This window comes from Janthinobacterium sp. BJB304 (genome assembly GCF_002735765.1).
Taxonomy (GTDB): domain Bacteria; phylum Pseudomonadota; class Gammaproteobacteria; order Burkholderiales; family Burkholderiaceae_D; genus Janthinobacterium.
Map to the genome: position 1 here is coordinate 224,880 of NZ_PDZN01000004.1, position 57,186 is coordinate 282,065.

Annotated in this window: 48 protein-coding genes (1 of these 48 cut by a window edge); 16 read left to right on the top strand and 32 right to left on the bottom strand. The window is 64.1% G+C overall.

What is annotated here, in order from left to right; genetic code table 11:
- Positions 1-1,443 carry the 5' portion of a glucose-6-phosphate dehydrogenase gene (gene zwf / locus CSQ95_RS06735; RefSeq protein WP_034750861.1) on the bottom strand. The gene continues 30 nt to the left of window position 1, outside the view, so 1,443 of the gene's 1,473 nt are visible here — the first part of the coding sequence; it begins with the start codon at positions 1,441-1,443; its stop codon lies beyond the left edge, outside the window.
- Positions 1,444-2,005: 562 nt separating this feature from the next.
- Between zwf and CSQ95_RS06740 the strand changes: the two genes are divergently transcribed.
- Complete coding sequence (locus CSQ95_RS06740) at positions 2,006-2,959, top strand: chemotaxis protein (RefSeq protein WP_099408931.1); 954 nt, start codon at positions 2,006-2,008, stop codon at positions 2,957-2,959.
- A 172-nt stretch (positions 2,960-3,131) separates the two neighbouring features.
- Here the strand turns inward: CSQ95_RS06740 and CSQ95_RS06745 are convergent, their stop codons facing one another.
- Both CSQ95_RS06745 and pgi read right to left on the bottom strand, forming a co-directional pair.
- A complete protein-coding gene (locus CSQ95_RS06745) occupies positions 3,132-4,028 on the bottom strand; it encodes an SMP-30/gluconolactonase/LRE family protein (protein ID WP_099408932.1) in 897 nt (298 codons plus the stop codon).
- Positions 4,029-4,042: 14 nt separating this feature from the next.
- Positions 4,043-5,707, bottom strand: coding sequence for a glucose-6-phosphate isomerase (pgi, locus tag CSQ95_RS06750; protein WP_099408994.1), 1,665 nt, complete (start codon positions 5,705-5,707; stop codon positions 4,043-4,045).
- 337 nt (positions 5,708-6,044) lie between these two features.
- On the opposite strand from pgi, the gene edd reads away from it, so the two are divergent.
- The 3 genes from edd to CSQ95_RS06765 all read left to right on the top strand — a co-directional run bounded on the left by edd (position 6,045) and on the right by CSQ95_RS06765 (position 9,294).
- Entirely contained in the window at positions 6,045-7,958 is a 1,914-nt protein-coding gene (gene edd, locus CSQ95_RS06755) for a phosphogluconate dehydratase (RefSeq protein WP_099408933.1), read from the top strand.
- A 3-nt stretch (positions 7,959-7,961) separates the two neighbouring features.
- Complete coding sequence (eda, locus tag CSQ95_RS06760; protein WP_010400696.1) at positions 7,962-8,591, top strand: bifunctional 4-hydroxy-2-oxoglutarate aldolase/2-dehydro-3-deoxy-phosphogluconate aldolase; 630 nt, start codon at positions 7,962-7,964, stop codon at positions 8,589-8,591.
- A 181-nt stretch (positions 8,592-8,772) separates the two neighbouring features.
- Complete coding sequence (locus tag CSQ95_RS06765) at positions 8,773-9,294, top strand: hypothetical protein (protein WP_070260455.1); 522 nt, start codon at positions 8,773-8,775, stop codon at positions 9,292-9,294.
- 8 nt (positions 9,295-9,302) lie between these two features.
- Here CSQ95_RS06765 and CSQ95_RS06770 read toward each other — a convergent pair whose 3' ends face one another.
- From CSQ95_RS06770 to CSQ95_RS06875, 23 genes are all read right to left on the bottom strand, one after another.
- The gene (locus CSQ95_RS06770; RefSeq protein ID WP_099408934.1) at positions 9,303-10,337 is read right to left on the bottom strand and encodes a LytR C-terminal domain-containing protein; all 1,035 of its coding nucleotides are present in this window, start codon (positions 10,335-10,337) and stop codon (positions 9,303-9,305) included.
- Between the two features lie 13 nt (positions 10,338-10,350).
- The gene (locus CSQ95_RS06775; RefSeq protein WP_099408935.1) at positions 10,351-11,298 is read right to left on the bottom strand and encodes a type II secretion system F family protein; all 948 of its coding nucleotides are present in this window, start codon (positions 11,296-11,298) and stop codon (positions 10,351-10,353) included.
- A 19-nt stretch (positions 11,299-11,317) separates the two neighbouring features.
- Positions 11,318-12,292 (bottom strand): type II secretion system F family protein, encoded by a 975-nt coding sequence (locus CSQ95_RS06780; protein ID WP_099408936.1) that lies wholly within the window; start codon positions 12,290-12,292, stop codon positions 11,318-11,320.
- 10 nt (positions 12,293-12,302) lie between these two features.
- On the bottom strand, positions 12,303-13,670 hold the full coding sequence (locus tag CSQ95_RS06785; RefSeq protein WP_070222417.1) for a CpaF family protein: 1,368 nt from the start codon (positions 13,668-13,670) through the stop codon (positions 12,303-12,305).
- 53 nt (positions 13,671-13,723) lie between these two features.
- Positions 13,724-14,875, bottom strand: a complete 1,152-nt coding sequence (locus CSQ95_RS06790) for an AAA family ATPase (protein ID WP_099408937.1) — start codon at positions 14,873-14,875, stop codon at positions 13,724-13,726.
- A gap of 36 nt (positions 14,876-14,911) precedes the next feature.
- On the bottom strand, positions 14,912-15,430 hold the full coding sequence (locus CSQ95_RS06795; RefSeq protein WP_099408938.1) for a TadE/TadG family type IV pilus assembly protein: 519 nt from the start codon (positions 15,428-15,430) through the stop codon (positions 14,912-14,914).
- Between the two features lie 10 nt (positions 15,431-15,440).
- Positions 15,441-15,908: a TadE/TadG family type IV pilus assembly protein gene (locus tag CSQ95_RS06800; RefSeq protein WP_099408939.1), complete on the bottom strand. Its 468-nt coding sequence runs from the start codon at positions 15,906-15,908 to the stop codon at positions 15,441-15,443.
- 7 nt (positions 15,909-15,915) lie between these two features.
- A complete protein-coding gene (locus CSQ95_RS30280) occupies positions 15,916-17,466 on the bottom strand; it encodes a TadE/TadG family type IV pilus assembly protein (RefSeq protein WP_099408940.1) in 1,551 nt (516 codons plus the stop codon).
- A 46-nt stretch (positions 17,467-17,512) separates the two neighbouring features.
- A complete protein-coding gene (locus CSQ95_RS06810; protein WP_070222427.1) occupies positions 17,513-17,797 on the bottom strand; it encodes a hypothetical protein in 285 nt (94 codons plus the stop codon).
- 9 nt (positions 17,798-17,806) lie between these two features.
- On the bottom strand, positions 17,807-19,396 hold the full coding sequence (locus CSQ95_RS06815) for a type II and III secretion system protein family protein (protein WP_099408941.1): 1,590 nt from the start codon (positions 19,394-19,396) through the stop codon (positions 17,807-17,809).
- 22 nt (positions 19,397-19,418) lie between these two features.
- On the bottom strand, positions 19,419-20,267 hold the full coding sequence (gene cpaB / locus CSQ95_RS06820; protein WP_070313226.1) for a Flp pilus assembly protein CpaB: 849 nt from the start codon (positions 20,265-20,267) through the stop codon (positions 19,419-19,421).
- Positions 20,264-21,610 carry an ATP-binding protein gene (locus tag CSQ95_RS06825; protein WP_218963584.1) on the bottom strand — a complete coding sequence of 449 codons (1,347 nt, stop codon included), beginning with the start codon at positions 21,608-21,610 and terminating at the stop codon, positions 20,264-20,266. The genes cpaB and CSQ95_RS06825 overlap by 4 nt, the downstream gene beginning before the upstream one ends.
- 33 nt (positions 21,611-21,643) lie before the next feature.
- Positions 21,644-22,264, bottom strand: coding sequence for an isoprenylcysteine carboxylmethyltransferase family protein (locus CSQ95_RS06830; protein WP_070222435.1), 621 nt, complete (start codon positions 22,262-22,264; stop codon positions 21,644-21,646).
- A gap of 40 nt (positions 22,265-22,304) precedes the next feature.
- A complete protein-coding gene (locus tag CSQ95_RS06835; protein ID WP_218963585.1) occupies positions 22,305-22,892 on the bottom strand; it encodes a prepilin peptidase in 588 nt (195 codons plus the stop codon).
- A complete protein-coding gene (locus CSQ95_RS06840) occupies positions 22,889-23,959 on the bottom strand; it encodes a phosphatase PAP2 family protein (RefSeq protein WP_099408942.1) in 1,071 nt (356 codons plus the stop codon). Before CSQ95_RS06840 ends, CSQ95_RS06835 begins: the two co-directional genes overlap by 4 nt.
- Positions 23,956-24,129, bottom strand: a complete 174-nt coding sequence (locus CSQ95_RS06845) for a Flp family type IVb pilin (RefSeq protein ID WP_099408943.1) — start codon at positions 24,127-24,129, stop codon at positions 23,956-23,958. The genes CSQ95_RS06840 and CSQ95_RS06845 overlap by 4 nt, the downstream gene beginning before the upstream one ends.
- Before the next feature lie 94 nt (positions 24,130-24,223).
- Positions 24,224-24,397: a Flp family type IVb pilin gene (locus CSQ95_RS06850; RefSeq protein ID WP_070222439.1), complete on the bottom strand. Its 174-nt coding sequence runs from the start codon at positions 24,395-24,397 to the stop codon at positions 24,224-24,226.
- A 75-nt stretch (positions 24,398-24,472) separates the two neighbouring features.
- A complete protein-coding gene (locus CSQ95_RS29620; protein ID WP_157814672.1) occupies positions 24,473-24,619 on the bottom strand; it encodes a hypothetical protein in 147 nt (48 codons plus the stop codon).
- Positions 24,620-24,871: 252 nt separating this feature from the next.
- Positions 24,872-25,573, bottom strand: coding sequence for a response regulator transcription factor (locus CSQ95_RS06855; protein WP_257217970.1), 702 nt, complete (start codon positions 25,571-25,573; stop codon positions 24,872-24,874).
- On the bottom strand, positions 25,570-27,237 hold the full coding sequence (locus CSQ95_RS06860) for a sensor histidine kinase (RefSeq protein WP_139142972.1): 1,668 nt from the start codon (positions 27,235-27,237) through the stop codon (positions 25,570-25,572). The genes CSQ95_RS06855 and CSQ95_RS06860 overlap by 4 nt, the downstream gene beginning before the upstream one ends.
- A gap of 149 nt (positions 27,238-27,386) precedes the next feature.
- Positions 27,387-28,346, bottom strand: a complete 960-nt coding sequence (locus CSQ95_RS06865) for a GGDEF domain-containing protein (RefSeq protein ID WP_099408997.1) — start codon at positions 28,344-28,346, stop codon at positions 27,387-27,389.
- Between the two features lie 5 nt (positions 28,347-28,351).
- The gene (locus CSQ95_RS06870; protein ID WP_070222465.1) at positions 28,352-28,978 is read right to left on the bottom strand and encodes a chemotaxis protein CheC; all 627 of its coding nucleotides are present in this window, start codon (positions 28,976-28,978) and stop codon (positions 28,352-28,354) included.
- 2 nt (positions 28,979-28,980) lie between these two features.
- The gene (locus CSQ95_RS06875; protein WP_070222443.1) at positions 28,981-29,349 is read right to left on the bottom strand and encodes a response regulator; all 369 of its coding nucleotides are present in this window, start codon (positions 29,347-29,349) and stop codon (positions 28,981-28,983) included.
- 208 nt (positions 29,350-29,557) lie between these two features.
- On the opposite strand from CSQ95_RS06875, the gene rpiA reads away from it, so the two are divergent.
- Positions 29,558-30,235: a ribose-5-phosphate isomerase RpiA gene (rpiA, locus tag CSQ95_RS06880; RefSeq protein WP_070289159.1), complete on the top strand. Its 678-nt coding sequence runs from the start codon at positions 29,558-29,560 to the stop codon at positions 30,233-30,235.
- 36 nt (positions 30,236-30,271) lie between these two features.
- Here the strand turns inward: rpiA and CSQ95_RS06885 are convergent, their stop codons facing one another.
- Both CSQ95_RS06885 and CSQ95_RS06890 read right to left on the bottom strand, forming a co-directional pair.
- Positions 30,272-30,796, bottom strand: a complete 525-nt coding sequence (locus tag CSQ95_RS06885; RefSeq protein WP_099408944.1) for a DUF6622 family protein — start codon at positions 30,794-30,796, stop codon at positions 30,272-30,274.
- A gap of 180 nt (positions 30,797-30,976) precedes the next feature.
- Positions 30,977-31,249, bottom strand: a complete 273-nt coding sequence (locus tag CSQ95_RS06890) for an oxidative damage protection protein (RefSeq protein WP_034750797.1) — start codon at positions 31,247-31,249, stop codon at positions 30,977-30,979.
- Positions 31,250-31,468: 219 nt separating this feature from the next.
- Between CSQ95_RS06890 and kdsA the strand changes: the two genes are divergently transcribed.
- From kdsA to CSQ95_RS06905, 3 genes are all read left to right on the top strand, one after another.
- Positions 31,469-32,314, top strand: coding sequence for a 3-deoxy-8-phosphooctulonate synthase (gene kdsA, locus CSQ95_RS06895; protein WP_099408945.1), 846 nt, complete (start codon positions 31,469-31,471; stop codon positions 32,312-32,314).
- A 239-nt stretch (positions 32,315-32,553) separates the two neighbouring features.
- Positions 32,554-37,038 carry a YDG domain-containing protein gene (locus CSQ95_RS06900; protein ID WP_099408998.1) on the top strand — a complete coding sequence of 1,495 codons (4,485 nt, stop codon included), beginning with the start codon at positions 32,554-32,556 and terminating at the stop codon, positions 37,036-37,038.
- On the top strand, positions 37,039-38,784 hold the full coding sequence (locus CSQ95_RS06905) for a ShlB/FhaC/HecB family hemolysin secretion/activation protein (RefSeq protein WP_071654393.1): 1,746 nt from the start codon (positions 37,039-37,041) through the stop codon (positions 38,782-38,784).
- A gap of 73 nt (positions 38,785-38,857) precedes the next feature.
- Here the strand turns inward: CSQ95_RS06905 and argA are convergent, their stop codons facing one another.
- Positions 38,858-40,168, bottom strand: coding sequence for an amino-acid N-acetyltransferase (gene argA, locus CSQ95_RS06910; protein WP_046685875.1), 1,311 nt, complete (start codon positions 40,166-40,168; stop codon positions 38,858-38,860).
- 56 nt (positions 40,169-40,224) lie between these two features.
- Between argA and hrpA the strand changes: the two genes are divergently transcribed.
- Positions 40,225-44,454, top strand: a complete 4,230-nt coding sequence (gene hrpA / locus CSQ95_RS06915) for an ATP-dependent RNA helicase HrpA (protein ID WP_373631529.1) — start codon at positions 40,225-40,227, stop codon at positions 44,452-44,454.
- Positions 44,455-44,923: 469 nt separating this feature from the next.
- On the opposite strand, the gene CSQ95_RS06920 is transcribed toward hrpA, so the two are convergent.
- A complete protein-coding gene (locus tag CSQ95_RS06920; RefSeq protein WP_070221465.1) occupies positions 44,924-45,508 on the bottom strand; it encodes a PRC-barrel domain-containing protein in 585 nt (194 codons plus the stop codon).
- 398 nt (positions 45,509-45,906) lie between these two features.
- Between CSQ95_RS06920 and CSQ95_RS06925 the strand changes: the two genes are divergently transcribed.
- The 3 genes from CSQ95_RS06925 to CSQ95_RS06935 all read left to right on the top strand — a co-directional run bounded on the left by CSQ95_RS06925 (position 45,907) and on the right by CSQ95_RS06935 (position 50,709).
- Positions 45,907-47,094 carry a PHB depolymerase family esterase gene (locus CSQ95_RS06925; protein WP_099408947.1) on the top strand — a complete coding sequence of 396 codons (1,188 nt, stop codon included), beginning with the start codon at positions 45,907-45,909 and terminating at the stop codon, positions 47,092-47,094.
- 288 nt (positions 47,095-47,382) lie between these two features.
- On the top strand, positions 47,383-48,597 hold the full coding sequence (locus CSQ95_RS06930; RefSeq protein WP_070310948.1) for an MFS transporter: 1,215 nt from the start codon (positions 47,383-47,385) through the stop codon (positions 48,595-48,597).
- Between the two features lie 78 nt (positions 48,598-48,675).
- Positions 48,676-50,709 (top strand): GNAT family N-acetyltransferase, encoded by a 2,034-nt coding sequence (locus tag CSQ95_RS06935; RefSeq protein WP_099408948.1) that lies wholly within the window; start codon positions 48,676-48,678, stop codon positions 50,707-50,709.
- A 51-nt stretch (positions 50,710-50,760) separates the two neighbouring features.
- On the opposite strand, the gene CSQ95_RS06940 is transcribed toward CSQ95_RS06935, so the two are convergent.
- Entirely contained in the window at positions 50,761-52,026 is a 1,266-nt protein-coding gene (locus CSQ95_RS06940) for a putative Na+/H+ antiporter (protein ID WP_070310952.1), read from the bottom strand.
- Between the two features lie 206 nt (positions 52,027-52,232).
- Between CSQ95_RS06940 and imuA the strand changes: the two genes are divergently transcribed.
- From imuA to CSQ95_RS06960, 4 genes are all read left to right on the top strand, one after another.
- Positions 52,233-52,943, top strand: coding sequence for a translesion DNA synthesis-associated protein ImuA (gene imuA / locus CSQ95_RS06945; protein ID WP_099408949.1), 711 nt, complete (start codon positions 52,233-52,235; stop codon positions 52,941-52,943).
- Entirely contained in the window at positions 52,873-54,360 is a 1,488-nt protein-coding gene (locus CSQ95_RS06950) for a DNA polymerase Y family protein (RefSeq protein ID WP_099408950.1), read from the top strand. Before imuA ends, CSQ95_RS06950 begins: the two co-directional genes overlap by 71 nt.
- Positions 54,361-54,441: 81 nt before the next feature.
- Positions 54,442-55,146, top strand: coding sequence for a glutathione S-transferase N-terminal domain-containing protein (locus tag CSQ95_RS06955; RefSeq protein WP_099408951.1), 705 nt, complete (start codon positions 54,442-54,444; stop codon positions 55,144-55,146).
- A gap of 70 nt (positions 55,147-55,216) precedes the next feature.
- Positions 55,217-55,975, top strand: a complete 759-nt coding sequence (locus CSQ95_RS06960) for a S9 family peptidase (protein ID WP_099408952.1) — start codon at positions 55,217-55,219, stop codon at positions 55,973-55,975.
- Positions 55,976-56,060: 85 nt separating this feature from the next.
- Here CSQ95_RS06960 and CSQ95_RS06965 read toward each other — a convergent pair whose 3' ends face one another.
- Positions 56,061-57,107: a BRCT domain-containing protein gene (locus tag CSQ95_RS06965; RefSeq protein ID WP_099408953.1), complete on the bottom strand. Its 1,047-nt coding sequence runs from the start codon at positions 57,105-57,107 to the stop codon at positions 56,061-56,063.
- Between the last annotated feature and the right edge of the window lie 79 nt (positions 57,108-57,186).

Below are 57,186 nucleotides of genomic sequence, written 5' to 3' on the forward strand. Positions count from 1 at the left end.
CTGCAAGCCGTCGCGGCCGATCAGGGCGCTGGCGGCGGCCGGGCCCCAGGTGCCGGCCGTGTACGGAATCGGCGCGCTGTCGTTCTGTTCCCAGTTGTCGAGAATCGGCTCGACCCATTCCCAGGCCGCTTCCAGTTCGTCGCCGCGCATGAACAGGGTCAGCTGGCCGCGCAGGACGTCGAGCAGCAAACGCTCGTAGGCGTCCATGCGCGGGGTCTTGAACGATTCGCGGAAATCGAGTTCCAGTTCCGCCGGTTTCAAGCGCATGCCGTCGCCCGGGGTTTTCGCCATCAGGTTCATGCGCAAGCCTTCGTCCGGCTGCAAACGGATCACCAGGCAGTTCGGCTGGAAGCTCGACGTCGGCTGGTTGAAGATCGAATGCGGAATTTGCTTGAAGCGCACGACGATCTCGGCCAGGCTGTCGGCCATGCGCTTGCCCGTGCGCAGGTAGAACGGCACGCCGGCCCAGCGCCAGGTGTCGATTTCCGCCTTCAGCGCGACGAAGGTTTCGGTGCGCGAATGTTCCGGCGCATCGGGTTCGTCGCGGTAGCTCGGCACGGTGGCGCCGTCGACGTGGCCGGCGCGGTACTGGCCGCGCACGATGTTTTGCGCCAGGGTGGTCGGTGTGAATTTTTTCAGCGAGCGCAGCACTTGCAGCTTTTCATCGCGTACGGCGTCCGGCGCGATCGAGGTCGGCGGTTCCATGGCGACGATGCACAGCAGTTGCAGCAAGTGGTTTTGCAGCATGTCGCGCAGCGCGCCCGAGGTGTCGTAGTAACCCATGCGGTTGCCCACGCCCAGCTTTTCGGCGATGGTGATCTGCACGTCGGAAATCCATTCGCGGCGCCACAGCGGCTCGAACAGGATGTTGCCGAAGCGCAGGGCCAGCAAGTTCTGTACGGTTTCCTTGCCCAGGTAATGGTCGATACGGTAGATCTGCGATTCCTGGAAGACCTTGCCCACTTCGGCATTGATCTGCTTGGCGCTGGCCAGGTCGCGGCCCAGCGGCTTTTCCAGCACCACGCGCGAATTCGGCGTGACCAGGCCGTTGTCTTCCAGGTTGTCGCAGATCAAGGCAAACAGATGCGGCGGCGTCGCCAGGTAGTACACGCGCGTCAGGTCGGCGTCGCCGCGCAGCGCTTCGACCAGCGGCGCGTACGTGGCCGCATCGCTGGCGTTGAGCGACACATACACGATGCGCGCGCAAAACTTGCTCCAGGTGGCGGCGTTCAGGGTGCTGGCCTTGATGTGGGGACGCGAATTGGTCTCCACCATTTTCAGGAAGGCATCCTGGCCGCTGTCCTGGCGCCCCACACAGATGATGCGCGCCGTCGGCGGCAAATCGTTCGCGACGTCGCGCGCATACATTGCAGGCAACAACTTGCGCATTGCTAAATCGCCGCTGCCGCCAAACAGGACCAGGTCAAAATCGGTAAGTGCCATAAGTGAGTGTCGTCGCAAAAGTAAAAGGGCCGGAGCGGGGAGAAAGCCGACCGGAAGTGCCAGTCTGTCGCTACTATAATCGATGGTGTAAATTTACTACGTAGAACAGGCAATTGCAAGAAATTTTACTACATTCCATCCGCTGCCGTCGCCATTTTTCCCGGTATGCCTGCCTGCGATGCCGGCATGGCCATTATATGCCGTTCACCGGCGCCGGCGCAGCGTCATGCTTGTTATCGGCTTTGCAAAGCAACCATGGTTGCCAGGGAAATTTTCGATTCTCTCCGTCATCATTTGCGCTGTAGCAACAAGGAAATCAAGAAATGCTGTCAGGATCGCCGTTGGCAGCGTAAAGTAGCTTTGAAGAAAGTAAAAAACCGTATAATTCAAGCTCGAATCGATAGCAACTATTGGTTGTATGAAGTTGTACGATATACACTGCACCGTTAGCGCCGGCCATGCCCCAAACCCGCCGTCCGGCGTCCATGCGACGTGCAGTCCGCACTGTCCGCAGCATCAGGGGCGGGCGACTTAACTTTACAAGACGGCTCAAGGGGACACAATGAATTCAATGCAGCAAGATGTCGATGAACGCACCAGCCTGACAGGCAATAACAAATTCGAACTGTTCCTGTTCAAGCTGGGGACCAGTGATCACTCGGCCAGCCGCGAACTGTTCGGCATCAATGTGTTCAAAGTCCGTGAAATCATGGAAATGCCGGCCATCACGGCGGTGGCTGGCTCGCACCCGCACATGCTGGGCGTAGTCAATATCCGTGGTCAGATCGTTCCCGTGATCGACTTGCCGATGGCGGTCGGTTGCAAGAGCAGCGGCTTGAAGATCCTGATGGTGACGGAATTTGCCCGCTCGACACAGGCGTTTGCCGTGGAAGAGGTCGATGAAATCGTGCGCCTCGAATGGAATCAGGTCTTGTCGGCCGAATCGAGCGTCGGCGGCGGCCTCGTCACCAGCATCGCCCGCCTCGATGGCGACACGGACAAGACCCGCCTGGCGCAAGTGCTGGACGTGGAGCAAATCCTGCGCAACGTGCTGCCGTCGGGCGACCCGGACGTGGACGAAAACAGCATCGGCCCGCAAGTGCGCTTGCCGGCCGGCGCCGTGATTCTCGCGGCCGACGATTCCTCGCTGGCCCGCTCGTTGATCGAAAAGGGCCTCGAAGCGATGGGCGTGCCTTTCATCATGACCAAGACGGGCAAGGAAGCGTGGGAGCGCCTGCAAGCGATCTCGGTGCAGGCGGCCACGGAAGGCAAGACGGCGAAAGACAAGGTCGCGCTGGTGCTGACCGACCTGGAAATGCCGGAAATGGACGGCTTTACCCTGACGCGCAACATCAAGAACGATGGCCGCTTCTCCAACATTCCCGTGGTGATCCACTCGTCGCTGACGGGCTCGACCAACGAAGACCACGTCAAGGGCGTGGGCGCCGACGGTTATGTGGCCAAGTTCGTCGCGGCTGAATTGGCGGAAACCATCCGCAAGGTGCTGTCGCGGTAAGCTGAAGCAACTGTAGGTCGGATTAGCGGCGTACGCCGCGTCATCCGACGTCACCATGGCCAATACTGTTGTCGGATTGCGCGGGGCCTTGCCCCGCTATTCCGACCTACGTGAGCGTAAAAAAAGCGCCGGTACCCGCGAGGGTCCGGCGCTTTTTCATGCTGGTAAACGACTATGCCTGATACAGGTGTTCCGGCTGGCCTGCCACGTCCACGCGCACGGACAGCACGTGACCCGTCAACGGGTAGTCGGCGATTTCTGCTGCCGAGCGGTTGTGGCTGGCGCTGGTGATGTACAGGGTGCGCAGGTCGGGGCCGCCGAACGTCACCATGGTGGGGCAGCGCACGGGCACGGTAATTTCGCCCAGCAAATGGCCATCGGGGGCGAAGCGCAAGATCTTGCCGCCTTCAAACATGGCCGACCAGTAATTGCCTTCGCTGTCGACGGCCGCGCCATCGGGGCGCCCGCCGTAATCAAACGCCTTCTTGTCCATGGAAAAGCGCTGGAACGGTTGCGGCGCGGAAATGGCTCCCGTGGCTGCGTCGAAGTCGAAACGGTCGATGCGGTGCGTGGTGGTATCCGAGTGATACATGGTGCGCCCGTCGGGACTGAAGCCCAGGCCGTTCGACACGGTCATGCCGCCCGACCAGACCTTGCGCACTTGTCCCTTTTCCAGCACGAACATTTCCGCTGCGTCAGTGTTGCGCGGCTCGAAAATCGTGCCGACCCAGAAGCGGCCGGCCGGGTCAACCTTGCCGTCGTTGAAGCGCGTGGTGGCCATGTCGAACGGCGCCGGCGCGATGTGCGCCAGGCTGCCCGTCTTCGTGTCGAGGTGGGCAAAGCCGCTGCGCAGGGCGACGATCAGGCCGCCGCCGGCGTTGATGGCCAGCGCCGACGGTTCCGTCGGCATGGTCCACTGCGCATGCTTGCCGCTGGCCGGGTGCAAGCGGTGCACGGCGCGGCCATCGATGTCGACCCAGTACAGGGCCGCTTCCTTGCCATGCCATAGCGGGCATTCGCCCACTTGCATGGCCTTGTCGCTGACTACTTTGATTTCGTAAATATTCATAAACCTCAATTAAGTTAATACGCCGCCTTGGCGGCTTTCGCCAAGGCAATCAAGCCATTGGTCGAGCTGTCGTGGTGGTCGGGACGGGCTTCGCCCATCAGTTCGGCCTGGATTTTCTTGGCCAGCACCTTGCCCAGTTCCACGCCCCACTGGTCGAAACTGTTGACGTTCCACAAGACGCCCTGCACGAAGGTCTTGTGTTCGTACAGCGCGATCAGGGCGCCCAGGGTGGTCGGGGTCAGCTGGTCCATCAAAATGGTGTTGCTGGGGCGGTTGCCGGGGAAAGTCTTGTGCGGCACCAGCGCTTCGATTTCGCTTTCCGGCAAGCCCTGCGCCTGCAGGTCAAGGCGCACTTCCTCGGCCGTCTTGCCCGTCATGAAGGCTTCCGACTGGGCGAAGCAGTTCGCCAGCAGGGCATCGTGGTGGCCCGGCAAATCGTGCGTGGCGCGCAGGGCGGCGATGAAGTCGATGGGGGTGATGTCCGTGCCCTGGTGCAGCAGCTGGAAATACGCGTGCTGGGCATTCGTGCCGCAATCGCCCCAGATGACGGGGCCGGTCGGCACGTCGACGGGCACGCCATCCTTGGTGACGCGCTTGCCGTTGCTTTCCATGTCCAGCTGTTGCAGGTAGGCGGCGAAGCGGCTCAGGTCCTGGTGATACGGTGCGATGGAAACGGAGCCGCAATCGAGAAACTGGCGGTTCCAGAAGCCGACCATGGCCAGCACCACGGGCATGTTGTCTTCCAGGGGGGCCTGGCGGAAATGCTGGTCCATCGCATGCGCGCCGGCGAGGAAATCGCTGAAGTATTCAAAGCCGACGGACAAGGCCACGGCCAGGCCGATCGAGGACCAGACGGAATAACGGCCGCCGACCCAGTCCCAGAACGGGAACATATTGTCCGGAGAAATGCCGAAGTCGACGATGGCTTGCGTGTTGGTCGACACGGCCACAAAGTGTTGCGCCAGATCCTTTTCTTCGCCTTCGAGCAGGAACCAGGCGCGCGCCGTGTTGGCGTTGAGCATGGTTTCAGCGGTAACAAAGGTTTTCGAGGCAACAATGAACAGGGTGGTTTCCGGATCGACTTTCGACAGGGTCGCTTCCATGTCGTGACCGTCGACGTTGGAAACAAAGTGCATTTCCAGTCCCGGGTTGGCATACGAGCGCAGCGCCAGGCAGGCCATTTTCGGGCCCAGGTCCGAGCCGCCGATGCCGATATTAACGATGTCGCAAATCGGTTTGCCTGTGTAGCCGAGCCAGCTGCCATTGCGGACCTTGTCCGTAAATGCCTTGACGCGTTGCAGCACATCTTGCACGTCAGCATCGATATCCTGTCCATCGACCATCAGCCTGGTGCCGCGCGGCGCGCGCAAGGCGGTATGCAGAACGGCCCGATGTTCGGTAAGATTGATTTTCTCGCCGGTGAACATGGCTTCGCGCTGCGCTTCCACGCCGCGCTCGCGGGCCAGGTCCATCAGCAGCGCCATGGCGGTGGCGTCGACCCGGTTCTTCGAGTAATCGAGCAGCAGGCCGGCCGCATCGACCGTCATCGTCGAGAAACGTGCGGGGTCGGCGGCGAACAGCTGGCGCAGATGCACTTCGCGCAGGCTGGCGCTATGCGCTTGCAGGGACTGGAAACTGGCGGTGGCGGTGATGGCAGGAGTAGGTGCTGGCTGGCGCATGGCGGTCGGCTTGGGTGCTTGTCTCGGTTGAAAGGAGCGCGGCGCGTTCGTGGTGGCGAACAGCGGGTCCGGCATTGGTATGAGAATAATACATCAGAAAAACGTAATTTCACTACAGTTTGTGACGTGAAGCCGATTTTTGTTGTGCTTTTTTTAGCGATTGCGCCCGTGCCATATAAGAGCTATGTTGACAGCTGCCGATACGCGATATTTGCCGGGCTTGCCTTGATACGCCGCAATCCGTGGCTTATTTGTGCGGTCGGCCCATGCAAGAGTGCTTCTTCTTCACTGTTTTGTAGTAAAATTTCACGAAATACTCATTTTTAAGGAAATCCATATGGCGCTGCATCCAGTAGTCGAATCCGTAACAGCGCGCATCATCGCGCGCAGCCGGCCATCGCGCGGCGCCTATCTGGCGCATCTGGATGCGGCCCGCATCCAGGGCGTGCAGCGCGGCGCCCTGTCGTGCACCAACCTGGCGCACGGCTTTGCCGCCTTTCCCGCCAACGACAAGCTGTCGCTGAAGGAGTACAAGAAGCCGTCCGTGGCCATCGTGTCCTCGTACAACGACATGCTGTCGGCGCACCAGCCCTTCGAAGGCTTCCCGCAGATCATCAAGCAAGCCGTGCGCGAAGTGGGCGCCGTCGCCCAGTTCGCCGGCGGCGTGCCCGCCATGTGCGATGGCGTGACGCAAGGCCAGCCGGGCATGGAATTGTCGCTGTTCTCGCGCGACACCATCGCCATGTCGACGGCCGTGGCGCTGTCGCACAATATGTTCGACGCGGCCCTGTACCTGGGTGTATGCGACAAGATCGTGCCGGGCCTGTTGATCGGCGCGCTGCACTTCGGCCACTTGCCGGCCGTCTTCGTGCCGGCCGGTCCGATGACGTCGGGCCTGTCGAACCAGGAAAAAGCCAAGGTGCGCCAGCTGTATGCACAAGGCAAGGCCACGCGCGAAGACTTGCTCGAAGGCGAGTCGAAAGCCTACCATGGCGCCGGCACCTGTACCTTCTACGGCACGGCGAACAGCAACCAGATGCTGATGGAAGTGATGGGCCTGCATTTGCCGGGTGCCGCCTTCATCACGCCGAACACGCCGCTGCGCGATGCGCTGACCAAGGCCGCCGCCCAGCGCGCGGCCGTCATCACGGCGCAAAGCGCCAGCTACTTGCCAGTCGGCCATATCGTCGACGAGAAATGTATCGTCAACGCCGTCGTGGGCTTGCTGGCCACGGGCGGCTCGACCAACCATACCCTTCACCTGGTGGCGATCGCCAAGGCGGCCGGCATCGTCATCGACTGGAACGATTTCAATGAACTGTCGGCCATCGTGCCGATGCTCACGCGCATCTACCCGAACGGCGACGCCGACGTGAACCATTTCCACGCGGCCGGCGGCACCGGTTATCTGATCCGCGAACTGCTGGACGCGGGCCTGCTGCACGAGGACGTCAACACCATCCTGGGTCACGGCTTGCGCGCGCACTGCATGGAGCCGTTCCTCGGCGAAGACGGCAAGGTTTTCTGGAAAGATGCGCCGGCCGCCAGCGCCGACGAAAACGTGCTGCGCCCGGCCAGCAATCCATTCGCGCCGGACGGCGGCATGGTGCTGGTGGCGGGAAACCTGGGCCGCGCCGTGATGAAGGTGTCGGCCGTCAAGCCGCAGCACCGCACGGTCGAAGCGCCTGCCCTGGTGTTCAATTCGCAGGAAGACTTCATGGCCGCCTACAAGGCGGGATCGCTGGACCGCGACTTCGTCGCCGTGCTGCGCTTCCAGGGGCCGCGCGCCAACGGCATGCCGGAACTGCATGCGCTGACCCCGGCGCTGGCCAACCTGCAGGATGCTGGCCGCCACGTGGCGCTGGTCACCGATGGCCGCATGTCGGGCGCGTCGGGCAAGGTGCCTGCCGCCATCCACGTCTCGCCTGAAATCCTCGCCGGCGGCCCGCTGGGCCTCGTGCGCGACGGCGACATCATCCGCCTCGACGCCTTTACGGGCGTACTGGAGGCGCTGGTGCCGGCCGACGTCTGGCACGCGCGTGCGCTGGTCACGGCCGACCTGTCGCCGAACCACGTCGGCATGGGCCGCGAGCTGTTTTCCATGTTCCGTTCCACCGTCAGCGCGGCGGAAGAGGGTGCCACCACCTTCGGCCTGCCGTCGCCGATTCCCACCACCGTCGCCTTGCACGACGCCGACAATGTCGGCGATACCGTACCGGGTTCCGATGAAGACTTTTTGGCTAGGAAATAAGAGATGACCATGACACTACTGGAAATTATGCGCACCTCGAGCGTGATCCCCGTGATTGCGATCGACGATCCTGAACACGCCGTACCGCTGGCGCGCGCGCTGGTGGCGGGCGGCATCCGCGTGCTGGAAGTGACCCTGCGCACCAAGCACGGCCTCGAAGCGATCCGCGCCATGTCGGCCGTGCCGGGCGCCATCGTCGGCGTGGGCACCTTGACCCGTCCCGAGGAATTCGTGCAGGCACGCGATGCGGGCGCCGTCTTCGGCGTTTCGCCGGGCTTGACCTCGGCCCTGGTGGCGGCGGCGAAAAGCAGCGGCCTGCCCTTGCTGCCAGGCGTGATGACGCCAGGCGAAGTGATGGCGGCGCGTGAAAACGGCTTCCAGCAGCTGAAACTGTTCCCGGCCGTACCGGCGGGCGGCATCGGCATGCTCAACGCGATCTACGGCCCGCTGCCGGACATCACGTTCTGCCCGACGGGCGGCATCTCGCAAGAGACGGCATCGCAGTTCCTGGCGTGCAAGAACGTCGCCTGCGTGGGCGGCTCGTGGCTGACGCCGAAAGACGCGATCGCGGCCGGCAACTGGGACCGCATCACGGAAATCGCCAAGGCCGCCAGCGGCCTGCGCTCCGCTTAGCCGTACCTGACATAAGCTACTGCGCGTCGCGCTTTGCGGCCTGCGATGCTCACCGTACCAGAGTACGGTTGCGCTTCTCGGCCACAAATCATTGCCGCTCGCTACGCTTCTGTCAGGTACTTGCAGTTGCAGTATTCGGCAAGCTTGCGTGCTTGCCGCTTCTTTCTTCTGACGGAGTGCCATGCGCGTACTGCGCCGCCCCCTCACCATCGGCGAAACCGCCATGGCCCGCAGCGTCTTCCAGGGCGCCATCGACTACGCGCGCGTGCGCGTCGTGCGCGGCTCCTTTCTACCGTTCGGCCTGCAGGACCAGAACACGGCGATGACGCCGCGCGGCAGCCTGCACTTCATGCCGGCCCAGTACCGCGACGATTTTTCCCGCGAAGGCAACAGCGGCAAGCTGTTCTTCATCCACGAGATGGTGCACGTGTGGCAGTACCAGCTCGGCTACGGCGTGCTGCTGCATGGCGTGCTGCTGGCGCTGCGCGGCGGCTACATCGGGCAACGGGCCTACCGCTACGATGCGCAGGCTGGCGGCGTCCTGTCCGACTTCAACATGGAGCAGCAGGGCGACATCATCGCCCACTACTTCGGCGCGCGCCAGCTGGGCATTCCCGCCTACGTGGCGAAACTGCCGCAGCTGCAGGATATCCTGCAGGGCTTCCTGATCAACCCCGCCGACCGCCGCCTGCTGCCACGCTGACGCCACTGCTACGGTGCCGTGTTCGATGCCAGGCGCACGTCCGGTGCGCGCAGGCTGGCCGCCGCATCCTTGCCCAGCAATAAACGCAGGTCGGCGCCCGCGCCGATGCCGCTGTCGCCGGCCGCCTGCAGTTGCGGCATGCCGCCCAATGCCAGGGCCAGGGCGGCCGCTGCCTCGGCGTGCCCGGGACGGTAGACGATGCTGCTGGCCTGAATGCCGTAAGGCCGCTGGTTGCCCAGCCGCAGCACGCTGATGCCCATGCCGCCCAGCATGCCGCGCATGCGCGCCGCCATCCCTGTTTCTCCATTGCCGTTGATGACTTCCAGCCGTGGCAGCGGCGCCGCCTGCTTCGCCAGGGCGGGCACGGCTGCTGGCGCGGCGCGTGGCGCCACGGGCGTGTCGCGCCAGCTCAGCGTGAAGATATTTGGCTGCGACTGCGTCAGCTGCAGACGGCTGGCCGGTGCCGCCGGCATGGGCGCCGGCGCCAGATCGGGCGCGACGGCGTCCGCGGTGGCATCGGCCGCATCGACCGTCGCTATGCTGCGCGCCAGCGCCGCGATGGTGAGATCCAGATTGGCGCGCGCCGGCTGCTGGCCATTGTCGAGCTGCAGCGACTGGCGCAGCACGCTGGCCGCCTGGTCGTAATCGCCCTGCAGGTACAGTACGTAGCCGAGGTTGTTGTAGGTCCTGGCCGTCGGCGCCTCTTGCGCCAGCGCCTGCAGCATGGCGCGCGCCGTGTCCAGCTGGCCCAGCTGCGCGTGCAGTACGGCGGCGCCATTGCGTGCGTCGGGCGAGTCGGGCTCAAGCAGCATCGCTTCGCGGTAGGCGGCCATCGCCGCGCGCGGATCGCCCAGTTCCTGCATGCGCTTGCCCAGCTTGCAGAACGCGGCGCTGCGGGCGGCGGGGCTGTCAATGCTGCGCGCCTGGGGCGGGGCGGCGTGATTGGCCTGGCTGTGCTGGCTGGCGGGACCGGGCAGGTGGCCGCAGGCGGGCAGCAGGCCGGCGCAGGCGAGCATGAGCATCAGGGTGGTGTGCTGTGACATGGCGGTTCTCCGGTCAGCTGCCGCTGCCCATGCTGGGCAGGAGCACGCGGTAAATTTGCAGGAAGGCTGGCCCCATCAGGACGACCAGCAGCGAAGGGAAGATGAAAAAGATCAGCGGGAACAGCAGCTTGAGGGCGATCTTCGCCGCTTCTTCCTCGGCCATCTGGCGGCGCTTGGTGCGCAGCTGGTCCGACTGCACGCGCAGCGACGCGGCGATGCTCGTGCCGAAGCGCTCGGCCTGGATCAGCATGGCCACCAGCGCGTCGACATCCTCGACGCCCGTGCGCAGGGCCAGGTTGCGCAGCGCCCGCTCCTTGGTGTTGCCGGCGCGCAGTTCCAGCATCACCAGATGCAATTCCTCGGCCAGCACGGCGCTTTTCAGGGCGATCTCGGCCGCCACCCGGGCCAGCGCCGCATCCATGGCCAGGCCTGCTTCCACGCACACCGTCATCAGGTCCAGCGCATCGGGAAAGCTTTCGAAGATATCGCGCTGGCGCCGCTTGATCATTTGTGCCAGCACGATATTGGGCAGGTAGTAGCCGATGGCGGCCACGATCAGCAGCCAGAACAGCAACGCCTTGCCCGCCACCTGGCTGCCCGAGGCGCTCAGCCCCAGGAACAGCAGCAGGGGCAGGCCGATGGCCAGCATGGTCTTGGCGGAAAAGAACAGGATGGGCGCCGATGCCTGGCGCAGGCCGGCATTCATGAAGCGCCGGCGCATCACCGAGCCTTCCCAGCCTTGGTCGGGCAGCGACAGTTTGGCCAGGGGGCCGCTCAGGCGCACCATGCGCGCCAGCCAGGGGCTGGGCGCCGATGCGCCGGGTGCCGCCGCGCTCTTGCCGGTGGCGTTGTCCATGCGCTGGCGCAAGGGATCGGGCGCAAAGCTGCGCATGGCCACCAGCACGGTGCCAAAGACGGCAATGAAGAGCAGGGCGAGAAAGGCGATATGCACGGGATTCATGAGGGTTCTCCTTGCGGGCTCAGACGCGGATGCGGATGATATTGCGCATGACCAGGATGCCGCACACCATCATCACCAGGGCGCCGGCGAGCATCTTGCGTCCGCCCGGGTCGACGAACAGCATTTCCAGGAACTGCGGATTGGTCAGGTGGATCATGGCCGCCGCGCCGAAGGGCAGCAGCGACAGGATCCAGGCCGACAGCTTGCCTTCGGCCGACAGCACGCGCACCTGTCCCAGCAGCTTGATGCGCTCGCGGATGATGCGGCTGATGCTGTCGAGCAGTTCGGCCAGGTTGCCGCCCGTTTCGCGCTGGATCAGCACGGCGATGACGAAGTAGCGCAAGTCCGTGCTGGGCACGCGCGTGGCCAGGTTCATCAGGGCGTCCTGCATGGCGATGCCGAAATTGACTTCGTCGAAGGTGGCGCGAAATTCCACGGCCAGCGGCGCGTTCATTTCATCGCCGACCATTTTCAGGGCGGTGGGGAAGGCATGGCCGGCGCGCAGGGCGCGCGCCATCAGGTCCAGCGCGTCGGGCAGTTGCTGCTCGATGCGCTGCAGGCGCTTGGCCTTGGCGCGCAAGACCACCAGCAGCGGCAGCAGGGCCGCGCCCGCCACCAGCGGCAGGAGCAGCAGCCACGGCACGCTGAGGTAGCTGAGCAGAAAAAATGCGGCGCCGGCCGTGGCCAGCATCACGCCGGCGAAGCTGGCCACGCTCCAGCTCAGGCCCGACTGCTCCAGCAGGCGGTCGAGCGCATGCACGCGGGGCACGCTGAGCAGCACGCGCTGCAGGGCCGGGGTGTCGCTCAGCAGGCGCTTCTTGATCATCGAGCTGCCCGTGTCGCCATGCGCGCCGGCCGACATGATGCGCAGGCGGCGCGCGACCCTTTCCGCTTCCGGACCGCGCGAGGTGTTCCATGCCAGGTACACGCCCTCGATCAGCAGTACCACGGCGATGAAGGTGAGGATGGCGAATACGTAATAGAGATAGTCCATGATGCTCCCCTTAATGGTACTGGCGGGCGGGATCGAACAGGGTTTCCGGCAGGCTGATGCCGAAGGCGCGCAGGCGTTCCAGGAAACGCGGCCGCACGCCGCTGGCATGGAAATGCCCCTGCACCGTGCCGTCCTCGCCGATGCCCGTCTGGCGGAAGGTGAAGATTTCCTGCATGGTGATCATCTCGCCCTCCATGCCCGTGATTTCCTGGATCGACGTGACCTTGCGCTTGCCGTCCGTCAGGCGCGATACCTGCACCACCACGCTGATGGCTGAACTGATCTGCTGGCGCATGGCTTTCACGGGCAGGGCCGCGGAAGCCATGCTGATCATGTTTTCCAGCCGCGTCAGCGCGTCGCGCGGCGTGTTCGCGTGGATGGTGGCCATCGAGCCTTCGTGGCCCGTGTTCATCGCGCCCAGCATGTCGAGCGCCTCGGCGCCGCGCACCTCGCCCAGGATGATGCGGTCGGGGCGCATGCGCAGCGCGTTGCGCACCAGCGCCCGCTGCGTCACCTCGCCCTTGCCCTCGATGTTCGCGGGCCGCGTTTCCAGGCGTACCACGTGCGGCTGCTGCATCTGCAGTTCGGCCGCGTCCTCGATGGTGACGATGCGTTCGGCCGTGCTGATGAAGCCGGAAATCGCGTTGAGCATGGTGGTCTTGCCGCTGCCCGTGCCGCCCGAGATCAGGATGTTAACCTTGGCCTTGCCCAGCGCCTGCAGGGTGGTGCTCATTTCCTCCGTCAGGCTGTGCTTGAGCAGCAGGTCGGCCAGGCGCAGCGGCTGGGCCGAGAAGCGCCGGATCGACATCACGGGGCCGTCGATGGCCAGCGGCGGGATGATGGCGTTCACGCGCGAACCGTCGGGCAGGCGCGCATCGACCATGGGGCTCGATTCATCGATGCGCCGGCCCACGCGCGAGACGATCTTGTCGATGATCTTCATCAGGTGGGCGTCGTCGGTGAAGCAGACGTCGCTCAGCTCCAGCCGGCCATGGCGCTCGACATACACCTGGCGGTAGGTGTTGACGAGGATGTCGGACACGCCGGGATCGGCCAGCAGCGGTTCGAGCGGGCCGAAGCCGAGCACCTCGTCCTGGATGTCGCGGATCAGCGAGCGCCGTTCCAGCTCGTTGATCACCACGTTGTCTTCCGTGAGCACGTCGCTGACGAGGATTTTCAGCTCTTCGCGGATCTGCTCGCGCGACAGGCGCTGCATGCCCTCCAGGTCGACGCGGTCGAGCAGCGCCTGGTGGGTGCGGTGCTTGAGCTGCTGGTAGCTGTGGCTCGCTGCGCCCTGGTGCGCGGCATCGTCATTCAGGCTGGCGTCATCCTGGGCATAGCCCAGGCGGTCCCGCAGGGTGAGTTTTTCGGCAGTCATGGTCGGTCTCCGGTGAGTGGGGCGGTATCAGGCTTGAGGATCAGGCTGGAGCCTCAGGCGCGCGCGAGCAGCCGCGAAACCCAGCTTTGCGCGGCGGGCGGGGTTTCGCCTGCCAGGCTGGCGGCCAGTTCCTGCAAGGCGCGCGAGACGGCGTTGTGCGGCGTCAGCTTGAGGATGGGCACGCCCTGGCTGACGGAGGCCGCCACCGCTTCGTAGTGGTTGGGGATGGATTTGTAGACGTGCTTGCCATACGCCGCTTCCAGGTCGGCCACGCGGATGCTGTCGCTGCTGGCATAGCGGTTCAGGATCAGGCGGACCTTGTCTTCGCGGTAGCCGAGGCCGCGGAACACGTCGAGCAGGCGCTTGCCGTCGCGCACATACGGCAAGGTTGCCTGCAGCACGGGGAAGATCAGGTCGGCCCGGTCCAGCGCGCGCACGCTGACGGGGTCGAGTCCGCGTCCCACGTCGAGCAGGATGTAGTCGTACTGGCTGCGCGCCAGGGTCAGCAGCCGGTCGATATGGTCGGCCTCGACGTCGGCCGCATGGGCCGGGTCGTCGGCGGCGGCCAGCACGCTGTAGGCGGGTGTGATCTGGATCATGCTGGCGCTGAGCAGCGAGGCGTCGAGGCGCACGATCTGCTGCGACAGCTGCGACAGGGTGGTGGCCGGCTTGTGGTCCGAGACGAACAGGGCGGCGTCGCCGAACTGCAGGTTCAGGTCGAACAGCGCCACCTTGCGCTGTTCGCCGGCGGCCAGCGCGTAGCCGAGGTTGGCGGCGATGAAGGTGGCGCCGCTGCCGCCCTTGCACGAGACGAAGGCCAGCACCTGGCCCTTGCGCGTGACCTGTTTCTGCAGCTTGTCCTCGATGCGGCGCAAGGCGGCGCACAGGGCCGCGTCGTCGTCGGGATGCAGCACTTCGCGCACGCCGGCGCGCATCGAGCGCAGCAGGAATTGCGGACTTTGCTGCGGACATTGCACGATGATGGCCAGGTTCGGATGGCGTCCGCCCAGCAGTTCGAGCCGTTCCAGCTCCGCTTCGCCCGTCTGCTCCTGCTCCAGCAGCAGCAAGTCCGGCGTGACGCCGTTGTCGAACACATCCGGTATGCTCGCCAGCAGGGAGACGCGGTCGGCCGTGCTGCGTTCGCGCAGCAAACGGGTCAGCCGCTTGAGCTGGGCTTCATTCTTCGAGACGATGACGATATTCACTTGGTACTCCCCGGTAAAGACATTCGGTAAAGGCGTTCAGTTGATCTGGAAGCCCAGGCTTTCGGCGTGCATGATCACCACCGAGGCTGGCACGGCGATATTCAGAAAACCGAACAGGCTGACCATCGGCGTGTAGCTGACGTTGTCGATCGACACGCGCACGCTGTCGATGCAGCTGGCCGTGCGCGTGTTGTCGCCGCAGGCCGACAGGTTGTCGCCCGGGTCAGTCGGCGGCAAGGTCACTTCGGCGCCGCTCTTGTTCAGGTAGCGGATGGTGATGTTGGCGGCCGTCAGTTCGGGCGCGGCCGGCAGGGCCGTGCCGCCGAACAGGGCCAGGGTCTTGACGGCGTCCGTCTGGTCGATCCAGCGCACCACCGCTTCGCGCGCGGCGCGGCGGCTCACTTCCTGCACCGTGTTGTACAGGTACAGCATGCGGCCGAATTCCAGGATGCCGAACAGCAGGGTGAAAAACAGCAGCGACACCAGGGCGAATTCGACTGCGGCGGCGCCACGCTGGCGCCCGGCTGGAGGAGACGATGAAAGGCGGTGGCACATGGCGTTCTCCTTACAGCATGTAGCGCATGGTGGTGCGCGGTGCGAGCGGCGTGGCATAGGTGCTGGCCGCGCCGATCACGAAGGGCAGGTACTGGCCCACCGACAGCGTGTAGTTGACGACTTCGACGCGGATGCCGCCCGGCGCCGTGCCGTCGGTGCAGCTGCTGTCGTTGAATGCCGCGTCCAGGCAGGTGACCGTCACGTTGGCCGTGGTGAAGTCGCTGATGCCGGCGCTGACGGCCGCGTCGGCCACCGTCTGTTTGGCCGCCGGCACGCCCTGCGAGGCGATGCCAGCCTTGGCCTTGACGGACATGTTGCGCGCCGCGTCGCGCGTGGCCTTGTTCAGCGCGTCGTAGTACCAGAAAGCGCGGCCGAAGCCGAAGATGCCGGCCAGCAGGGTGATCAGCAGTGCCAGCACGATGCCGAATTCGACGGCGGCGCCGCCGCGCTGTTTGATAGGGGAAAGGTGGATGCGCATGGCCGCCTCACTTGTAGAGTTTGATTTCGGAATTCGGCACGGGCTCGATCAGGCCCGCGAACTCGACGTCGAGGCGCTTGGTGCCGCCGCTGAAATCGGCTTTCATCGTCATGAAGAATTTGCCGATGCCAACCGCGTTCATGGTGCCGCACGAAGCCGGCCCGACTGGCGCCGTGCGGCAGTCGACCAGCACCACGTTGAGGATGCGGCGGTTGCGCTGGCCCGGATGGGCCACCGATGGCGCCTGGAACGTGGGGCCGCTGGTCTGGTTGTACGGCGCAGGCGGCGTACTGGCAGGAAAGCCTGCGCCGGCGCTGACGGGGTAGCTGGCCGTGTCGAAGTAATTCGCCTTGGCCGTGCTGTACATGGGGTTGGCGTTGCCGTCCGCGACGCTGTAGGCCGTGCCGGCCTTGGCCGGGGTGGCGCCATTGCTTTGGTAGGCGGGGCCGTAGGACCACAGCACGCCGTAGCCGGCGAATTGGGCGAACGTGGCCGACGGTGCCGGGACGGGACCGGCTGACGGCAGCTGGTAATTCGGTTTGTTGCCGGCCAGGCTGACCGGCTGCTGGCTGGGCAAGGTGCTGGCGCCCGGCTGCATCCAGCCGGTGGGCGGCGAGTTGGCGGCAGTGGCGGCGCAGGGCGAGGCGGCGCCCACGCACGGATATTCCTTGATATTGGTGTCGGGCGGTGCCGTCGCGGGGTCGCACACGGATGGCCCGCCGTAGTCGTCGAAACGCGAATTGAGCGAGGCGGCCAGCGAAGCCGTCAGCCCCGTGTTCGTGTAGACCTGGCCCGTGCCGCTGGTGATGACGGCGCTGCTGCCGGTGCACATGAATGGCGCGGTGGAGGCGGCGCTCGCGTGCGAGGCGCTGCAGCTGCCGGGCGGCGCGTCGACGGGGTTGATCAGGTAGGGATCGGACGGGCCGCCCAGCGGATTGAGACCGAACAGATTGTAGGTGACGCCGCGGCGAAAACCGAATTCCACCAGCTCCGTCAGGCCCGTGCCGGCCGGCGCGGCCGGATACGTGTATTGCGCCGACTTGTTGGCCGGATCGACGGCGCACACGCCGATCGGCGTGACGTCGTTGACGAAGCGGCCCGCCACGGCCACGCCCGAGGTGCTGGTGCTGGCGATGCCGGCGATGCCCATCAGGTAGGTGGCGAAGGTCTTGCTGCCCGTGTCGACCTGGATGAAGGTCATTCCTTGCGGACTGGTGCGGGCGCTGGCGCCGGACGACCAGGGACCGTCCGGGCTGGGGCCAAAGCTGATGTTGGCGGCCGTGATGGTCAGCGCGGTGGAAAAGTCATAGCGGTTCTTTTGCGCGATGGCGATGGCCTTCGTCTGCGCATTGTCGATGCCGGCGGCGCTCTGATTGAGTTCCACGGCGCCTGCCAGGGCGGCGCTGTCGGCGCCGTTCTGCAGTTCCGTCTTGGCGATGTACAGGTGGCCCAGGTCCAGCACCAGGCCGCCCATGGCGAACAGCACCACCAGGGTCAGCCCCAGCACGATGGCGATCGCGCCCTGCTGCTTGTCGTGCCTGCGAAATGCGGTCTTCATGGCTGTCTCCTGGTGGCCTGGGGGGAGTGCGTCGCGAAACTGGCGCCTACTGGCGTCCGCCCACGCCGATGGTGAAGACGTTCGGTTGCGGTTCCGGCGCGGCGAACGATTTCTGGTAGCGCTGGTAGGCGCTGGCGCCGGCCTTGCCGTCGATGCCGCTGACGGGGTCCATGTTGCGGTAGGCGTCCGGATACATGATCTGCTGCGCCTTGAGCAGGGCCACCGATTCGCCGAAGTGCGAATCGAGCACGGGCGTGGTGGTGGCGGCGCAGCCGGCTAACAGCAATAGCGACAGCAGGGTGGCGCAAGGCAGGCAATGTGCGGTTTTCATGGTGTTCTCCTATTTGAGGTCGAAGCCGGCGGCGGACTGGGGCGCGGCCGCTTGCGGCTGCATGGGCGCTGCTGGCGCTGCGGGGGCGGGCGCCGGTGCGCTGCCCTCCATTTTTCCCTGCATGAACATGTCGCCGCGCGTCGGCTGGATGTAGCCGTCGGTGGGCAGCTTGTAGTCGGCCGGCAGCGGCTTGACCAGGTGCGGCGTGATGATGAAGACCAGTTCCGAGCGGTCCGTCTGGAAGTCCGTGCTGCGGAACAGGGCGCCCAGCACGGGCACTTCGCCCAGGCCTGGCAGGGCCTTGATATTGCTGGTCACGTTGTTCTTGATCAGGCCGCCGATGGCGAAGCTCTGGCCGTCGAACAGCTGCACCGTGGTGGTGGCGCGCCGCGTCGTAAACGATGGCAGGATGGCCGTGGCCGAGATGCCGGTGGCGGTGATGCCGATGCCGTCCTTGTTCAGGTCCGACACTTCCGGCGCCACCTTCAGGTTGATGCGCCCCCCATCGAGCACGGTGGGCGTGAATTTCACGGCCACGCCGAACTCCTTCTCTTCCAGGGTGATGGTGGGCACGCCGTTATTGTTGCTCTGGCTGACGGGGATGAAGATTTTGCCGCCGGCCAGGAAGCTGGCCTCCTGGCCGCTGATGGCCATGATGTTCGGTTCGGCCAGCACCTTGATCAGACCATCGCGTTTTTGCGCGTCGAGGTTGAAGAAGTTGTTCTTGCTGGCGCCGCTCAAGCCGCTGGGATTGTTGCTGAGAAGGCTGGACAGCAGCGAATACGACCAGCTGCCGATGGTCTTGTTGATGCCCAGACTGGCGCCCAGCTGGTCGACCAGCACCTTCGACACTTCGGCCACCTTCACTTCCAGCATCACCTGCTGCGGCGCGGCGATCGACAGCAGGTTGATCACGCGCGGCATGCTGGCATCCGGCGTGGCAGCGGGGGCCGGCGCGGCGGCGCCCGCGGCTGGCGCGGCGCCGGAGCTGGCCGCGCCGCTGCGGGCGCTGCGCTGTACATAGGCGTTGGCCAGCGACAGGGCCTGGTCGGCCTTGACGACGTCGCTGACCATGCCCGACAGGATCAGGGTGTCGCCCGCCACCGTGACGTGGATTTTTTCGTTCGGCAGCAGTTCGGCCATGCGTGCCTGCAGGCTGCTGCTGTCGATGCCGACGGCCAGGTCGATGATGGTGGCGTCATTGCTCTTGTTCCACAGGATCAGGTTGGTGGTGCCGACGGAACGCCCCAGCAGGTACACCTCGTTGGGATTGAGCAGGATGACGTCGGCGATGCGCGGGTCGCCGACGGACATGCGGCTGGCGGCGAACGGCAGGCGCATCAGGGTCGACTTGCCTTCGGCCAGGCTCATTTGCGGCGCCATCTCGGTGCGGCCGGCGCGCGATTCGCTTTGCGGCGGCGTGGCCCTGGGCCGGGCGGCCGCCCGATTGCTCCTGGCGGCTCCCGTGTCGGTGCCGGCGGCGGTGGCGGCAGCGGCGACGGGTTCGCCGCGTGCCTGGGGCGCCAGGGCGCCGATCATGGCGAGGGCAAGCGCCAGGCTCAGTACCCGGCTTCCGCTTGCTGTGCAATATGTGCTCATGGCGTGACTCCTCTGGTGCAGGTTAGAATTGTTGGGAGCTGCGTTCCAGCCCCTTGATGACATCGACGCGTGGACCGGCCTGAGGCGCGGGTGCGGCGGCGGGACGGCGGCGTGGCAGCGGCTTGGCTTGCACCATGGCGGCGGGGGCGGCCATGGCGACCTTTTCATCGAGCAAGCTGGACTTGGTGGCGCCTTCCGTGTTGACGGGCTTGTCCTCGACCTGATTGCGCAGCACCAGCGACAGGGTGCCCACGCTGCGCGCCAGGTCGAGTTTTTCAGCCTGATCCGGCGTCAGCTCCAGGGTCACGGCGTTGACCACCTTGGGCTTGGTGTCGTCGCGGCTCGATTCCTGGGCGATGGCCAGCACGAGGATGCGTTCGAGCACGATCTTGGAAATGTTCGGATCGCGGTCCGGCGTCTTGCGGGCCCCTTCGCCCTGGGTGTTGACGAGGATGTCGACGAAGTTGCCGGGCAGGGCGAAGCCGGCCACGCCCACCACGTCGTTGACGCGCACGGTCATGGCGCGCTTGCCCTCGGCGACGACGGCCGACAGGCCGCCTTGCGTGCCGGGAGGCGCCAGCTTGCCTTCCATGATCGGTTCGCCGTGCTGGATGCTGGTGCGCGTGACGCGCGTTTCCAGCAGTTTCGGATCGTTGATGGCGCCTGGCGGCAGCGCGTTCGATGGCCAGTCGACCATGCGCACCATGTCGGGCGTGAGGCGTGCCCCCAGGCTGATGTCGACCTGGGCCACGGCCACCTTGTTGATGTTGCCCGAGGCTTGGGCATTGATCCAGCGCGCGGCCACGATGACCGCGGCGAACGCCAGGATGACCGCAATGGCCATCATCGTCAGAGCGCGTGCGTTTCTCATTTTGCTTCCCCTTTGTGCTGGACCGCTGCCGGTCCGGTGTGTGTGCTTGCGAGGTCGTTATCGCTGCCGAAATAGTTTTGCCATGCCCAGAACAGGACTTCCGGAGACAGTTGCGCCGGGTGGTCTTCATAACGCGCCTGGTCGCAGACCTGCGCGAGGATGTCGCGCGGATAGCAGGCGAGCAAGGGCCGCTTGTAGAGGCTATGCAGGTGCAGCAGGTAGGTGTAGGAGGCTTCGTCGAAATTGATGCCCAGCTGGGCGCAGGTGCTGCGGAACACGGCCAGGTAGTGGTAGGCGCTCAAGGGACCCACATGGATCTTGTAGCCGATGCGGCGCAGGAAGGAATCGTCGGCCAGCTGCTGCGGCGCCAGGTTCGACGAGAACACGACGATGACGTCGAAGGGCACGGGGAATTTGTAGCCCGTGTGCAGCGACAGGTAATCGATGTGGCGCGCCATCGGCACGATCCAGCGGTTCATCAGTTCCACGGGCGAGCAGCGCTGGCGGCCCAGGTCGTCGATGATGAAGATGCCGTTGTTGGCCTTCAGGTGCGGCGGCGCCTGGTACAGGCGGGTGCCCTGGTCGAATTGCAGGTCCAGCATGTCGAGCGTCAGCTCGCCGCCCGTCAGCACGGCGGGGCGTTCGGCGCGCACCCAGCGGGGGTCGGATGGCACGAGGCCTTTGCTTGACAGGGTGTGCAGCATGGGGTCGAGGAAGGGCAGCACTTCGCCGTCGACCATCACGGCATGGGGCAGGGCGATGGCGCCGCTGAGCAAGCCGTTCAGGCTCTCGGCCAGGTAGCTCTTGCCGCTGCCGGCGGGGCCGTGAAAGAACAGGGCGCGTCCGGAATTCATGGCTGCGCCCAGCTGGTCGAGCACGGCCGAACTGGCCACCACGTCGCGAAATTCGCGCTGCACGTCGTCGCGGGTGACATGCATGTCGGCCACGCTTTGCGCCAGCACCTGGTTGCTGTAATCGGACAAGGTGACGGGGGCGGGACCGCTGTAGGCGTTGCGGCGCATGTATTCGGCGGCGCGCAGGCGGCCCTGGTCGCCCAGCAGGTAATACAGGTCGGCGTCGGTGCCGCTGCCGCCATTGCGGCGCGCTTCGCACAGCTTTTCGGCGCGCATGAAGGTGAGCAGCGGTTCGAGCACGCCGGCGCCCAGTTTCACGTGCGTCGACAGGGCGGGCAGGCCGATCTGGCCGCGCAGGAAGAGTATCTTGACCAGCAGTTCGACCAGGAACAGGAAGGGCAATCCCGTTTCCTCGACCGTGCGTGGCGCGCGCTTGGCCGCCGGTTCGACGCCGCCGCCGTCGCTGCGTTCTGGATAGGTGTCAGGCATGATGGATACTCCTCTTGTTCGGATGGCTGGATATCAGAAAATGAAGGGCAGCAGGCGGTACTTCACCTGGCGCATGTAGACGCGGTAGCGCACGTCGGCGGACAGGAAACGCTCTTCGCGCAGCAGGCGCATCACCATCATGCCCATCGTCGCGACATAAATGACGGTGTTGGCGGGCGAAGTGTTGGCCAGCAGGTAGCCGCTCAGGGAAATCAGGTAGCTTGCATACAGCGGATGGCGTATCACGCGGTAGACGCCGCCCGTCTTGATCTCGCGCTGCGCCGCCACCAGGCCGAAGCTGCGGTTCAGCGACAGCAGGCCGGCGATCTGCAGCAGGCTGCCGACGGCCAGCAGATAGCGCGCGCCGGGCCAGATGGCCATGTCGGCGGGGGACAGAAGGAAGGGCGCGAAGGTGGCGCCGATGGCCAGCAGCCAGTCGCCCGCATCGGTGGAGACGCTGACGGGGGCCGAACGCACGATGAAGAACAGGGCGGCCAGGGTTTCGGCGGCGCAGAACAGCAGATAGCTCCAGTCGCCGCTGTGCAGGAATCCCACCACGTGGGCGCTGGCAAAGAACGTCCACAGGCAAGCCATGGCGATGCTGGTGAACAGGCTGGCGTGGCGCGAGTGGCAGAGGGTGGCGAGGGTGTCCATGGTCAGGTCCTATGGTGGCTGGTCGTCGGAGCGGCGCGTTTCAGCGCAGACTCCACAGGTGGGTGTAATGCAGGAAGACCTGCAAGCCGGTGCCGCTGGCGATGGCGAAGGCGTAGGCCAGCTTGCCGGTGGCCGGCGGCGGCTCGGCGATCGTGGCGGCGCCGCCGGCCAGGCTGTGCAGCAGCGCGCCCAGCATCATGTGATACGTGTTTTTCAGCACCTGGCGCAGGCGCTGGCCGGCCAGCGCGGCGGCCAGGGCCAGCACGCCGCCGCACAGGAAGGTCAGCAGGGCCGCTTCGAGCACGGCGTCGGGACCGAGGAAGGCGCCGCACATGGCCATCAGCTTGACGTCGCCGGCGCCCAGGGCGCGCAGCAGGTACATGGGCAGCAGCAGGGCCAGCCCGGCGGCGGCGCCGGCCAGGGCCTGCAGCAGTCCCAGGCCGCCGAAGGAGGCGTCGAACAGGCCGGCGCCCGATGGCACGAAGCTGTTGAGGATCAAGCCCGCCAGCGTGCCCCACAACACCAGCCGGTTCGGGATGCGGCGCGTGCGCAGGTCGTGCCACAGGGCGCTGGCGAGCAGGGTGGCCAGCACGGCCAGGCACAGCAGCATGGGCAGGTGGGCGTTCATGACGTCAGTCCTTCCTTGCTCATGCAGGGCGCCGTGGCCATGTGCATGGCCGGTGCCGCGGCCTGGCTGCCCAGCAGCCGTCCCACCAGGCGCCACACCAGCGCCGCGCCGGCCGCACCCACATAGCCGTCAAGCGCATAGTGCCAGCCCAGGTGGATGGAGCCGAGCAGGATCAGCATGGCGAAGGCGGACAGGGCGATCCCTGCGGCGCGGCTGACCTTCCAGCCCATGATGGCCATCAGCACGGCGGTGGCCACATGCATGCTGGGCATGGCGGAGATGCCCAGTTCACCGTTCGCGCCCTTGCTTTGATAGCCTTGCCACAGCATGTCCTGCACCTGCAGGGCCCAGACGGGAACGTGCTGGTTGGCGTCATGCAGGTAGGCCATCAGCGGCGCATATGGATCGCTGGCGTGCAGGTGGCCGTAGTAGCAGGGACCGACCGAGGCAAACAGCACGGCCAGGATGCTGCCCAGGGCGATCCAGGTCAGCGCAAAGCTGAGCAGGAACTGCATGCGCAGCAGCGGGCGGCGCGTGTCGAGGATGAGCCAGTACAGGATGGCGTAGAACAGGAAGAACCAGAAATGGTAGCTGAAGTTGAGCAAGCCCGTGACGAGCGGGTGGCCCAGCAGCGGCTGCAGCCTTTCCCATGGGGCCATGCCGCCATGCAGCGCGAGGTCCCAGGCGGACAGCGTGGCATCCCAGGTGTAGGGGTGCAGGCGCGGAATGGCGCCCTTGAAGACGGTGAAGCTGGAGGCGAAGACGGGAATCAGCAGCATGGCCGGCAGCGCGTGCAGCAGGCGCTCGTTGCTCAGGTAGCGGCGCAGATCGTGGTACAGATAGTGGCACAGGCGGTGCGGGCGTTTCATCACCATGACGTGGATGGTGTAGCCGCACAGGATGAAGACGGGACCCGTGAGGATGGCCACGAAGAAGCCGGCCAGCACGTTGAGGATATCCGATGCGCTGGGCAGGCTGCCGGCCAGCAAGGTCGCGGCGGCGGCGTACAGCAGCACGATCAGCAGCAGGGCGCGGTGGGTGCGCAGCGAGGCGCGCAGGGTGTTCATGACAGGGCCAGGACCACTTGGTCCTTGACGTAGACAAACAGCAGCTTGACCTGGTCGCCAAGCACGGTGATCGTGACCACCAGCACTGCCGCGATCAGGCCCGCCAGCAGCGCGTATTCGATCGCTGTAACGGCGGACTCGTCGGATAAACGGCTGAAGAGATATTTCACGATGGGCCTCGCTAGGCGGTATCAAGGTGGGCGTGCCGGGAATATGGGGAAGCGTAGTCCGGGCTGGCGCTGGGCCGGCCCGGACAGCAGCGCGTCAGGCATTGGCGGTGGTCAGCTTGGTGCCGATGGTGCTGAAGGTTTTTTTCAGCTGCGTGCCGACGATGGTGATGGCGGCGATGATCACCACGGCGATCAGGGCAGCGATCAGGCCGTACTCGATTGCGGTGACGCCATCTTCTTCGCGGATAAAGTTTTTGATGAGGTTCATGACAACTCCTGGTGGTGGTTAAGGTACGACGGTGGGTAAAACGGTTTTACAGCGTTGCTTCCTGGTGCTAGGCTCTCATGGGCTTTCGCCCAGTGCGAGCAGTCCGATGATGCACACCACCGCCATGAGGGCCGCCACTAGGGCATAGCGGTAGAACGCAGCCTTTTCCTTGCCCTGCAAATAGGTGATCAGGGCTGTCGGAAGAAACTTGTCAAGGCGCATGCTGTGCTCCGTGTCGTGGTGGGCCGCGCGGTGATTTGCACTCCGGTAAATCCACTATAGAAGTCAGCAGCTTGATCTACATCAGAAGAACATCCTTTTATTGCAAGGAGGAATTGCTTGTTTTTTTCGTGACAATTGTCATGGTCGAGTCTGGCGCGCGGGCGCACGGGCGCAGGCAGCGCCGGTGGCTGGCGAAGGGGGCGGTGGAGGGAGTGCGCGGCCGGGCAGTGGCCGTGCCGGGGGACAGCGGCGTCAGGCGCCGGGCGGCAATTGGCCCAGCTGGTGCTTGGTGGCGTAGGCGTACAGTTCCAGGCGGTTGTACACGCCCAGCTTGCGGTAGATCGACGTCAGGTGGTTGCGCAGGGTGTGTTCGGAGATGAACAGCTGGTCCGCCAGCAGCTTGGCCGGCGTGCCGCTGCCGTGCACCAGCGCGGCGATGATCTTTCTTTCCTTGAGGGTCAGGCTGGCGATGGAGATGGCTTGCGCCGAGCCGCCGCCGGGCTGGGTCAGCTGCGTCAGCATGCGTCCCAGCATCGCGTGTTCCAGCCACAGCTCGCCCTGGTACACCTTTTCGATGGCCTTCAGCACCATCTCCGCCGGCGCATCCTTGCTGACGATGCCGCGCGCGCCTTTCAGCACCGTCTGGTCCAGGACGGCCTGGTCGTGGCTGGCCGTCAGCACCAGCACGCGCGTGCTGCCGCACTGCGCCAGCGCGGGCAGGATGGCCAGCGAGCTGATGCCGCCCAGGTCCAGGTCCAGCACGATCACATCCGGTTGCAGCGCCTTCGCCTGCTCCAGCGCCTCGGCGCTGTCGGACGCCGTGGCGACCACGCGCATGCCCGAGTGCTCGCCGCCGATCAGCCGCTCCAGGCCCCACAGCATGGTCTTATGATCGTCCACCAGCATGACGCTGATGACATGGCTGGCCGGGGGCGTGTAGCGTAAGTCGTTCATATGGGGATCTCGATCTGCACGGAGGTGTTGCCCAGCATGCCATGCGTGACGCGGGCCGTGCCACCCAGGGCGGCTGCGCGTTCGGCCAGCGAGTCGGGCAGAAAATCGGGGACGTGCGCGGCGGCGCATTCGTTGTCGATGCTGATGTGCAGCGCGCCCTGCACGCAGGTCAGCTTGACGGCGCCGTGGCGCGCCGACGTATGCTTGCGGATATTGCTCATGCCTTCGTTGACGATCTGGAACACCTCGGCCGCCAGGCGGTCGTTGATGTGCAGGTCGCCTTCGATTTGCAGGGCGATATCGATGCCATAGAATTCGCGGATCTGCGTGGCCTGGCGGCGCAGCGCGACCAGCAGTTCCGGCTCGCTTTGCACCTGGCCGTTCTTGAACGTGCGCGCGTAGCTGCGCAGGTCGGCGATTACCTGGCCCGACATGATGATCAGTTTTTCCAGTTCGGGCAGCAGCGGGTTGCCGGGCGTGGCTTCGTTGCGCAGGGCCGCCAGGCCGTGGCGCAGGCCGATGTACGGCTGCACGGCCGTGTCATGCAGGTCGCGGGCGATCTTTTCGCGCTCGCGCGAGGCCGCCTGCGACGCCAGGCGGTCGAGCAGGTCGATGTTTTCAATGACGGGAAACGCCTGCGCGCCGATATGACTGAGAAACAGGGCATCCGTCTTGCTCATACTGGTGGCGGAGACGATAAAGATGCGGCCCTTGCCATTGCGCAGGGGGAGCGGTGCGCTGATGAAGGCGTGCGCTTCGAGCAGCTCGGCCAGGCGGTCGCCTGCCGCGTCGTCGTGCCGCAGCCAGCGTCCGCTGTCGGGATCGAGCATGCGCGCGCCGCCTGTCCACGGCAGCCAGCGGCCGGCGGGCTGGTTGTACAAGGCGATTTTATCGTGCGGGAAAGCGAGCAGGGGACTGGCCGCGTCATCGCTGAGGAGCGAGCTGGTGTGCACGACGCCCGTTGCCGTTTGCAGCACGCTGCGCAGCGACCAGACCCGCGTGCCCTTGTCCTGCATGATCAGCAGGCAGCTGCGGCCGTTGAAATAACTGCGGGTTTTTTCCAGTACGGAGGTAATGGTCTGGTCGACGCCGAAGCGCGGATTGGACAGCTGGCTGACATCGCGCAGCAGCGCCAGGTGGCTGCGCTGCGTGATGGCCGAGCCGCCCCAATAGGCGATCATGTAGCCGAGCGCCAGCAGGAAGGTGGTACGCAGCAGCAGGCGCGACAGCTCCGCATCCGATTCGCCGAACAGGGCCGTGGCGGCGAACAGGCCGGCCGAGGCCAGGGTCACGCGCGCGCCTTCCTCGAAGCCCCGCTGGAACGACGAGGTCAGGATGGCAAAGAAAAAAAACAGGAAGAATAAATTGTTGTGGCTGCTGGTGGAAAACACGATCAGCGCATACCAGGCCACGTCGAGCCAGTACAGCAAGATGTCCTGGGGCAGGCTGAAGCCCAGCACGGCCAGCACGTAGAGCAGCAGGCTGTGCATGGTGTAGGCGGAAAAGATCAGCCAGGTAATCTTGCTCAGCTTGCCGGCGCTTTCGGGGTCGATGAACAGGGTCAGCAAGGTGGCGCTCGACAGCAGCAGGCGCATGCCGTTGACCATGGTCGTATCCATGCCGGCACCCGGCAAGCCGGATCTGAGGGGAGGATCGAGATTCACAAGCGCTCCTGGCCATGTCCCGCATGGTGAGCCATGCGCAGGGATAGATACCACAGATAAATTCTTGTTATTGTTGCTGCAATCAATGACGAGTCTACGCACACGCCATAAAGATGTCTACTGGAATCCTTTGTCTTGCGTTGCTTTTTTTACAGCGGCTGCACCATCACGCGGTTGCGCCCGGCGCCCTTGGCCAGGTACAGGGCGCGGTCGGCGGCGCCGATCAGGGCGGAGATGGTCGGCTGCTGCTGCGGGTGCTGGGTGGCGATGCCGATGCTGACCGTGATGTACTCGACCTCATTGCCCGTCTTGGCATGCGGAATGCGCAGTCCGGCCGCGTGCTGGCGGATTACCTCGGCCATGCGCAGCGCCTGCGCCGCGTCCGTGTCGGGCAGGATGGCGGCAAATTCCTCGCCGCCATAGCGCGCCAGCAAGTCTGTGGGGCGCTGCAGGATGGCGGCCAGTTCGGCCGCGACGCGGATCAGGCAATCATCACCTTGCTGGTGGCCGTAATGGTCGTTGTAATCCTTGAAGTGATCGATATCGATCATCAGCAGCGACAGGGGGCTGCCCGTGCGCATGGCGCGCCGCATTTCCTTCTCGATCGCCACGTCGAAGTGGCGGCGGTTGGCGATGCCCGTCAAGCCGTCGGCAAAGGTTTGCGAACGCAAGACCATGGTCTGTTCGCGCAGCAGCTTTTCGCGGCCCACGGCGATGGTGACATCATTGATCTGGATCAGGCAGTGGCGCGGCGAATCGGGCAAATTGATTGGCGTGACGGCGATCGCCTGCTGCATGCGCTCCCGGCCTTCGGCCGCGCCATGCGTGTACAGGGGAAACGGCGCCTTGTGCAGGGTCTGCGACAGCAGCGACTGGAAATTGTCGCGCAGGGCCTGGGTGATGGCCGAATCGATGCGCTTGTGGCGCAGTTCCGGATAGACGGTGAAGAAATCCTGGCCCAGCACGGCGTCGGCCTGGCATGCCGAGTGGCGCGCCATCCAGTGGTTCCACAGCACGATGCGGTGCTGCTCGTCGAGCACGATGGCGCCCAGGTTGACGGCGCCGAGTATGCTCTCGAGCAGGGCGAGTCGGTGTAAGGCATCCGGCATGATCGTCACGCCTGTCCCAGGACCTTGGCCAGATAGTGGCTGACCTGCTGCTTCAGGTCGTGCAGGGCGGACAGGTCGAGCACGAATGCCACATAACCGTGGATCTGGTGCTTGGACAGCACGAAGTCGATATGCAGCATCAGTACGACGGCCTCGTCATCGTGGCCGCCGAACGAAGACAGGATTTCCGCGCTGGTACCCACGTGGTACAGGGGCAGCGAGCCATGCAGTTCGCTGTCGAACAGGTTGGCCAAAGTCCCTACGCAGGAATTGAGGATGATGTTGCCGATCTCGCTCATCGCTTCCTGTTCCATCTCCGTCAGTTCCTGCAGCGGCATGGCGTCGCCCACCATCAGGCGCACGATTTCCAGGCTTTTATCTTCGGGAAACATCAGGATGGCTTCGGTGGCGAAGGCGCCATCGTAATGCTGGCTGACGCCGCAGATGCGTTCGCCATCCTTCTTGCTGCCCAGCAGGGCAGCCGCATCGGCACGGTTCAGGAAAGTGATCGACGGCACCGACATGGTGACTTCTTCATTGACGATCTCGCTCATCGCGGCGGCCGCATGGCCCACCCCGATGTTGAATATCTCCACGAGGGCATCGTTTTCCAGTTCGGAGAGATTGACCATGCTCACAGTCCCAGTGACTCGATCAGCTGGTGGATGCGGGTTTCCGTGATCGGTTTTTCCATGAAGCCGACACGAAGTTCGATGGCGCGGTTGCGGATGGCGTTTTGCACGTTCGCCGTGACGAGAACGATGTGCGTTTGGGGGCACAGCGCGCGCAATTGTTCCGCCGCCGCCACACCGCCCATGCCGGGCATGTTGACATCCAGTAATATCAGCACAGGGCTGACAGTCTTGACTTTTTCCAGGGCTTCCTCACCCGTCGCCGCCTCAATCACTTGCCAGTCGGCATGTTTGCTGAGGATGAACTGATGCGACATCAGACGTGAAACCCGGCTGTCATCGACAACAAGTACCTGCTTACTGTGATTCATGTGCTATTCCTGAAACGTCATATCGGTCAATCGTGCCATTTTCGCATATTTTAGAGGGCATAGAGAGTAATTGGCTGGGCAATTGCCTTGGGGCAAGTCTTTTCCACTTGCCTGTTGTATCCCGTCGCCAGGTCCGTCATCATGGCCGGCTGGCCGGGCCGGCAATCCGTTAAAATAGCGGCATTCCTCACTTTAGCCTTTTTTTGCCATGACCCAAGACGAATTGAAGCAAGCCGTAGCCCGCGCCGCCATTAACTATGTGGTGGACGGTGAAATCATCGGTGTCGGCACCGGTTCCACCGCCAACTTTTTCATCGATGAACTGGCCAAGATCAAGGACCGCATCAAGGGGACGGTCGCGTCGTCCGAAGCGACGGCCGCGCGCCTGGCCGGTCATGGCATTCCCGTCTTCGACCTGAACGACGTCGAGTCGATCGCCGTCTACATCGATGGCGCCGATGAAATCACGGCCAGCGGCGCCATGATCAAGGGCGGCGGCGCGGCATTGACGCGCGAAAAGATTGTCGCGTCCGTCGCGAAACAGTTCGTCTGCATCGCCGACGGCTCCAAGCTCGTCGAGACCCTCGGTGCCTTCCCGCTGCCGGTGGAAGTGGTGCCGATGGCGCGCGCCGCCGTCTCGCGCCAGCTGGCCGCGCTGGGCGGCACGCCCCGCTTGCGCCTGAAGCCTGGCAGCACGGAAGCATTCATCACCGACAATGGCGGCGAGATCATCGACGTGCTGGGCTTGCAGATCGCCGACCCGGTGGCGCTGGAGCAGCAGATCAACCAGATCGTCGGCGTCATCGCCGTCGGCCTGTTCGCTGTGCGCGGTGCCAACGTTTGCTTGCTGGGCATGCCGGAAGGCGTGCGTACCTTGGCGTACTAAGGTGATAGCCGGCGTCTGCCGGCATTTGCACTTGTCTTACACGGCGGCCCCTTGCGGGCCGCTTGTCATGTGTGCCTGGCGGTACACGGCCACGGTGCGCAGCAAGCCGCCGAGGAAGATGCCGCTGAAGCAGCCATAGGCGAGGCAGACGGGCACGATGAAGCCGGTCGCATGGGCGTAGGCCGGCGCGATGGCCAGGGTCACGGCCACCGCATACTTCATGCAAAAGATACTCATCATCAGCATCAACGGCACCCAGCTGCCGGGGCGCTGCACGCTGGTCCGTTCGGGTATGGCGACGATCTTGCGCGCATCGCTCAGTGTCCATGCCAGCGCCGCGCCGGCCAGAGCGCCGGCGGCCCAGGCGAACGGCGCGCTGCCGGCCAGGCCGAAACTGCCCTGCACGCCGCTCAGGGACAGGGCCAGCATGACCAGGGGAATGATGCACAGCTTGCGCAAGGTCACCTCGCGTGCGCGGCTGGCCAGCACGCCCCGGTAGACGAGCAAGCCCAGGATGGCCCAGACGTAGAGGGGAGTGTGGCTGAAGATGTGCTGCAACATGGTATCCGCCTTTGGAGTGAGGTTGTCGATGGACGTACTGTGCCTGCAAGCGGCGCGGGCGGCGAGCGGGGTGCGACGAAACGGGAAAGGTCAGCCGTGAAACAGCGTCAGGCGGCGTGAAACGGGGAGGGGATGAAACTGCCCGCGGCGCGGCGGCCACGGGCGGGAATGCTGAAAAACTTATTCCGTTGGCGGTACGTAGCCCATGGCGGCATCGGCGCCATCGCCGAAGAAATGCTTTTCCATCTGCGTGGCCAGGTATTTGCGGGCGCGCGCGTCGGCCAGGTTCAAACGGTTTTCATTGACCAGCATGGTCTGGTGCTTGAGCCAGGCGGCCCATGCTTCCTTCGACACGGATTCGTAAATCTTCTTGCCCAGTTCGCCCGGGTACGGCGGGAAATCCAGTCCTTCGGCTTCCTTGTTGAGTTTGATGCAGTGGATCGTGCGGGCCATCTGTGCTCCTGAATCAGTGTAGAGATAAAGCGTGATTATAAGGCACTTTGCGCCTGCCCTCGCGGGGCCGTCGCGGCCTGGCGACACGCCGTTTGCCGCGCCCTTGCGCTGGATCAAATTTGATCTGCGCCGCCCTAGCTAGTAAGATGCCTTATCGCGCCAGCCGCTGGCTGTGCCTCTTCCAAGCAAGTAGTAACAATTAACCAATATGGAATCCCTATGACCTCAGTGAAAGTCCATGGCATCGATGTCAGCAATACCGGCAGCTTCGCGCTGTTTGGCGGCATCAACGTGCTCGAATCGCGTGATCTTGCCATGCGCGCCTGCGAAGAATATGTGCGCGTCACGAAAAAACTGGGCATTCCCTATGTGTTCAAGGCCAGCTTCGACAAGGCCAACCGTTCCTCGATCCATTCCTACCGGGGACCGGGCCTGGAAGAAGGCATGCGCATCTTCCAGGACGTCAAGGCGGCGTTCGGCGTACCCGTGATTACCGACGTGCATGAGCCATGGCAGGCGCAGCAGGTGGCCGAAGTGGTCGACGTGCTGCAACTGCCCGCCTTCCTGGCGCGTCAGACGGACCTCGTCGTGGCGCTGGCGAAAACGGGTAAAGTGATCAACATCAAGAAGCCGCAATTTTTGAGCCCAGGCCAGATGGCCAATATCGTCGAGAAATTCAAGGAAGCGGGCAACGACCAATTGATCCTGTGCGACCGCGGCACTTGCCTCGGCTACGACAATCTGGTGGTCGACATGCTGGGCTTTGGCGTCATGAAAAAGACCTGCGACGACCTGCCCATCATCTTCGACGTCACGCACGCCCTGCAGCAGCGCGATCCCGGCGGCGCCGCTTCGGGCGGCCGCCGCCAGCAGGTGGCCGACCTGGCCCGCGCCGGCCTGGCCGTCGGCATCGCCGGCCTGTTCCTGGAAGCCCATCCGGACCCGGACAATGCCCGCTGCGACGGCCCCAGCGCCTTGCCGCTGGACCAGCTGGAGCCGTTCCTGGCGCAGTTGAAGGCGCTCGACGATCTGGTCAAGTCGTTTGCGCCGCTGAATATCAAGTAACTAGTCACTAGCAGCTGTTTTTCGCGCGCTCTGTGAGCAAAAACACCACCGGTTCCGGTGGTGTTTTTTTTTGCCTGCAGCGGCTGCGGGTGCTGTTGTCTGGCATGCGTGTTGTGTTAACGCCCGATGGGGAGAATTTGTCGAAATTGCTTACTTGCAGCATTTTATAATGCCATTAATTGCTTTTGCCGAAAAGTCCTGGCAAGCCTCGATGTCATCACGTCAGATCGGAACATCACATGAATCGAATTCATCGCACGGTATGGAACCGCCGCCGCAACGCGGTCATGGTCGTGGCAGAACATGCCGGCAGCGGGGGCAAGCGCTCCGGCACCACAGGGACGCTGCTGGCCAGCGTGCTGACCGGCGTGATGCTGGGCGGCGCGGCGCAGGCGGCGGACCTTGCCGCCACGGCCTTGCCCAGCGGCGCCGTGGTGACGGCGGGACAGGCGCACGTCGGCCAGCAGGGCGCGGCCATGACCGTAACCCAGGCCAGCGGCAAGGCGGCCATCGAGTGGAACAGTTTTTCGATCGGCAAGGATGCCAGGGTCAATTTCGTGCAGCCGAATGCCGCCGCCGTGACCTTGAACCGGGTCCGGGGCAATGAAGGCTCGGTCATCGACGGCGCGCTGCATGCGAATGGCCAGGTGTTCATTTTGAATCCGAATGGCGTGCTGTTCGGCAAGGGCGCCAGAGTCGATACGGCGGGCCTGGTAGCGAGCACGCTCAATCTCGGCGATGCCGATTTTCTGGCAGGCAAGACCAGTTTCACCGGCAAGGGCGGCGCCGTCCGCAATCTGGGCAGTCTGAACGCCAGGGATGGCGGCTACATCGCGTTATTGGGCGCGCAAGTGCGCAATGACGGCGTGATCAGCGCCAGGCTGGGGACGGTGGCGCTGGCGGCCGGCAACAAGGTCAGCCTGACTTTCGATGGCGGCGCGCTGGTGGGCGTGGCCGTCGATGAGGCGGCGCTGGCCGCGCTGGTCGCCAATGGCAACGCCGTGCACGCCGATGGCGGCCTGGTGGTGCTGACGGCGAAAGGTGCCGACGGCCTGTTGAGTACCGTCGTCAACAACACGGGCGAAGTGCGCGCGCGCACCATCAACGAGCGCGGCGGACGGATTTTCCTGCTGGGCGAAGGCGGCGCCGTGGAAGTGGCCGGCAAGCTCGATGCCAGCGCGCCGCAGGGCGGCAATGGCGGCTTCATCGAAACCTCGGGGCCGGTGCTACGCGTGGCTGACGGCACGCGCGTCGACAGCAGCGCGGTTGCGGGCCGCAGCGGCTCCTGGCTGATCGATCCCACCGATTTCACGATCGGCAGCGGCAGCGCCGCGCAAGGCGCGAGCGGCATCGGCGTCGATACCCTGCAAGCGGCGCTGGCTGCCGGCAATGTCACGATTCAGACCCAGGCGGCCGGCAGCGAAGCGGGCGATATCCACGTCAACGCGCCGCTGGCCTGGAACGCCAACCAGCTGACCCTGGAAGCGCACGGCGACATCAATGTCAACGCCGTCATGAGCGCCACCGGCAGTTCGACCTTGAACCTGAAAACAGGCTACAACTTCAATCCCGGCAGCCCGACGTTTAACACGAGCAAGAATGTGCTGGTGGGTATCGATGACGCCGGCGTCTTCAAGGGCCGCATCGATGTCGACCGCGCCGGTACGGGGTTGCTGACGATTAATAACATCGGCTATACCCTGATCAATGCGCTGGGCAGCGCCGGCAGCACCAGCAGCCTCGATTTGCAGGGCATCAACGGCGGCGCCGGCGGCCACTATGCACTGGCCGGCAATATCGACGCCAGCGCCACCAGCGGCTGGAACGGCGGCGCCGGCTTCGCTCCCTTATCCCTCTCCGGCGTGTTCGACGGCCTGGGTCATACCGTCAGCGGCTTGCGCATCACCCAGCCGTCCGGCACGTATGTTGGCCTGTTTGGCAGCAACAACGGGCGGGTGCGCAACGTGGCGATGTCGAATGCGGTGGTCAGCGCCAATCAGGGCGTGGGGGCGTTGATCGGATTGAACATGGGCAGCGTTTACAACAGCTACGCCGCGGGCAGCGTGACGGGGCCGGGCGGTTACGTGGGCGGCCTGATCGGTGCGATCTTCGATGGCACGCTCACCCGCCTGCATTTCGACGGCACGGTCAATTCGCAGGGCAATAACATCGGCGGACTGACCGGTTACCTGGCATACCAGATCACCCTGGCCAACAGCTATGCCAACGCCACGGTGACGAACACGGCCGGCACCTGGACTGGCGGCCTGGTCGGGCAAAACGATTACGGCTACATCGTCGACAGCCATGCCGGCGGCAGCGTCAATGGCAAGGGCGACACGGGCGGCCTTGTCGGCAATAACAACAGCGGCAGAGTCTCCGGCAGCTACGCCACCGCCACCGTGACCGGCACCACGAATACGGGCGGCCTGGTCGGCAACAACAATAACGGCAAAGTCAGCGGCAGCTACGCCAGCGGCGCCGTTACCGGCACGAGCACGGTGGGCGGCTTGGTCGGCCTGAGCAGCGCCTCGGGCGGCGTTGCCACGCCGGACAATGAAATTAATACCAGCTATGCCAGTGGTGCAGTGACGGCTACCGGCGACAATGCGGGCGGCTTGATCGGCCGTAATTATGGCAACCACGTCGTCAATACCTACGCCCGCGGCGCCGTCTCTACGTCCGGCAACTACGTGGGCGGTCTGATCGGCAACAATCTGGGCACGGCCGACAAGAGTTATTCGACCGGCCTGGTAACTAGCCCGGGCGCAGGCGTGGGCGGCTTGATGGGTGTCAGCATCGGCGGCGTCAGCAATAGTTTCTGGGATACGCAGACCAGCGGGCAGAACAGTAGTGGCGACGGCACGGGCAAGACCACGGCGCAAATGAAAGATAGCAACTTGTTTACCACCAACAGCTGGGATTTCACTTTCCACAGCGGGGTATGGGGACGCAAGGCAACGCTCAATGACGGCTATCCCGTCTTGCGCACGTTTGGCTACGTCGATCCGATCACCATCACGCTGAATAACCCGGCCCTGTCGAAAACCTATGGCGGGGCCAATCCAGTCCTGACAGGCGGCTGGACGGTGAGCGGCTGCGACAACAACCTGGCATGCGTGAGCGGCGTCGACTGGAGTGCGGCCTTGCTGCCCACCACCTCCGTCGGCACGCTCAATTACGGCGCCAGCCTGTTCGCGCCCACCCTGGGCGCCGGCTATGGCAAGTTGAGCGATTATGACATCACCTACAGCACGGGTACCCTGTCGATCACGCCGGCCGTGCTGACCATTGCCGGCATCGGCGCCGCCAACAAGACGTATGACCGCACGAACGCGGCCAGCATCAACGCCGGCACTCTGGTGGGCCTTGTGAATGGCGAAAACCTGTCGCTGTCGGCCAGCGGCACCTTCGACAGCGCCAACGCCGGCGCCCGCACGGTGGCGGCCAGCTTGCTGGTGGGCGACGGCAGCGGCGCCAACGCGGGCTTGGCCAGCAATTACATCCTCTCCACGCCGACCGTCAATTTGGCGGCGACCATCCATGCGCTGGAAGTGCATCTCGCCAGCCTGGGCGGCAAGGAATACGACGCGACCGACAAGCTGAACGCCAGCTTGCTGCAGATCACGAATGTGCTCGGTGGCGACACCGTCAACCTGAGCGGCACAGCTACCCTGGCGTCGCGCAACGCCGGTACGCAGGCGCTGGCAGGCTATGCGGACCTTGTGCTGGACAACAGCAACTACACGTTCGCGCCAGCCAGCCTGGGCGCCAGCGTGCTGGTGACGCCGCGCGCGGTCAGCGTGAATGCGGCTGGCGGCGCCACGCGTCGCTACGATGGCAGCGTGAATGCGGCCGCCGGCCTGCTGAACCTGGCCGGCGTGCTGGCGGGCGATAGCGCCAGCCTGAGCGGCAATGCGCTACTGGCAGGCAAGAATGTCGGTACGCAATCCATCAGCGGCCTGGGTACCTTGAGCCTGGACAATGCCAATTACATCTTGAACGGCGTGCTGCCTGCCGGCAGCGTGGCCATCACGGCCTTGCCCGTCAATGTAGCGGCAGTCTCTGGCGCGAGCCGGGCGTTTGACGACACTGCGGATGCGGCCGCCAATTTGCTGGCCTTGAACGGCGTGCTGGCCGGCGACAGCGCCGTGCTGGGCGGCAAGGCGACGCTGTCTTCCAAGGAGGCGGGCAAGCAATCCATCGTCGGCTTGTCGGGCTTGACTGTGTCCAACAGCAATTACACGCTGGCCGGCGCGAATGCCAGCGGTACCGTGGAGATCCTCCCGCTGGAAGCGGAAACACCGGAAACACCGGAAGCGCCAAAGGCGAGCCTGGCCAGCACCATAGGCGAGGTCTCCCGGACCAGCGTTCCCAGCAAGCGCGAGGTCTTGCGCGATGCCGGCCTGTCGTTGCAAAGCGACTTGATCCCGTTCGTTTCCGTGCCACCCACAGTGAATAGCAGTGCCGTGCCACTGGGCGCCGCCTTTGGCGCGAATGCGCCGCTGAGCGTGCTGTACAGTCCCGGCGCGAACGAGATGAGCGAAAGTCTTACCCTGGCGCAAACCCAGCGCTTGCTGCAGCCAGCCGGCGCCCAGGGCAATGGCGGATCGCAGCCATTGCGCTTGCCCGTCAGCCGCAATTCCCTGATGGAGATCGTCAATGGCGGCGTCAAGCTGCCCGATGGCGTAGACCAGTTGCTGTTTGTCGTGAAGGCCCAATAAATGAGCATGCTTATCCGTACCTCCATCGTCCCCACCGCCCGCCGGGCGGCATGCAAACGCACGGCCATGTCGCTGGCGCTGGGCCTGGCCTTGGGCGCGACCGCCATGGCGCAGGCCCAGCAGGTACCGACCATCGGCGACGTCGTGCGCCAGAGCCAGCCGGTGCCGCCGCCGGTGACGCCGCCGCCGTCCCTGCCTGCGCTGGGCGGCGTGCCGGCCGCGCCACCGCTGCAGGCCTTGACCGGCGATGCCGCCAGCAAGGTCAGGGTGACGCAGTTCGTGCTGGAGGGCAACCACGCCATTGACAGCGCCACCCTGCTGGCGCTGCTGCAGCCGGAGCTGGGCCGGACGCTGACCCTGGCCCAGCTCGAAGAGATGGCCACCCGTATCACGCGCCATTACCGTGCCGCCGGCTACTTTGTGGCGCGCGCCTATATCCCGGCGCAGGAATTGACTGATGGCAAGTTGATCATTCGCGTGGTGGAAGGTCAATATGGAAAATTTATCCTCAGCAATACTTCACGCGTGCACGATAGCGTGGTGCAAGGCTTGCTGGACCAGGCCAGGCGGCACGATGTCGTGTCCCTCGATACCCTGGAGCGGGCGATGTTGATCATCAATGACACGCCTGGCGTCAAGGTGGTGCAGGCCGACGTGATGCCGGGCGAGCAGGTCGGCACCTCGGATTTTGCCATCCGCACCGAGGCCACGCCCGCCTGGGGCGGCTACGTGTTGCTGGATAACTATGGCTCTACGTACACGGGCAAGCAGCGCCTGCGTTTCAATGCCGACTGGAATTCGCCCAGCGGCCGCGGCGACCGCCTATCGGCCAGCGGCATGGCCACGCGCAACAGTGGCTTGCTGAATGGCCGTCTTGGCTATTCGATGTTGCTGGGCACGGACGGCGCCCGCCTCGAAGGGGCGCTCAGCCGCACTACCTATGAACTCAGCGATGTGTATGCCGCGCTTGACGCCTCTGGCAACGCCAATGGCGTGGACTTGCTCCTGAGTAAGCCGCTCAAGCGTACCCGCGAGCACACGGTGGAAGCGGGCCTGGGCGTGGCGTACAAGGATTTAAAGGATGAAATCGGTGCCACGCGCACCTCGGTGGGCAAGCAGTTGAGCAGCATCAGCGCCAGCATCGCGGACCGGCGTATGCATGCCTTGCTGGGCTGGGATGGCTTGACCCAGAGCAGCGCCAGCCTGACGGTGGGGCGCTTGCACTTCAAGGAAGCGGCTGCCGAAGCGCTCGATGCGGCCGGCGCCGATACGCAGGGCGGCTATGCCAGGCTGAATCTGGCGGCGTCGCGCGTCAGCGTGCTGCCGTCGCAATTCCTGCTGACCACCAGCGTCAAGGCGCAGGCGTCGCTGAACAATAAAAGCCTCGATGGCGTCGAGCGCATGAGCATTTCCGGCGACGGTGGCGTAGCCGCGTATCCGATCGGCGAACTCAGTGGCGACCATGCGGCGCTGCTGCGCGCCGAACTGGCCCGGCCGCTGGCGGGCGGCGGCACGGCGCAGCTGAGCGGCAGCATCTTTAGCGACTATGGCTGGGCCAGGTCTGTCGCGGCGCCGGCCGGCGTCGCCGCCTCGCGCAAGCTGGGCGATATCGGCCTGGGCCTGAGCGCCATGGCTGGCGGCATTCTGCTCAACCTGCAACTGGTGCACCGCACGGTAGGCGGGGTGCCGAGCAGCGAATCGGCATCGCGCACGCGCCTGCTGTTCCAGGCAGGCTGGGTAAGGTAAGCCATCGGCTGCTCTTGTCTGCAATGCAAAAAGCCTGGCAATGCCAGGCTTTTTGCGTGTTCAGTGACGCCGATTACAGGGTCTTGATCAGCACCTGCGATTTACGCTGCCAGTTATACATATGCTGGCGGTCCTTCGGCAGATCGTCGACGGTGGCCGGCACAAAGCCCCGTTTCTTGAACCAGTGCGAGGTGCGCGTGGTCAGCACGAACAGTTTGTTCAGGCCGGCGGCGCGCGCGCGGTTTTCCATGTGTTTCAGGATGCGCTCGCCGTCGCCCTGGGCTTGCACTTCCGGGTTGACCGTCAAACATGCCATTTCCGCCATCTTTTGCGCGGGGAACGGGTACAGGGCGGCGCAGCCGAAGATCACGCCGTCATGCTCGATGACGGAGAAATAATCGATTTCGCGCTCGATCAGCTCGCGGCCCCGCTTCACCAAAGTGCCGTCCGCTTCCAGCGGTTCGATCAGTTTGATGATGCCGCCCACGTCTTCGATGGTGGCCTGACGCAGGCTTTCCAGGTTTTCATGGCTGATCATCGTGCCCACGCCATCATGGGTAAACAATTCCAGCAGGGCGGAACCGTCCATCGAGAACGGCACGATGTGCGAGCGCTCGACGCCGTTGTGGCAAGCCTTGACGCAATGCTTCAGGTAGAACGCCGTGGCGTCGGGCAAGAAACCGGCCATCAGCACGGCTTCGGCCTGGTGCGACGACAGTTCGCGGATTTCCACGCCCGTGGCGTCTTCCATCATCGGCGTTTCGGTAATAAAGATCAGTTTGTCCGCGTGCAGGGCGATGGCGGCGCTGCACGCCACGTCTTCCATGGTCAGGTTGAACGCTTCGCCCGTTGGCGAGAAGCCCAGCGGCGAGAGCAGCACCAGGCCGTCCGAGCCAAGGATGGAATGGATGGTTTCGGCGTCGACCTTGCGCGTGATGCCCGTCAGTTCCAGGTCCACGCCATCGATCACGCCCAGCGGGCGCGCCGTGATGAAGTTGCCGGAAATGATGCGGATGGCCGCATGCGACATGGGCGTGTTCGGCAAGCCCTGGCTGAACGCGGCCTCGATATCGAGGCGCAGCTCGCCGGCCGCTTCCTTTGCGCATTCCAGCGCGGCGATATCCGTGATGCGCACGCCGTTGTGGAAGCGGCCTTCGACGTTACGCAAGGCCAGTTGTTCCGCCACCTGCGGCCGCGAGCCGTAGACGACGGTGACATTGATGTCCAGCGCATGCAGCAGGGACAAATCATGGGCCAGCACCTGCAGCGCCCCGGCGCTGACGAGTTCACCGGGGAAGGCGACCACGAAGGTCTTGCCGCGAAAGGCGTGGATGTAGGGCGCGACGGAGCGCAGCCATTGGACGAATTGGGTAGGGTTTTCCATTAAGCGCATTATAATTCGCTGCGCGATGTGCGCGCTTAAAATACCTGTAAAAAACAATGTCTTCAGCCAGCAATAAGTCTTCCCCTCCTTCCACCGTTGCAAATGTGCCCGCCAGCGGGGGTGTTGCCACGCCTACCGCCACGCCTGCCGCCACGCCTGCGCAAGGCCGATCACGCCCGCCCGTGAGCCAGCAAAGGCAGCAGCCGCCACGCGCGGAACAGCAGAAAGAGCAACAGCAACAGCAACAGCAACAGCAGCAGCAGCAGCAGCAGCGCGCGCCGCGTCCGCCGCGCGAGGGGCAGGCGCCGCGCGATGACCAGGCCAGCCGCGAGAGCCGTGACGCGGCCCGCGCCGCGCGCGAGGCGGAAAAGGCCTTCCGCAACCCGCTGCCACCGATTACGTATCCGGAAGACTTGCCCGTCTCGGGCCGGCGCGAAGAAATCGCCAAGGCCCTGATGGAAAACCAGGTCATCATCGTCTCGGGCGAGACGGGTTCCGGCAAGACGACGCAGTTGCCGAAGATTTGCCTGGAGCTGGGACGCGGACAGAAGGGCATGATCGGCCACACGCAGCCGCGCCGCATCGCCGCCTCGTCGACGGCCAAGCGCATCGCGCAGGAACTGGGCACGCCCTTGGGCGAAACCGTGGGTTTCAAGGTGCGCTTTAACGACACCCTGAGCCGTGGCGCGTCCGTCAAGCTGATGACGGACGGCATTCTGCTGGCCGAGACGCAGACCGACCCGTTGTTGAAAAACTACGACACCATCATCATCGATGAAGCGCACGAACGCAGCCTGAACATTGACTTCCTGCTTGGTTATTTAAAGCAGCTGCTGCCGCGCCGGCCCGACCTGAAGATCATCATCACCTCGGCCACCATTGATGCCGAGCGCTTCTCGCGCCATTTCGGCACGCCGGAAAAACCGGCACCCGTGATCGAAGTGTCGGGCCGTCTGTACCAGGTGGAAGTGCGCTACCGTCCCGTGGAACGCGAGCAGGTGGCCATGCCTGGCGCAGGCAGCAATGCCGACAAGCCCGGCCAGCGCACCGCCGCCGCGCGCGAAAAGCGCGACCTGATGGACGCCGTCGTCGATGGCGTGGAAGAGCTGTGCCGCATCGGCTCGGGCGACGTGCTGGTGTTCCTGCCCGGCGAGCGCGAAATCCGCGACTGCGCCGAAGCACTGCGCAAGCACCATCCGCCGCATGTGGAAATCCTGCCCCTGTTCGCCCGCCTGTCGGCCGAGGAGCAGGAACGCGTCTTCAAGACCAGCAATGCGCGCCGCATCGTGCTGGCCACCAACGTGGCGGAAACCTCGCTGACAGTGCCCGGCATCCGCTACGTGGTCGACGCGGGCCTGGCGCGCGTGAAACGCTACAGCTACCGCAACAAGGTCGAACAGCTGCAGGTCGAACCGATCGCCCAGTCGGCCGCCAACCAGCGCGCCGGCCGTTGCGGCCGCGTGGCCGACGGCGTGTGCATCCGTTTGTACGAAGAGCAGGATTATCTGCTGCGGCCGAAATTCACGGAGCCGGAAATCCTGCGCTCCTCGCTGGCCGCCGTCATCCTGCGCATGAAGTCCCTGCACCTGACGGACGTGGAAACCTTCCCCTTCATCGAGCCGCCGCTGGCGCGCGCCATCGCCGACGGTTACCAGCTGCTGCAGGAACTCGGTGCTGTCGATGAAGTCAATAAACTGACGGCGCTGGGCAACAAGCTGGCCAAGCTGCCGCTGGACCCGCGCGTGGGCCGCATGATCCTGGCCGCGCTCGATAACGCGTGTCTGACGGAAGTGCTGATCGTCGCTTCCGCCCTGTCCGTGCAAGACCCGCGCGACCGCCCGATGGAACACCAGCAGGCGGCCGACGAAGCGCACAAGAAATTCGCCGATGAAAAATCGGAGTTCCTCAGCTACCTGAAGATCTGGCGCTGGTTCGAGTCCGCCATCGAGCACAAGAAAACCAATCGCCAGCTGCAGGACAATTGCCGCACGAATTTCCTGTCGCAGATGCGCCTGCGCGAATGGCGCGACGTGCACTCGCAGCTGCTGACCATCGTCAAGGAGCAGGGCTGGCGCCTGAACGAAGCGCCGGCCACCTACGACAATCTGCACATGGCCTTGCTGACTGGCTTGCTGGGCAATATCGGTTTCAAGGGCGAGGACGAGCCGGGCGCCGGGTATCTGGGCGCGCGCGGCATCAAGTTCCATATCTGGCCCGGTTCTTCGCTGCTGAAAAAGCCGGGCAAGTGGATCATGGCGGCCGAACTGGTCGACACGACGCGGCTGTACGCGCGCTGCGTGGCGCAGATCCAGCCCGAGTGGCTGGAAAAAGTCGGCGAGCACCTGCTGAAGAAATCGTGGGGCGAGCCGCGCTGGGAAAAACGCTCGGCGCAAGTGACGGCGTCCGAACGCGCGACTTTGTACGGGCTGGTGGTGTACAGCCAGCGCCGCATCAATTACGGCAATTTCAACTTGCCGGAAGCGCGCGAGATTTTCATCCGCGACGCGCTCGTTGGCGGCGACTTCGACACGCGTGCGCCCTTCTTTGCGCACAACCACAAACTGATCAAGGATATCGAAAACCTCGAACACAAATCGCGCCGGCTGGACGTGCTGGTCGACGATGAGCTGATCGCCGCTTTCTACGACAAGCTGCTGCCGGCGGACGTGTGCAATGGCGCCGGCTTCGAGAAATGGCATAAAGAGGCCACGCGCGAGAATCCGAAGCTGCTGTATCTGAACCGCGAAGAGCTGATGCGCCACGAGGCGGCCGGCGTGACGACGGACCTGTTCCCGAAAACCATGTCCGTGACGGGCCTGGAAATGGGCCTGACCTATCACTTCGAGCCGGGCAGCGTGCGCGATGGCGTGACCTTGAGCGTGCCCCTGTATGCCTTGAACCAGTTGCCGCGCGAGCGCTGCGAATGGCTGGTGCCGGGCATGCTGAAGGAAAAAGTGCATCTGCTATTAAAATCCCTGCCGCAAAAGCTGCGCCGCCACTGCGTGCCGCTGCCCGATTACGCGGCGAAATTCTGCGAGCGCGTGCATGAAGCGGGCGTGTTCGGCCGGGGCGACCTGATCGACGCCATCATCCTCGATATCCGCACGCAGATCACGATCAACGTGCTGACGACGGATTTCAAGCCGGAAACCCTGCCTGCCCATCACTTCATGAATTTCAAGGTGATCGACGAGCATGGCCGCCAGCTGGACATGGGCCGCAACCTGGCCACCCTGCAGGCGGAATTCGGCGGCCAGGCGCGCCAGAGTTTCCAGAAGCTGGCCGAAGTGTCGGGCGTCTCGGGCACGGGCACGCCCGGTGCCAAGGTGGCGGGCGCGCAAGTGGCGTCACGGCTGCAGGCGCAGGGCGCTACAGTTGCAGCAGGCAAGGGCGCATCCGCCGCCGCGCCGGCGGCTCCGAACGCCACCGTCTCGCAGCACATGGGTTTGACGGCCTGGACCTTCGGCGAATTGCCGGAGCTGCTGGAAATCGTGCAGGGCAAGCTGACACTGATCGGTTTCCCGGCCCTCGTCGACAAGGGCACGCATTGCGACCTGGAAGTGTTTGATGATCCGACGGTGGCGGCGCGCACGCACAAGATCGGTTTGCGCCGTTTATTTGCGCTGCAAATGAAGGAGCAGATCAAGTACGTCGAGAAAAGCATTCCCGGCTTGCAGCAGATGGGCATGCAATTCATGGCCCTGGGATCGCAGGAAGAGTTGCGCGAGCAAATCATCAACAAGGCGCTCGACATTGCTTGCTTGCAAGATCCGCTGCCGCTGGACGCCGCCTCGTTCGCCAAGCGCCAGGCGGAAGGCAAGTCGCGACTGGTCTTGCTGGTCAATGAAATCGCCCGTTTGCTGTCGCAAGTGCTGACGGAATTCCACGGGTTGCCGAAGCGGCTGCAAAACATTCCCGCAGCGGCGGCCAGCGATATCCAGTCGCAGTTGCAGGGCCTCGTGCATAAACGTTTCCTGACGGAAAACGAATACACGCAGCTCGCGCATTTCCCCCGCTATTTGAAGGCGATCAATGTGCGCCTGGAAAAATTGCGCGCCGACCCCGCACGCGACACCAAGTTGATGGCCGAATGGCAATCGGCCGCCGCGCCGTATTTGCGCCAGGCCAAGGACCGCCAGGCCGGCAAGAACACGGATCCGAAACTGGTCGAGTTCCGCTGGATGCTGGAAGAGCTGCGCGTGTCGCTGTTTGCGCAGGAACTGCGCACGCCGATGCCCGTATCTGCCAAGCGTTTGCAGAAGGTATGGGAATCGATGCAGCGGTAGGTCGGATTAGCGCGTCCGCAGGGCGCGCGTAATCTGACGTCATCGTTGGCCTGGGCGATGGGGTGGTGTTGATTGTGTCAATGGTGTCAATGGTGTCAATGGTGTCGATGGGTTTCGATGGGTGTTAACGGTTTCGCTGGTGGTGTCGGATTACGCGGCTGCGCCGCTAATCCGACCTACCCGACCTACCCGACCTGCCCGACCTGCCCGACCTGCCTGACTGTTCGCACGGGAACTGCGCACGCTGATGTCCGTTTCTGCCAAGCGTTTGCAGAAGGTATGGGAATCGATGCAGCGGTAGGTCGGATTAGCGCGTCCGCAGGGCGTGCGTAATCCGACGCCATCGTTGGCCCGGGCGATGGGGTGCTGGATGGTGCGCTGTTAACGTTGTCGCTGGTGGTGTCGGATTACGCGGCTGCGCCGCTAATCCGACCTACTCGACCTACCCGACCTGTCCTGCCTGCCCGATCTACGTTCTATCTTTATTGAGATCATCGTCGCTGAGCGATGAGCGCGAGCCGCTCTGGCTGCTGGTGCCGGCGCGGCTGCCGCTCATGGAGCTGCCGGACAGGCTGCCTTCGCTGCCCGATTGCAGGCTGGCGCCACCGCGCAGGTCGCTGCCCGATGGCATGCGGCTGCCGGCCATGGCGCCGCTGCTGTAGCGCGTGCCGCTGCCATAGAACGCTTCCATCTGCTGGTTCCAGGCATCGCTGCCCATGTCGGGCCAGTTGTTCTTGTCGAAGCCGGGAGCGTTTTTCAGCAGGTCTTTATCCACGTTGAGCAGGAAGCGCTTGTTGACGGTGTCCAGGGTCAGGCGTTCCCAGGGCACGGCAAACAATTTGTCGCCCATGCCCAGGATACCGCCGAAGGACAGCACGGCATACGCGATCTGGCCGGTGCGCATGTCGAGCATGATTTCCTTGATGTCGCCCAGCTCCTCATCGTTGTGATTGTAGACTTCGTCCCCGATCAGGGTGTCGGCCCCCATCAGGGCTGGCCCCGGGCCGTCGTGGTTGCGGTACATGCCCAGGATGTCGCGGTCCAGGTAGCTCATGGTGTTCTCTCCTCTGGTGAAATGCTGATCGAACATCCAGATTAAGCATACGCACCTGTTCGCGTTTGATCTGCCTCAATGGTGTTAAGTAACCCCCAATAAATTATTATGATTTCTGACTTCCATAACCGGCGCTCTGCGGCGTTGCCCACTGCTAGCAGTGCTCGCACTGCTAGCAGTGGGCGCCTTGCATAGCATCCGGTTCTGTTCGTCATAAATTCACAATAATTTCCTGAGGATTACTTAGCGGCACTTTTATCCGTGCGCAAACGTACGGTGCCGTGGCCCAATTGCGGTACTCTATGCGTTCTACGGAGGAGGCCGCGCATGCTGACGATGCAACGATGCAGAGGGATGAACTTGCGGTACGCTCCACCAAGACACGCGCGCCGAGCGCCATGGTAAAGCCCGCCACCAAATGGCTGCGCGGGCTATTGCGCGCCGGTAAGGCACAGCAGCGCACGGCAACCAAGCTGGCCAAGGTGCTGTTCGGGCCCGTGCCTGCCAAGCCCAGGGCCAAGCCTCGCAGCAAACCTGTGGCCAAGACCAGGCCGACGCCGCGCGCCAGGCCCGCCAGCGACGCCGTGCCCTCGCTGGCGCCGTTTGCCACGCCCCTGTCGCCCCCACGCGTGCGCAAGCGAACGGCGCCTCCGCCGGGCAAGTGGCTGGCCGCCCACTATGCGCCCCTGCCGGAACTGGGACAGTTGCCGGGCCGGCGCCTGCCATATTTCCTGTACCTGCCCGACAAGGCGCCGAGCGCCGCCATGCGCAGCCGTGGCCGGCCGCTGCTGGTGATGCTGCACGGCTGCGAGCAGAGCGCCACGCAGTTTGCCGACGGCACGCGCATGAACCGCCTGGCCGAGCGCAAGGGCTATGCCGTGCTGTATCCGCAGCAATCGCTGCGCTCGCATGCGCGCCGCTGCTGGAAGTGGTACGACAAGCTGACGCAGGAGGGCGGCGGCGATGTGCGCCTGATCGTCGGCGCCATCGAGCAGGTGGCGGCCCGCTATGCGATCGACCGCGCGCGCATCTATATCTGTGGCATTTCCGCCGGCGCCGGCATGGCGCATATCGTGGCCCTGAATCACCCGCATCTGTTCGCCGCGCTGGGCCTGCATTCGGGCCCTGTGTTTGGCGCCGGCCATAACCTGATCGGCGCGCTGGGCGTGATGCAGCATGGTGCTGCTGCCCGCGCCGATGCGGCCATCGATGAAGTGCTGGCGCGCCAGCCCGCGTTCCCCCGCCTGCCCACCATCCTGCTGCAAGGGCAGGCCGACAAGGTGGTGCGGCTCATTAACCAGACGCAGCTGGTGCGTCAGAGCGTGCGCGTGAACCGCATGCCCTTGGACACCGTGGTGACGGCGCAGCGCCTGCCCGGCGGGGCTGCGGGCGGGCGCAATCCGGCCCATGCCTATGCGCTGCACGACTATCAGGTGGGCAAGCAGGTGCTGCTGCGCGTGGCGCAGATCGAGCACCTCGAGCACGCGTGGAGCGGCGGCGACGCCAGCCTGCCGTTCAACGACAAGGCCAAGCCCGACGCCAGCAAGATGCTGCTCGATTTCTTCGCCGGCCACCGCCGCCGGTAAGCGGCTCGCCGCGCGCCGACTGGTACGCATCGTTTTTCCCTTCCCGGCATGCCCGCGCCAGCGCACCGGCATGCTGGCGCGCCCTTTTCAGGGCAGGCGCCATTCCCGCAATGCCATGGATTTACCGTAAGTGGTATTGCTGCGGTATTTAAAAATCACAAAAATCGGCGTTAAAAATACTAATTGGTATACAATTGGTACACTTTTTCAGTGTGAGACGTGTCCGCCGTCCCATGCCCCGACGGCTGGCATGCACTGACGGCAGCCACCCACGTTACGGAACGCGCCATGTCCATCAAGTCCAAGCAGTTGCTGTGGTTTTTTGCGTTTTTTCTCGTCTTTGAACTGAATATCTATCTGTCGAACGACATGATCATGCCGGCGATGCTGGGCATCGTCGACGAGTTCCAGGCGGAGAAAAAGTTTGTCCCCCTGTCCCTGAGCCTGTATCTGCTGGGCGGCAGTTCCCTGCAGATTTTCCTGGGGCCATTGGCCGACTGCATCGGCAAGCGCAAGCTGGTGTTGACCGGCAATGCCTTGTTCCTGCTGGCCACCTTGGCCGTGCCATTGACCGCCTCGATCGAGCAATTTCTCGCCGTGCGCTTCATCCAGGGCATGGGCTGCTGCTTCATCTTTGTCGGCTATGCCATGATCCATGAACTGTTCGACGACATGGCCGCCGTCAAGCTCAGCAGTATTCTGTCGAGTACCACCATCCTTGCGCCCCTGGCCGGTCCCATCCTCGGCAGCGCCATCATCAGCCGGCTGGACTGGCGCTACGTGTTTTTCCTCTCGGGCCTGCTGGCGCTGTTGTCCCTGCTGGGCCTGTTCAAGACCATGCCGCGCACGGCGCCCACGGTCACGCGCCTGGACCTTGCCGCCATCGTGCGAAGCTATGCCGCCATTTTCAGCAACGGGCGCTTCATGTTCGGCATGTTCACGGCCGGCCTGGCCACCGTGCCCCTGACGGCCTGGATCGGTTTCTCGCCCATCTTCGTGCTGCAGGAAATGGGCGCCTCCTACGCCACCTATATCGCACTGCAATGCGTGATTCTGTCGGGCTTCGTCCTCAGCAGCATCGCCATCCAGCGCCTGCGCCAGGATTTCCCGCTCGTCCATCTACTGCGCATGGGAGGGCTGATCGCGGCGGCCGGCATGCTGGGCGCCGGCGCGGGCCGCCATCACGTCGATGTGTTTGCGGCCTGCATGTTTGTCTATTCCATCGGCTTCGGCCTGTTCAACGGCGCCTTGATCCGCAGCGCGATCACGGCCAGCAAGGAGTCGATGACATTGACGACGGCCGCCATGAGCTTGCTGTACTGCATTTATCTGTCCGCCTGGCTGCAGCTGTACAACGTGCTGTGCCAGCGCTTCGGCTATGCGCTGGAAACGTATGCGTTGCTGAATATTCCCGTCATCGTGGTCATCGCCGCCTGCCTGCTGTTGTTTACGCGGGGCATGGCGGGGCGCCGGGAAAGCGAGGTGCGGCTGGCCCGGCACTGATGGCGCAGCGCATGTTCTCGACCTTGTTTTACCTCCTGCGACGTTTATTGACACTCTCCTGCGGAAAATGGTGCGCCCATGAAAATAGATGACCTGGCCTCAAAACACGATCAAGCAAAGATTTTCAACCTGGAATACGAGTTCCGCATCAACCGGCTGAAGCTCGATTACATCACTCTGGCCGATGTGCGGCCCCCTGGCATTGATCTGGAACAACTGGCCGCGGAACACCAGGCGGGGATCGCCGCCCTGCGCAGCTTCGTCGGTCTGAACTTTAACCATTTCAATGCGGCAAGCTGTTCTTCGCTCAGCTGCATCCCCACGCGCGCCCTCGGTGACGACGAGCGCTACCTGCACCGCATCTGGATGGGCGGACCGCTGCCGGCCATCGCATTTGACGCGATCGGGCAGTGGGGCGCGGCGCTGGAAGAAGTACGGCACAACGGCGGCGCGCCGTATGTCTCCATCCTGTGGGTGTGGGATGCGCAGCAGCTGCGCAATGACGAACGCTTCAGCCCCACGGGCGGCGCCGGGCGCTACACGATAGGCCGCTATGCCATCGGCGGCACGACCCTGCACATCAACTCGCTGCGCGCGCTGGCGCTCGATTTCGCGCCGGCCCGCTTCGACATTCTCGACACCCTGCATACGCAGCGCTACTTCGCCACCTTGTCCGATTATTTCCGCATCCTCATCATGTGCGAATACGGCGGCATGTACATGGACGTCGATACGATCCCGCATAATCCGGCGACGATTTTCCTGATGAAGCCGGAAGTGCCCGATTATTTCCAGCGCAAGAGTGATGACAGCGAAGAGCGCCGGCACGTCAGCTGGATGAATCTGTTTCTCGATGAAACGGGCATGCTGATCGCCAAGAAGAACGACGCCGCGCTGCGCGTGATCCAGCGCAATGTGAACCTCGCCTATGCGGGTATCGCTGCGCAGGTTCCCCGTTCCTGTCCGCAGTTCGAGGCGCAGCTGTTCGGCCAGTTCTATGCCGAATGGAAGAAAAACCTGGGCGTGACCCTGCTCAGCCATGCCGAGTTCTACCAGCGCTATTGTGTGCTGTATGACGGCGTGCGCGAAGCGGTGGCGGGCGGCATCCGCGGCATGCGGCTGCTGGACGATATCATTACCGGCATGCACATCCCCCTGAGCGACGAAGAGCGGCGCGCGTATGCGCGCTGCGTGGCGCGGCTCGATGACATCGACTGGCAGCTCGACGATCCTTTGCGCCTGCCCGACATCGTCGACGTGTTCGACATCGAGGAAGTGCCGCGCATGGCGTATGCGGCCCAGCTGCGGGCGGACATCGATCATTTCCACTATTACTCGGTGCTGTCGGACGATCCGCAGCTCGATCGCGTAAATGACGTCTTTTGCCGCTACCTGCTGGCCCACCGTTCGCAGCATATTGCCGCCGGCAATTTCTGGCGCCCCACCGTCGGCCGCCACGGCAGCCGCATGCCGGCCGTCAGCGAGGCCGCCCCGCCAGGTGACGAGGCGCAGGCGGGCTTGCTGTCGCATGCGCCGCTCAAGCTGGTGGCAGGTGAATTGCTGGGCGACGAGACGAAGAACCGCATGGCCAAACTGCTGTTTGCCACCAGTTATCTGGAATACTGCTCTTTTGGAAATAAACTCAATCTGCAGTTCGTCGAATTGCAGCGGCGGCAGAATATCGATCCGTATCTGGCGCACATCCACGGCCTGCATGACGAGGACGAGCGCTTCATCGGCTTTTTCACGGCCGCGACGATGGACGAGTTCCAGGCCTGCGGCGCCGTGTCATATTACCGCGATGACATGAAGGCGCTCGACGATGCGTATGACGCCTTCGTGCTCGCGCATGCGTGCGCCGACGACTGTTTCGTCAGCAGCCTGGCCATCGACGAGAAATACCGGGGCCAGGGCCTGTTCCGGCAAATGTTCCATGAAATCCGCGACCTGGCCAGCCGCAAGGGCTGCGCGCGCATCACCCTGACGGTGTGGGAAAAGAGCGAAGCGCTGCAAGTGTATCTGCACAAGGGTTTTCGCAGCGTGGGCACGTTCGACTATGCCTACAGCCTGTTCTATGACCGGCTGCATTTCCTCGTGTATGAGGGAAACTGAGGGGAAACTGAGGGAGAGCAGGGGCGGCCGGCAGCCGCCCCGCGAGGGTGCTTACAAGGCCAGGAAGGCCAGGCCCGCCACGGCCGTCGGCAGCAGGGCGCCCGCCAGCAGGCCGACGGCGCCGATCGATTCATCCTTGAAGCCGCGGCGCAGCAGGGCCACGCCGGCCGGGTTCGGCGCATTGGCGATGACGGTCAGGCCGCCGCCGGCCACGGCGCCCGCCATCAGCATGTATTTCGCTTCGTCCGTCATGCCGACGATCAGTGAACCGAGGTAGGTGAGGGCCGCATTGTCCGTGATCGCCGTCAAGCCCAGGGCGCCGAAGAACAGGGCCAGCGGCTTCAGACTCGAGACGATCGGTTGCAGCCACCATTGCTGCATGCCGCCCAGTACCACCAGGCCGCCGAGGAAGAAGCCGACCAATAAGCCTTCCTTCAGGATCAGCGGGCTTTGATAGCGTTCATACGCCTGCACGAAGCCGAGGAAGAACAGGAACAGGCCGATGAACAGCACGGGATGATGCGCCAGGGTGACGACGCCGGCCAGCACGATCATGTGCACGAGGCTGACGGCCAGCGGCACTTTCGGCGCTTCGACTTCACCGGCTTTCGGCTTGATGTCGGAGGTGTTGCTATGCAGGTATTTGCGCAGCAAAATGCTTACGCCCGTGGCATTGACCAGCACGGCGATGGCGGCTTTCCAGCCGAAATGGGTGGCCATGAAGGCGCTGTCCCAGTTCCATGTGGTGGCCACCATCAGCACGGGTGGTGCCGCATACGAGGTGAGGGTGCCGCCGATGGAAACGTTGACGAACAGCACGCCCAATGCGCCGTATTTCAGCCATTCAGGGATGCCCGGGCGGAAGATTTGCGGCGCCAGCATCAGCGCGGCCAGGGTCATGGCGGCCGGTTCCGTGATCAGGGAGCCCGTCAGCGGCACGAGCGCCAGGCCCAGCCAGACTAGGGCCAGTTCCGTGCGCAGCGGCATCACGCGCGCCACGCCTTTCAACAGGCGCTGCACGGCGTCGAGCACGGGGCGCGAGGCGGCCACGACCATGACGACAAAGACGAACAGCGGTTCCGTGTAATGGCGCGACTCGGCATACTCGATGGCCGCATCGCTGCCCGAGACAAAGGCCATGATGATGATCAGGATGAAGGCCCAGAAGCCGAACACGACTTCCACTTCGCCCAGCAGATGCAGCAAGCCCGCATGGCGGGGGTGGCGCCGCGATAATGTTTCAAACGATTTGGCGGCGAAGGTGTGGATGAGCGCAAGGCCGAAGACGATGGCGCTGATGATTTGGATGGTGGTCAAATGCGTTTCCTTATGGACGGAGGAAGCCGCCCGGTGCATTGCCGAGCGGTAAGGAGAGTGCTTATGGTACAGCAATCGATGCCAGAAACGGGGTTTTTCGGACATGGCGGAGCGGCCCCGGGCGCGCTATATGGCAGATAAGCCTTGCCAAAAGCAGGGCTGGATAGTACTGTATATGCATACAGTATTTATCTTCATATTCAATTATGCAACATTCCGAATTGATGGCCTCGCCGGAAGCCCTGCATCCGTCTTTATGGCGCGCATCGCAGCTGGGCCAGGGTGCCGCGCGCTGCCTGGATACGGGCTTTGCCGCCCTGTCGGCGCAGCTGCCCGGCGGCGGCTGGCCCAGCGGCAGCCTCATCGATCTGCTGGTGCAGCAGCCGGGCAGCGGCGAATTGCGGCTGCTGGCGCCCGCGCTGGCGCAGCTGCCGGGCTTGCCCATCGTGCTGCTGCAGCCACCCCATCCGCCGCAGGCGCTGGCCCTGGCCGCGCAGGGGCTGGCGCCGTCGCAGCTGCTGTGGATCAAAAGCGCCGGCAGCAAGGATGCCCTGTGGGCGGCGGAAAACATCTTGCGCAGCGGCACGTGCGGCGCCCTGCTGTTCTGGCAATCGCACGTGCGCGCCGACAGCCTGCGCCGGCTGCACCTGGCGGCGCAGGCGGGCAATACCCTGTTCTGCATGCTGCGCCCCTTGCACGGCGCGCAGGATGCGTCGCCCGCGCCGCTGCGCCTGTCCGTGCGTCCGGCCGCCGGCGGCATTGAAATCGGCTTCATCAAGCGCCGGGGACCGCAGCGCGACGCGCCGTTGTTCCTGCCCCTGCAACCTCCTTCTTTACTGCTGCGCCATGCGACTCTGGATCGGCCTGTGCCTGCCCCGGCTCCCGCTCGAAGTGTTTTGCCCGCGCTGGTCGGCTGACAGCCTCGGCGTGGTGCTGGAGCAGGAGCAAGTGATGGCCCTGTCGCCGCTGGCGCGGGCCGCCGGCATCCGGTCGGGCATGTGCCGCGCGGGCGCGCTGATGCTGGCACCGCAGGCGCGTTTGCACGAGCGCTCGCCCGAGCTGGAAGCGCAGGCCCTGCAGGCGGTGGCGCTGGCGCTGCTGCAATATTCGCCGCTGGTGGCGCAGGGCGAGGAAGCGACCCTGCTCGTCGACGCGGGCGCCAGCCTGCGCCTGTTCGGCGGCGTGCGCGCCCTGTGCCGGCACATCGCGGCCAGCTTGCGCGCGCTCGGCTACACGGCCCAGCTGTCGTGCGCCCCCACGGCACGCGGTGCCTGGCTGCTGGCGCGCGCCGGTACGCGCCGGGGCCGGACCTTGAGCATGGCCAGCCTGGTGCGCCGCCTCGATGGCTTGCCGTGCGCCTTGCTGCCGCCCGCGCGCCCCTGGCTCGACTGGTTCGAGGGCATCGGCTGCCGCACCCTGGGGCAGTTGCGCCACTTGCCCCGGCCCGGCTTGCAGCGCCGCTGCGGCGGGGCCTTGCTGGACATGCTCGACGACGCGCATGGCCACAGCACGGAACTGTTCGTCTGGCTCGAAGCGCCGCCCACGTTCCGCGCCAGCCTGGAACTGTTCGACCGCGTGGAGCACGCCGACGCGCTGCTGTTCGGCGCGCGCCGCCTGCTGCAGCAAATGACGGGCTGGCTGTGCGCGCGGCAATTTGCCGTCGAGCGCATACAGCTGCTGCTGGCGCACGAACGGGGCAGGGTGGCGCGCCCGCCCACCGTCATCGACCTGGCGCTGGGCGAAGCCGTCTGGCGCGACGAGCATCTGGTGCGCCTGCTCAAGGAGCGCCTGGCGCAGCTGGCGCTGGAGGCGCCCGTGATCGGCTTGAGCCTGGAAGCGCTGCAGGTGCAAGCGATGGCGCCGCCCAGCGAGAGCCTGTTCCCCGAGCCGGGCGGCACGCCGCAGGAGCGTCAGCGCCTGCTGGAATTGCTGGTGGCGCGCCTGGGCACAGACAATGTCTTGCAGGCCGCACCGCGCGCCGATTACCGCCCCGAGGCGGCCAACCAGTGGCTGCCGCTGCCGGTCAGGGGCAGTGGCAAGAACGCGCCACCCGACTTGCCGCCCGGCTTGTCCGGCATGCCCCGTCCCGGCTGGCTGCTGGCCCAGCCCATCGCCCTGTTGATGCGCGAACACCGTCCCTTCTATGGCTCGCCCTTGAAAATGGTGTCCGTTGCCGAGCGCATCGAAGCGGGCTGGTGGGGCCAGTCGCAGGCGCGCGATTATTTTATTGCGGAAGGCCTCGACCACGCCCACTACTGGGTCTACCGCGAACGCATCGCCGGCAGCGGCGAAGACGCCGCGCCGCGCTGGTTTTTGCATGGCTTGTTTGGCTGAAAGGGCTGTCCTGCTGAAACGGCCATGCTTGGCTATACTTGCTTTCTTGCGTCGCGTCTTTAATTGAAATGAAGGATATCCATGACACCGCTTTCCGACTTCCCCATCACCCAAAAATGGCCTGCCCGGCACCCCGAGCGCCTGCAGCTGTACTCGCTGCCCACGCCGAACGGCATCAAGGTCTCGATCCTGCTGGAAGAGCTGGGCCTGGCGTACGAGCCGCACCTGGTCAGCTTCGAGCAAAACGACCAGCTGTCGCCCGCCTTCCTGTCCCTCAATCCGAACAACAAGATTCCCGCCATCCTCGACCCGGACGGTCCCGCTGGCCAGCCGCTGGCCCTGTTCGAGTCGGGCGCCATCCTGCTGTACCTGGCCGAAAAGACGGGCAAGTTCCTGCCGCAGGACGCGGGCCTGCGCTATGAAACCATCCAATGGCTGATGTTCCAGATGGGCGGTATCGGCCCCATGTTCGGCCAGGTGGGCTTCTTCCACAAATTCGCCGGCAAGGAATACGAAGACAAGCGTCCGCTCGAGCGCTACCTGGGCGAAGCGAAGCGTTTGCTGGGCGTGCTCGAGCAGCGCCTGCAGGGCCGCGACTGGATCATGGGCAGTCAGTACACGATTGCCGATATCGCCATCTTCCCGTGGGTGCGCTGCCTGGTGGGTTTCTATGGCGCGGGCGACCTGGTCGGTTTTGATAATTTCCCGAACGTGCGGCGTGCGCTGGATGCGTTCCTGGCCAGGCCAGCCGTTGCCAGGGGCGTGGATATTCCCAAGCGTGGTTAAAACAGGCGGCGGCCGGGCGGCGCTACAATGCGCCATCGGCCGCCCTGCGCGGCAGCTTTGATCTGAGACAATGAAATCCACCCGGCAAGATTTTCCCGGCGCGCACGGCCATGTGCTGGCGGCGCGCCTCGACGCGCCCGACGGCGCCATCCGCGCGTACGCGCTGTTCGCCCACTGTTTTACCTGCGGCAAGGATGTGCTGGCCGCGCGGCGCATCGCGCAAGGCTTGACGGAACACGGCATCGCCGTGCTGCGCTTCGACTTCACGGGACTGGGCGCCAGCGAGGGCGAGTTTGCCGCCACGAATTTCTCGTCGAATGTGGACGATTTGATCGCCGCCGCCGATTTCCTGCGGGCAAAACATGCTGCGCCGCAATTGCTGATCGGCCACAGCCTGGGCGGCGCCGCCGTGCTGGCGGCCGCCGCGCACGTGCCGGAAGCCACCGCCATTGCCACCCTGGCCGCGCCGAGCACGCCCGCCTACGTGACGCGCATGTTCAGCGAGCATCTGGAGCGAATCGCTGCCGAAGGCGAAGCGCTGGTGCAGCTGGAAGGGCGGCCCTTCCGCATCCGCCAGCAATTCGTCGACGACGCGGGCCGCCACAGTTTAAAGGAGCACATCGCCGGCCTGCGCCGCGCCCTGCTGGTGATGCACGCGCCGAACGACACGACGGTGAGCCTGTCGAACGCGATGGATATTTTTACTGCCGCGAAGCACCCGAAAAGCTTCGTCTCGCTCGACGACGCCGACCACTTATTGACGGGGCGCAATGATGCGGCCTATGTCGCCAACGTCATCGCCGCGTGGAGCGCGCGCTATTTATCGTAACGCAAGTAATCGATGGCTGGTGACTGCGGGTTTTTAAGGCCTGAAGTTGTATCACCCAAATATATGATTACTTGTTGCTGTCCTATTATTCATCCTCAGGCAGATCCAGCCATATTTGATACAAACCATTGTGCTTCAGGATGCGAGCACAGCATTCAAATACCGCGTATTCGTTCAGGTCGCCGGCGATGAGAGCAGCGTGGAAATCGCGGGCAATGTACTTGGACAGGTAGCCTGTGATATTGCCGGACATTTCTACCGATATCGCGCCATCGGGATGCCGACGCAGAAGGGCAGGCAGGCCGTTGTTGGCGAACTCTTCACCATAGGAAATGACACTTCGGGCTATTTGTTCCTGATGCGTAAATACTCCCGCCACTTCGATGCCGAATTTTCCAGTTCCCATAATGATGGGGATAATGTCATTGGCGATTGAGGCCTCATTGACAATGACAGGCGCGGTAAAAATTTCCGGTGTGTGTATAACGGGTACGCCGTTCTGCAACTGACTGTACCAATGCTCCTCGCTGAGAATGGCGAGTTCGCAACCTGATTCCTGATAGGCAATGGCCTTTTCTATTTTTCTGCCATGCGTCGAATGCAGCCAGTTCTCGTTGCCGGTGACACCCACCACCAGATAATTGAGTTTCTTGGTGATTCCATTGAGACAAATACCCCCACGTTGCTCGATTTGCGCTTGGCACCACGAGCGTGTGCCAGACTGGAATGTTCCGGTAAAACAGAAATATTTTCCTTGGAAAGTAACGGGAGAGTCGCTACTTAAAGGCAAGCGTGTACTGGTTTGTGCCGAGGGCTCATTTCTATCTGGAATGATTGCGCTACCGATGGTGTTTCTCAATAGGCTGAGTATTTCGACGGCATCGCTTGATTGCATGGCGCCTCCAGAAAGCGCAGCAGCCAGACGCGGATACAAGACTTTGGCTGGCCAGAGCATTGCCACCTTACGGTTGGCTTCCATCCAGGCCAACAGAAACTCTACTTCGTCTTGCGTGACCACGTTATCTGCAAGTACGCCTTTTATTATGCCGATGAGTTCGTCCACCTGGCGGTCAGCGACAGCTTGATGGCGAAATGCTGTTACGCATTGTGTGTTTTCTGAGGAAATAGCCAAGCTCCTTCATGAATTTGGATAATTGCGAGGATGCCTGGTGATTCTACTGTACCGGAATTGTCTTCCTATACATTTGATT

Excerpts from the sequence above, each read along its gene's own strand:
- CSQ95_RS06740 (WP_099408931.1), top strand. The coding sequence starts at position 2,006 with ATGAATTCAATGCAGCAAGATGTCGATGAACGCACCAGCCTGACAGGC.
- CSQ95_RS06745 (WP_099408932.1), bottom strand. The coding sequence starts at position 4,028 with ATGAATATTTACGAAATCAAAGTAGTCAGCGACAAGGCCATGCAAGTG.
- pgi (WP_099408994.1), bottom strand. The coding sequence starts at position 5,707 with ATGCGCCAGCCAGCACCTACTCCTGCCATCACCGCCACCGCCAGTTTC.
- edd (WP_099408933.1), top strand. The coding sequence starts at position 6,045 with ATGGCGCTGCATCCAGTAGTCGAATCCGTAACAGCGCGCATCATCGCG.
- eda (WP_010400696.1), top strand. The coding sequence starts at position 7,962 with ATGACCATGACACTACTGGAAATTATGCGCACCTCGAGCGTGATCCCC.
- CSQ95_RS06765 (WP_070260455.1), top strand. The coding sequence starts at position 8,773 with ATGCGCGTACTGCGCCGCCCCCTCACCATCGGCGAAACCGCCATGGCC.
- CSQ95_RS06770 (WP_099408934.1), bottom strand. The coding sequence starts at position 10,337 with ATGTCACAGCACACCACCCTGATGCTCATGCTCGCCTGCGCCGGCCTG.
- CSQ95_RS06775 (WP_099408935.1), bottom strand. The coding sequence starts at position 11,298 with ATGAATCCCGTGCATATCGCCTTTCTCGCCCTGCTCTTCATTGCCGTC.
- CSQ95_RS06780 (WP_099408936.1), bottom strand. The coding sequence starts at position 12,292 with ATGGACTATCTCTATTACGTATTCGCCATCCTCACCTTCATCGCCGTG.
- CSQ95_RS06785 (WP_070222417.1), bottom strand. The coding sequence starts at position 13,670 with ATGACTGCCGAAAAACTCACCCTGCGGGACCGCCTGGGCTATGCCCAG.
- CSQ95_RS06795 (WP_099408938.1), bottom strand. The coding sequence starts at position 15,430 with ATGTGCCACCGCCTTTCATCGTCTCCTCCAGCCGGGCGCCAGCGTGGC.
- CSQ95_RS06800 (WP_099408939.1), bottom strand. The coding sequence starts at position 15,908 with ATGCGCATCCACCTTTCCCCTATCAAACAGCGCGGCGGCGCCGCCGTC.
- CSQ95_RS30280 (WP_099408940.1), bottom strand. The coding sequence starts at position 17,466 with ATGAAGACCGCATTTCGCAGGCACGACAAGCAGCAGGGCGCGATCGCC.
- CSQ95_RS06810 (WP_070222427.1), bottom strand. The coding sequence starts at position 17,797 with ATGAAAACCGCACATTGCCTGCCTTGCGCCACCCTGCTGTCGCTATTG.
- CSQ95_RS06815 (WP_099408941.1), bottom strand. The coding sequence starts at position 19,396 with ATGAGCACATATTGCACAGCAAGCGGAAGCCGGGTACTGAGCCTGGCG.
- cpaB (WP_070313226.1), bottom strand. The coding sequence starts at position 20,267 with ATGAGAAACGCACGCGCTCTGACGATGATGGCCATTGCGGTCATCCTG.
- CSQ95_RS06825 (WP_218963584.1), bottom strand. The coding sequence starts at position 21,610 with ATGCCTGACACCTATCCAGAACGCAGCGACGGCGGCGGCGTCGAACCG.
- CSQ95_RS06830 (WP_070222435.1), bottom strand. The coding sequence starts at position 22,264 with ATGGACACCCTCGCCACCCTCTGCCACTCGCGCCACGCCAGCCTGTTC.
- CSQ95_RS06835 (WP_218963585.1), bottom strand. The coding sequence starts at position 22,892 with ATGAACGCCCACCTGCCCATGCTGCTGTGCCTGGCCGTGCTGGCCACC.
- CSQ95_RS06840 (WP_099408942.1), bottom strand. The coding sequence starts at position 23,959 with ATGAACACCCTGCGCGCCTCGCTGCGCACCCACCGCGCCCTGCTGCTG.
- CSQ95_RS06850 (WP_070222439.1), bottom strand. The coding sequence starts at position 24,397 with ATGAACCTCATCAAAAACTTTATCCGCGAAGAAGATGGCGTCACCGCA.
- CSQ95_RS29620 (WP_157814672.1), bottom strand. The coding sequence starts at position 24,619 with ATGCGCCTTGACAAGTTTCTTCCGACAGCCCTGATCACCTATTTGCAG.
- CSQ95_RS06855 (WP_257217970.1), bottom strand. The coding sequence starts at position 25,573 with ATGAACGACTTACGCTACACGCCCCCGGCCAGCCATGTCATCAGCGTC.
- CSQ95_RS06865 (WP_099408997.1), bottom strand. The coding sequence starts at position 28,346 with ATGCCGGATGCCTTACACCGACTCGCCCTGCTCGAGAGCATACTCGGC.
- CSQ95_RS06870 (WP_070222465.1), bottom strand. The coding sequence starts at position 28,978 with ATGGTCAATCTCTCCGAACTGGAAAACGATGCCCTCGTGGAGATATTC.
- CSQ95_RS06875 (WP_070222443.1), bottom strand. The coding sequence starts at position 29,349 with ATGAATCACAGTAAGCAGGTACTTGTTGTCGATGACAGCCGGGTTTCA.
- rpiA (WP_070289159.1), top strand. The coding sequence starts at position 29,558 with ATGACCCAAGACGAATTGAAGCAAGCCGTAGCCCGCGCCGCCATTAAC.
- CSQ95_RS06885 (WP_099408944.1), bottom strand. The coding sequence starts at position 30,796 with ATGTTGCAGCACATCTTCAGCCACACTCCCCTCTACGTCTGGGCCATC.
- CSQ95_RS06890 (WP_034750797.1), bottom strand. The coding sequence starts at position 31,249 with ATGGCCCGCACGATCCACTGCATCAAACTCAACAAGGAAGCCGAAGGA.
- kdsA (WP_099408945.1), top strand. The coding sequence starts at position 31,469 with ATGACCTCAGTGAAAGTCCATGGCATCGATGTCAGCAATACCGGCAGC.
- CSQ95_RS06900 (WP_099408998.1), top strand. The coding sequence starts at position 32,554 with ATGAATCGAATTCATCGCACGGTATGGAACCGCCGCCGCAACGCGGTC.
- CSQ95_RS06905 (WP_071654393.1), top strand. The coding sequence starts at position 37,039 with ATGAGCATGCTTATCCGTACCTCCATCGTCCCCACCGCCCGCCGGGCG.
- argA (WP_046685875.1), bottom strand. The coding sequence starts at position 40,168 with ATGGAAAACCCTACCCAATTCGTCCAATGGCTGCGCTCCGTCGCGCCC.
- hrpA (WP_373631529.1), top strand. The coding sequence starts at position 40,225 with ATGTCTTCAGCCAGCAATAAGTCTTCCCCTCCTTCCACCGTTGCAAAT.
- CSQ95_RS06920 (WP_070221465.1), bottom strand. The coding sequence starts at position 45,508 with ATGAGCTACCTGGACCGCGACATCCTGGGCATGTACCGCAACCACGAC.
- CSQ95_RS06925 (WP_099408947.1), top strand. The coding sequence starts at position 45,907 with ATGGTAAAGCCCGCCACCAAATGGCTGCGCGGGCTATTGCGCGCCGGT.
- CSQ95_RS06930 (WP_070310948.1), top strand. The coding sequence starts at position 47,383 with ATGTCCATCAAGTCCAAGCAGTTGCTGTGGTTTTTTGCGTTTTTTCTC.
- CSQ95_RS06935 (WP_099408948.1), top strand. The coding sequence starts at position 48,676 with ATGAAAATAGATGACCTGGCCTCAAAACACGATCAAGCAAAGATTTTC.
- imuA (WP_099408949.1), top strand. The coding sequence starts at position 52,233 with ATGCAACATTCCGAATTGATGGCCTCGCCGGAAGCCCTGCATCCGTCT.
- CSQ95_RS06950 (WP_099408950.1), top strand. The coding sequence starts at position 52,873 with ATGCGACTCTGGATCGGCCTGTGCCTGCCCCGGCTCCCGCTCGAAGTG.
- CSQ95_RS06955 (WP_099408951.1), top strand. The coding sequence starts at position 54,442 with ATGACACCGCTTTCCGACTTCCCCATCACCCAAAAATGGCCTGCCCGG.
- CSQ95_RS06960 (WP_099408952.1), top strand. The coding sequence starts at position 55,217 with ATGAAATCCACCCGGCAAGATTTTCCCGGCGCGCACGGCCATGTGCTG.